Annotated in this window: 49 protein-coding genes, 1 other RNA gene and 4 pseudogenes; 11 read left to right on the top strand and 43 right to left on the bottom strand. The window is 68.4% G+C overall.

Translation table 11 applies throughout. The features are described 5' to 3' along the window. Positions 1-1,352 (bottom strand): annotated as a pseudogene (ftsZ, locus tag MQH10_RS14200) (cell division protein FtsZ); the annotation flags it as partial. 629 nt (positions 1,353-1,981) lie between these two features. On the opposite strand from ftsZ, the gene MQH10_RS14195 reads away from it, so the two are divergent. Continuing rightward, entirely contained in the window at positions 1,982-2,302 is a 321-nt protein-coding gene (locus tag MQH10_RS14195; protein ID WP_242564688.1) for a hypothetical protein, read from the top strand. Between the two features lie 77 nt (positions 2,303-2,379). Here MQH10_RS14195 and ftsA read toward each other — a convergent pair whose 3' ends face one another. The 29 genes and pseudogenes from ftsA to MQH10_RS14050 form a co-directional block, all read right to left on the bottom strand. Next, a complete protein-coding gene (ftsA, locus tag MQH10_RS14190; protein WP_242564687.1) occupies positions 2,380-3,726 on the bottom strand; it encodes a cell division protein FtsA in 1,347 nt (448 codons plus the stop codon). Position 3,727: 1 nt separating this feature from the next. Then, a complete protein-coding gene (locus MQH10_RS14185; RefSeq protein ID WP_242564686.1) occupies positions 3,728-4,645 on the bottom strand; it encodes a cell division protein FtsQ/DivIB in 918 nt (305 codons plus the stop codon). After that, positions 4,581-5,579, bottom strand: coding sequence for a D-alanine--D-alanine ligase (locus MQH10_RS14180; RefSeq protein ID WP_419720778.1), 999 nt, complete (start codon positions 5,577-5,579; stop codon positions 4,581-4,583). Before MQH10_RS14180 ends, MQH10_RS14185 begins: the two co-directional genes overlap by 65 nt. Next, entirely contained in the window at positions 5,555-6,931 is a 1,377-nt protein-coding gene (locus tag MQH10_RS14175; protein WP_242564684.1) for a M20/M25/M40 family metallo-hydrolase, read from the bottom strand. The genes MQH10_RS14180 and MQH10_RS14175 overlap by 25 nt, the downstream gene beginning before the upstream one ends. 89 nt (positions 6,932-7,020) lie before the next feature. Then, positions 7,021-7,599, bottom strand: coding sequence for a histidine phosphatase family protein (locus MQH10_RS14170; protein ID WP_242564683.1), 579 nt, complete (start codon positions 7,597-7,599; stop codon positions 7,021-7,023). Continuing rightward, entirely contained in the window at positions 7,563-8,471 is a 909-nt protein-coding gene (gene murB, locus MQH10_RS14165; protein WP_242564682.1) for a UDP-N-acetylmuramate dehydrogenase, read from the bottom strand. The genes MQH10_RS14170 and murB overlap by 37 nt, the downstream gene beginning before the upstream one ends. Then, positions 8,468-9,883 (bottom strand): UDP-N-acetylmuramate--L-alanine ligase, encoded by a 1,416-nt coding sequence (gene murC, locus MQH10_RS14160; RefSeq protein WP_242564681.1) that lies wholly within the window; start codon positions 9,881-9,883, stop codon positions 8,468-8,470. Before murC ends, murB begins: the two co-directional genes overlap by 4 nt. Then, entirely contained in the window at positions 9,880-10,992 is a 1,113-nt protein-coding gene (gene murG, locus MQH10_RS14155) for an undecaprenyldiphospho-muramoylpentapeptide beta-N-acetylglucosaminyltransferase (protein WP_242564680.1), read from the bottom strand. Before murG ends, murC begins: the two co-directional genes overlap by 4 nt. 42 nt (positions 10,993-11,034) lie before the next feature. After that, complete coding sequence (gene ftsW / locus MQH10_RS14150; protein WP_419720777.1) at positions 11,035-12,174, bottom strand: putative lipid II flippase FtsW; 1,140 nt, start codon at positions 12,172-12,174, stop codon at positions 11,035-11,037. Continuing rightward, positions 12,174-13,589, bottom strand: coding sequence for a UDP-N-acetylmuramoyl-L-alanine--D-glutamate ligase (gene murD / locus MQH10_RS14145; protein WP_242564679.1), 1,416 nt, complete (start codon positions 13,587-13,589; stop codon positions 12,174-12,176). The genes ftsW and murD overlap by 1 nt, the downstream gene beginning before the upstream one ends. Before the next feature lie 18 nt (positions 13,590-13,607). Further along, positions 13,608-14,717: a phospho-N-acetylmuramoyl-pentapeptide-transferase gene (mraY, locus tag MQH10_RS14140; RefSeq protein ID WP_242564678.1), complete on the bottom strand. Its 1,110-nt coding sequence runs from the start codon at positions 14,715-14,717 to the stop codon at positions 13,608-13,610. Beyond that, complete coding sequence (locus MQH10_RS14135; RefSeq protein ID WP_242564677.1) at positions 14,717-16,111, bottom strand: UDP-N-acetylmuramoyl-tripeptide--D-alanyl-D-alanine ligase; 1,395 nt, start codon at positions 16,109-16,111, stop codon at positions 14,717-14,719. The genes mraY and MQH10_RS14135 overlap by 1 nt, the downstream gene beginning before the upstream one ends. Next, positions 16,104-17,570, bottom strand: coding sequence for a UDP-N-acetylmuramoyl-L-alanyl-D-glutamate--2,6-diaminopimelate ligase (locus tag MQH10_RS14130; protein ID WP_242564676.1), 1,467 nt, complete (start codon positions 17,568-17,570; stop codon positions 16,104-16,106). Before MQH10_RS14130 ends, MQH10_RS14135 begins: the two co-directional genes overlap by 8 nt. Then, the gene (locus tag MQH10_RS14125; RefSeq protein WP_242564675.1) at positions 17,570-19,312 is read right to left on the bottom strand and encodes a peptidoglycan D,D-transpeptidase FtsI family protein; all 1,743 of its coding nucleotides are present in this window, start codon (positions 19,310-19,312) and stop codon (positions 17,570-17,572) included. The genes MQH10_RS14130 and MQH10_RS14125 overlap by 1 nt, the downstream gene beginning before the upstream one ends. After that, positions 19,309-19,632, bottom strand: coding sequence for a cell division protein FtsL (gene ftsL, locus MQH10_RS14120; protein WP_242564674.1), 324 nt, complete (start codon positions 19,630-19,632; stop codon positions 19,309-19,311). The genes MQH10_RS14125 and ftsL overlap by 4 nt, the downstream gene beginning before the upstream one ends. After that, positions 19,629-20,560 (bottom strand): annotated as a pseudogene (rsmH, locus tag MQH10_RS14115) (16S rRNA (cytosine(1402)-N(4))-methyltransferase RsmH). The gene ftsL and the pseudogene rsmH overlap by 4 nt, the downstream one beginning before the upstream one ends. A gap of 5 nt (positions 20,561-20,565) precedes the next feature. After that, positions 20,566-21,033: a division/cell wall cluster transcriptional repressor MraZ gene (locus MQH10_RS14110; protein WP_242564690.1), complete on the bottom strand. Its 468-nt coding sequence runs from the start codon at positions 21,031-21,033 to the stop codon at positions 20,566-20,568. A gap of 380 nt (positions 21,034-21,413) precedes the next feature. Continuing rightward, an RNA gene (gene rnpB, locus MQH10_RS14105) (RNase P RNA component class A) lies at positions 21,414-21,796 on the bottom strand. Between the two features lie 35 nt (positions 21,797-21,831). Then, complete coding sequence (locus MQH10_RS14100) at positions 21,832-22,371, bottom strand: GNAT family N-acetyltransferase (protein WP_242564673.1); 540 nt, start codon at positions 22,369-22,371, stop codon at positions 21,832-21,834. Between the two features lie 19 nt (positions 22,372-22,390). Beyond that, on the bottom strand, positions 22,391-23,110 hold the full coding sequence (locus tag MQH10_RS14095; protein ID WP_242564672.1) for an N-acetylmuramoyl-L-alanine amidase: 720 nt from the start codon (positions 23,108-23,110) through the stop codon (positions 22,391-22,393). Between the two features lie 10 nt (positions 23,111-23,120). After that, complete coding sequence (locus tag MQH10_RS14090; protein WP_242564671.1) at positions 23,121-23,474, bottom strand: DMT family transporter; 354 nt, start codon at positions 23,472-23,474, stop codon at positions 23,121-23,123. Beyond that, complete coding sequence (locus MQH10_RS14085; protein ID WP_242564670.1) at positions 23,414-24,013, bottom strand: DMT family transporter; 600 nt, start codon at positions 24,011-24,013, stop codon at positions 23,414-23,416. Before MQH10_RS14085 ends, MQH10_RS14090 begins: the two co-directional genes overlap by 61 nt. A gap of 73 nt (positions 24,014-24,086) precedes the next feature. Beyond that, positions 24,087-24,680: a DUF3052 domain-containing protein gene (locus tag MQH10_RS14080; RefSeq protein WP_242564669.1), complete on the bottom strand. Its 594-nt coding sequence runs from the start codon at positions 24,678-24,680 to the stop codon at positions 24,087-24,089. A 57-nt stretch (positions 24,681-24,737) separates the two neighbouring features. Next, positions 24,738-24,872 (bottom strand): hypothetical protein, encoded by a 135-nt coding sequence (locus MQH10_RS14075; protein ID WP_242564668.1) that lies wholly within the window; start codon positions 24,870-24,872, stop codon positions 24,738-24,740. A gap of 347 nt (positions 24,873-25,219) precedes the next feature. Further along, positions 25,220-26,364 (bottom strand): annotated as a pseudogene (locus MQH10_RS14070) (acyl-CoA dehydrogenase family protein). A gap of 12 nt (positions 26,365-26,376) precedes the next feature. Further along, positions 26,377-26,793 (bottom strand): endonuclease domain-containing protein, encoded by a 417-nt coding sequence (locus MQH10_RS14065; RefSeq protein ID WP_242564667.1) that lies wholly within the window; start codon positions 26,791-26,793, stop codon positions 26,377-26,379. Positions 26,794-26,847: 54 nt separating this feature from the next. Continuing rightward, positions 26,848-28,050, bottom strand: a complete 1,203-nt coding sequence (locus MQH10_RS14060; RefSeq protein WP_242564666.1) for an acyl-CoA dehydrogenase family protein — start codon at positions 28,048-28,050, stop codon at positions 26,848-26,850. 119 nt (positions 28,051-28,169) lie between these two features. Next, positions 28,170-28,427 (bottom strand): TonB family protein, encoded by a 258-nt coding sequence (locus MQH10_RS14055; protein WP_336605106.1) that lies wholly within the window; start codon positions 28,425-28,427, stop codon positions 28,170-28,172. 38 nt (positions 28,428-28,465) lie between these two features. Further along, on the bottom strand, positions 28,466-28,828 hold the full coding sequence (locus tag MQH10_RS14050; RefSeq protein ID WP_242564664.1) for a hypothetical protein: 363 nt from the start codon (positions 28,826-28,828) through the stop codon (positions 28,466-28,468). 107 nt (positions 28,829-28,935) lie between these two features. Between MQH10_RS14050 and MQH10_RS14045 the strand changes: the two genes are divergently transcribed. Continuing rightward, complete coding sequence (locus MQH10_RS14045; RefSeq protein ID WP_336605104.1) at positions 28,936-29,646, top strand: endonuclease/exonuclease/phosphatase family protein; 711 nt, start codon at positions 28,936-28,938, stop codon at positions 29,644-29,646. On the opposite strand, the gene MQH10_RS14040 is transcribed toward MQH10_RS14045, so the two are convergent. Beyond that, complete coding sequence (locus MQH10_RS14040) at positions 29,611-31,146, bottom strand: phospholipase D-like domain-containing protein (RefSeq protein ID WP_242564663.1); 1,536 nt, start codon at positions 31,144-31,146, stop codon at positions 29,611-29,613. The genes MQH10_RS14045 and MQH10_RS14040 overlap by 36 nt on opposite strands. Before the next feature lie 150 nt (positions 31,147-31,296). Continuing rightward, positions 31,297-31,605 (bottom strand): hypothetical protein, encoded by a 309-nt coding sequence (locus MQH10_RS14035; protein ID WP_242564662.1) that lies wholly within the window; start codon positions 31,603-31,605, stop codon positions 31,297-31,299. 176 nt (positions 31,606-31,781) lie between these two features. Here MQH10_RS14035 and MQH10_RS14030 point away from each other — a divergent pair, with 176 nt between their 5' ends. From MQH10_RS14030 to MQH10_RS14020, 3 genes are all read left to right on the top strand, one after another. Beyond that, positions 31,782-32,213: a PaaI family thioesterase gene (locus MQH10_RS14030; RefSeq protein WP_242564661.1), complete on the top strand. Its 432-nt coding sequence runs from the start codon at positions 31,782-31,784 to the stop codon at positions 32,211-32,213. 6 nt (positions 32,214-32,219) lie between these two features. Further along, on the top strand, positions 32,220-32,438 hold the full coding sequence (locus tag MQH10_RS14025; RefSeq protein WP_242564660.1) for a DUF1289 domain-containing protein: 219 nt from the start codon (positions 32,220-32,222) through the stop codon (positions 32,436-32,438). 98 nt (positions 32,439-32,536) lie between these two features. After that, a complete protein-coding gene (locus tag MQH10_RS14020) occupies positions 32,537-33,049 on the top strand; it encodes a TIGR02281 family clan AA aspartic protease (protein WP_242564659.1) in 513 nt (170 codons plus the stop codon). Here MQH10_RS14020 and dusA read toward each other — a convergent pair. Then, a complete protein-coding gene (gene dusA / locus MQH10_RS14015) occupies positions 32,993-34,036 on the bottom strand; it encodes a tRNA dihydrouridine(20/20a) synthase DusA (RefSeq protein ID WP_242564658.1) in 1,044 nt (347 codons plus the stop codon). The genes MQH10_RS14020 and dusA overlap by 57 nt on opposite strands. Positions 34,037-34,140: 104 nt before the next feature. On the opposite strand from dusA, the gene MQH10_RS14010 reads away from it, so the two are divergent. After that, a complete protein-coding gene (locus MQH10_RS14010; RefSeq protein WP_242564657.1) occupies positions 34,141-35,205 on the top strand; it encodes an integrase in 1,065 nt (354 codons plus the stop codon). Between the two features lie 123 nt (positions 35,206-35,328). Here the strand turns inward: MQH10_RS14010 and arsH are convergent. Next, positions 35,329-35,889 (bottom strand): annotated as a pseudogene (arsH, locus tag MQH10_RS14005) (arsenical resistance protein ArsH); the annotation flags it as partial. Between the two features lie 64 nt (positions 35,890-35,953). Between arsH and MQH10_RS14000 the strand changes: the two are divergent. The 5 genes from MQH10_RS14000 to MQH10_RS13980 all read left to right on the top strand — a co-directional run bounded on the left by MQH10_RS14000 (position 35,954) and on the right by MQH10_RS13980 (position 38,515). Further along, positions 35,954-36,319: an ArsR/SmtB family transcription factor gene (locus tag MQH10_RS14000; protein ID WP_242564656.1), complete on the top strand. Its 366-nt coding sequence runs from the start codon at positions 35,954-35,956 to the stop codon at positions 36,317-36,319. Between the two features lie 3 nt (positions 36,320-36,322). Continuing rightward, positions 36,323-37,024, top strand: a complete 702-nt coding sequence (locus MQH10_RS13995) for an MIP/aquaporin family protein (RefSeq protein WP_242564655.1) — start codon at positions 36,323-36,325, stop codon at positions 37,022-37,024. Further along, positions 37,021-37,446 carry an arsenate reductase (glutaredoxin) gene (gene arsC / locus MQH10_RS13990; RefSeq protein ID WP_242564654.1) on the top strand — a complete coding sequence of 142 codons (426 nt, stop codon included), beginning with the start codon at positions 37,021-37,023 and terminating at the stop codon, positions 37,444-37,446. Before MQH10_RS13995 ends, arsC begins: the two co-directional genes overlap by 4 nt. A gap of 137 nt (positions 37,447-37,583) precedes the next feature. Further along, positions 37,584-38,249, top strand: a complete 666-nt coding sequence (locus MQH10_RS13985) for an AAA family ATPase (protein ID WP_242564653.1) — start codon at positions 37,584-37,586, stop codon at positions 38,247-38,249. Then, the gene (locus MQH10_RS13980) at positions 38,246-38,515 is read left to right on the top strand and encodes a ribbon-helix-helix domain-containing protein (RefSeq protein WP_242564652.1); all 270 of its coding nucleotides are present in this window, start codon (positions 38,246-38,248) and stop codon (positions 38,513-38,515) included. Before MQH10_RS13985 ends, MQH10_RS13980 begins: the two co-directional genes overlap by 4 nt. 32 nt (positions 38,516-38,547) lie before the next feature. On the opposite strand, the gene MQH10_RS13975 is transcribed toward MQH10_RS13980, so the two are convergent. From MQH10_RS13975 to MQH10_RS13935, 9 genes are all read right to left on the bottom strand, one after another. Further along, positions 38,548-38,808: a helix-turn-helix transcriptional regulator gene (locus tag MQH10_RS13975; protein WP_242564651.1), complete on the bottom strand. Its 261-nt coding sequence runs from the start codon at positions 38,806-38,808 to the stop codon at positions 38,548-38,550. A 129-nt stretch (positions 38,809-38,937) separates the two neighbouring features. Continuing rightward, positions 38,938-39,531: a mobile mystery protein B gene (locus MQH10_RS13970; RefSeq protein ID WP_242564650.1), complete on the bottom strand. Its 594-nt coding sequence runs from the start codon at positions 39,529-39,531 to the stop codon at positions 38,938-38,940. After that, complete coding sequence (locus MQH10_RS13965) at positions 39,528-39,953, bottom strand: mobile mystery protein A (protein WP_242564649.1); 426 nt, start codon at positions 39,951-39,953, stop codon at positions 39,528-39,530. Before MQH10_RS13965 ends, MQH10_RS13970 begins: the two co-directional genes overlap by 4 nt. A 148-nt stretch (positions 39,954-40,101) precedes the next feature. Then, positions 40,102-41,130, bottom strand: coding sequence for a relaxase/mobilization nuclease domain-containing protein (locus MQH10_RS13960; RefSeq protein WP_242564648.1), 1,029 nt, complete (start codon positions 41,128-41,130; stop codon positions 40,102-40,104). Continuing rightward, positions 41,127-41,642: a plasmid mobilization relaxosome protein MobC gene (gene mobC / locus MQH10_RS13955; RefSeq protein ID WP_242564647.1), complete on the bottom strand. Its 516-nt coding sequence runs from the start codon at positions 41,640-41,642 to the stop codon at positions 41,127-41,129. Before mobC ends, MQH10_RS13960 begins: the two co-directional genes overlap by 4 nt. Before the next feature lie 172 nt (positions 41,643-41,814). Next, on the bottom strand, positions 41,815-43,185 hold the full coding sequence (locus MQH10_RS13950; RefSeq protein WP_242564646.1) for a hypothetical protein: 1,371 nt from the start codon (positions 43,183-43,185) through the stop codon (positions 41,815-41,817). A 39-nt stretch (positions 43,186-43,224) separates the two neighbouring features. Continuing rightward, the gene (locus tag MQH10_RS13945; RefSeq protein WP_242564645.1) at positions 43,225-43,734 is read right to left on the bottom strand and encodes a hypothetical protein; all 510 of its coding nucleotides are present in this window, start codon (positions 43,732-43,734) and stop codon (positions 43,225-43,227) included. 644 nt (positions 43,735-44,378) lie between these two features. Continuing rightward, entirely contained in the window at positions 44,379-45,296 is a 918-nt protein-coding gene (locus tag MQH10_RS13940) for an ArdC family protein (protein ID WP_242564644.1), read from the bottom strand. Between the two features lie 74 nt (positions 45,297-45,370). Continuing rightward, the gene (locus tag MQH10_RS13935; protein ID WP_242564643.1) at positions 45,371-45,682 is read right to left on the bottom strand and encodes a DUF736 domain-containing protein; all 312 of its coding nucleotides are present in this window, start codon (positions 45,680-45,682) and stop codon (positions 45,371-45,373) included. Positions 45,683-45,855: the final 173 nt, after the last annotated feature.

Genomic DNA, 45,855 nt, shown 5'->3' with positions numbered 1-45,855 from the left:
GGTTGGGCCGCATAGCTCGGCTGCGGGCGGGCCGCGGCCGTGATCTGGGGTTCGACGCGAACCGGCTCGCCGGCGCCGGCGCGGGGGCCGGCGTGTAGAGGTCGGCTTGCGGCGGGGCCGGCGCGGGCTCGTAGCTGCGCATCACCGGTTCCGGCGCGGGGGCCGGCGGAGGGGCGTAGGCTTGCTGAGGCTGCGGTTGCGGCTGCTGAGCGACAGGCGGCTCGACATAGCGCGAGGTCTGGGCCGCCGGGGTCGCATAGATCGAGCGGACCGGCTCGGCGGCGACCTGCGGGGCGACATAGCCCACGGGGCGGGCCGGTTCCGGCGCACGCAGCGGCGGGGCCTGCAGCGGGCGACGCTCCATCTTCGGCTCGATGGCCGCGATCGAGGCGCCGTCCATGCCGGTGGCGACCACCGACACGCGGATCATGCCTTCCAGGGTCGGGTCGAAGGCCGCGCCGAAGATGATGTTGCCCTCGGGGTCGACCTGTTCGGAGATGGCGTTAGCCGCCTCGTCGACTTCCAGCAGGGTCATGTCCAGGCCGCCGGTCACATTGACCAGCACGGCCTTGGCGCCCTTCAGCGAGACTTCGTCCAGCAGCGGGTTCTGGATGGCGTTCTGAGCGGCCATCAGGGCGCGGTCCTCACCGGACGCCTCCCCGGTGCCCATCATGCCTTGCCCATCTCGTCATGACCGTGCGGACGTCGGCGAAGTCGAGGTTGATCAGGCCGGGCAGAACCATCAGGTCGGTGATGGAGCGAACGCCGGAGTGCAGGACCTGGTCGGCCATGCCGAAGGCCTCGGCGAAGGTGGTCCGCTCATTGGCGACCCGGAACAGGTTCTGGTTCGGAATGACGATCAGGGTGTCGACATAGCGTTGCAGTTCGCTGATGCCGGCCTCCGCCAGACGCATGCGGTGACGGCCCTCGAAGTGGAAGGGCTTGGTGACCACGCCCACCGTCAGGATGCCGCGCTCACGGGCGCACTTGGCGATGATCGGCGCGGCGCCGGTGCCGGTGCCCCCGCCCATGCCCGCCGTGATGAACACCATGTGGGCGCCGTCGAGATGCTCGCCGATCTCGGGGATCGACTCCTCGGCGGCGCTCATGCCGACTTCCGGGTGGGCGCCGGCGCCGAGGCCCTGCGTCACCTGAACGCCGAGCTGGATGCGCCGGTCGGTCTTGGAGAACGAAAGCTGCTGGGCGTCGGTATTGGCGACGACGAATTCGACGCCCTCCAGCCCAGCCTCGATCATGTTGTTGACGGCGTTGCCGCCCGCCCCGCCGATACCAAACACGACGATGCGCGGCTTCAACTCGGTCGCGCGCGGCGCGGAAAGTGCAATAGCCATGGGACCTCTCGCGTCCTCCGTCAGTCTGCTCTTGGGACTTCGGCGCCCGCTGGCCGGAACCCCGCGACGGTAGGCGTTAAGGAAGCGCCCACCATCGTTAATTGGCGGTTAACTGCATAAGGCGAGTCGGAGATCAGTCGAGCCGGTCACGGAGCAAAATTTGTTAGCGCACAAGGCTTGCGCGTTAACCATGCTTCTGAACTGCGACATCCTGTCTCACGATAACCTTAGAGCGTTCCGACAGTTGTCAGATTCGGTCCTAGGCCGGGAGTGAGTCGCTTTTGAGTCGCACCTTGGCCACCGGTGTCGAATTCCCCAGCGCCGCGTGCATTGGGCGGCCGACGCAATCTTTGGTTAGAGACGCCGCGGGGGCTCACCGCCCTGTACGTTCGTCCAAAGCCGACTGTCCGGTCGTTCAGTTCGCCCGGCTGCGCCGCTCCCTATGCTCGCCCGCCTGAGTTGTGAGGACCACGCCAGGGCGAGCCGCCAAGCCCGCCCCGAACCGGTCCCACGGCGTCAGACATCCGCGCGGGCCGTGACCGGGGGACGGGGCTCGAGCGGATCGCCGGTCCGATGCTCGGGCGGCGAACGCGTTCACTCGCCTCCCCCGTCAAACTTGGAGCAGACCCATGAAGACCCTTCGCCAGAACCTTGTGACCCTGGGCGCCGCCGCCCTCTCCGCCGCCGCCCTGTCCGCGGCCGCCGGAGCCGCTCACGCGGAGTCCCCCTGCAACGGCCTCAGCGGCTACTATGGTAACGTCACCGCCATCGTGGTCGGCCAGGACGGCAAGACCGTCAACCTCACCCTGGCGAACGGCCGACCCAACGCCTACGGGACCTGCTCGGGCGGCAACCTGACCGTGACCTTCCCCGACGACCGCACCCTGACCGGCACGTTCGACGGCAAGACCATCCGTTGGTCGAACAACACGACCTGGAGCAAGCAATAGGCCTCAAGCCCCAGGGGCGATCAGAGCCGATACGCGCCGTCGAGCCTTAGCTCGGCGGCGTTGTCGCCTGTGGGGCTCTACAGGTTCTCGCGCAGCCAGGCCGCGGCCTTGGCGACCGGATTGGCGTGGGGGTCCAGCGGCTCGCGGCGCAGCTTGGCGCTGGCGAGCGTCTTGGCCGAGACCGCCTCGCGGGGCCCGAAGGCCGAGCGGTGCAGCACGCCGGCCGCCGCGCAGAAAGCCGGACCGGACGCGGCGTCGGCCAGGTGCGGCACCCGGCGCGGACGGCCCAGGCGGACCGGACGGTCGAACACCCGCACGGCCACTTCCCGCACGCCGGCCAGCTGGCTCGCGCCGCCGGTCAGGACCAGGCCCGCGCCCGGCTCGACCGGAGCGCCGGAAGCCTTCAGGCGGTCGCGCAGCAGTTCCAGGGTCTCTTCGACGCGGGGGGCGATGATGCCCTTCAGCAGCGAACGCGGGGCGATGACCGGACCGGCGCCCGGATCGTCGCCGCGCGGCGGCGCCTCGATCATCTCGCGATCCTCATTGGCCGAGGCGATGGCCGAACCATGCAGGGTCTTGATGCGCTCGGCGCCGGCGACCGAGGTCGACAGGCCGCGGGCGATATCTGCGGTCACGTGGCTGCCGCCGACCGGCAGGGTCTCCACATGGATCAGGCTGCCGCCGGCGAACACCGCCGCCGAGGTCGAGCCGCCGCCCATGTCGATGCAGACCGCGCCGAGATCCATCTCGTCTTCTTCCAGGGCAGCGAGCGCCGAGACGAAGGGCGCGGCGACCACGCCTTCGAACTGCAGGTGCGCGCGCTCGACGCAGGCGCCGAGCGTCTGAAACACCGCCTCGGACACCGACACCACCAGCAGCTCCACGCCCAGCGAGCGGCCGAACATGGCGCGTGGGTCGCGGATGCCGGACTGGCCGTCCACCGACCAGGCCACGGGCAGGATGTGGGCCGCGCGACGGCCCGGAATCTTGATCTGCGCCAGAGCCGCATGGATGGCGCGCACCAGGTCGCCGTCGGAAATGGCCCGCGCGCCCAGGGAGACGCGGCCCGCCACGCGATGGCTGGTGAGCGATCCGCCCGCCGTGCAGACGGTGACGCCCTGAACCTGCACGCCGGCCACGTTCTCGGCCCGCTCCACGGCCTGGGCGATGGCGTCGGACGCCTCGTCCAGATTGACGATCGAGCCGCCCTTCACGCCGCGCGACTGCACATAGCCGACGCCGGCCGTGGTCAAGGTGCGGTCACCGCGGCGGATGCCGTCGGGCTTCATGATGAAACAGGCGACCTTGGACGCGCCCAGGTCGACAGCCGCCACGACGGGCTGGCGTCCAAGCGCCGCCTTCAGTCCGTCCCGGCCTTCTTTCCGTGCTTCTGCGCGGGTCGCCAAAGTCGTCTGGCCCTTCATCTTAAACGCCATTCGCCACGAGCTGGCCCGGCAGGGCCCCGTCTCGCGGCCGCACCGCCACCACCGAGGGATCGCGCAGGTCGATCCGCTCGAAACCCAGTTCGAGAATCCGCGACTTCTGGTCCAGCTGCTGCAGCTGGATCAGGGCGGCCTCTTCGTCGACAGCCGGCAGCTGCACCAGTGAGCCGTCCTTCAGCCGCAGATCCCAGCGGCGGTTGTCGACCCGCACCAGGGCCTCCAGCCGCTCCATCAGCCGCGGCTGAGCCGCCACGGCCGGCAGGATCGTCGCCGCATATTCATTGGCGCCGTCGCCGACGATCAGCGGCAGGGTCGGGAACTTGGCGGACTCGGCCTCGGGGATCACCCGGCCGTGGTCGTCGATCACTACGCTGCGGCCGCCATGCTGCCAGACGGCGAGCTGGCGGCGCTCCTCGACCTTGAGCACCAGGGTGTCGGGCAGCAGGCGCACGACGCTGGCCTGCTTGACCCAGCCCACCGCCTCGACGCGCTGGCGCAGGGCCTCAAGGTCTAGGCCGAGCAGCGGCTGGTCCTTGTAGACGCCCGCCGCCTTGAGGATGTCGGCGGTGGCCATGGGCGACGCGCCCTGGACCCGCACGGAATTGAGCTTGAATCCGACCGCCCCGAACTCGCTGTCGATGGCGGTCTCGATGCCCTGGGCCAGGTGCTCGGCGCGGTGGCCGGTCGCCAGCGTGATGATCAGGGCGACGGCCATCAGGCCGGCCGCGCCGATCAGGGCGTTCTGCGGAGAGAGGCCGACCACCTGAGCCGCGCGCAACTTGGCGTGCGGGATCGGGGCCGCCCCCCGGGGCTTGGCCTGGGAGCGCGCCTTGGAGCTAGCGGGTGCTTTCGCCCGGGGTTTCGCCTGAACGCGCGATCCCCCCCGCAACGCCGCGGGCATAAGCATCCTCCGTGATCCAAAGCACCAGTTGGTCGAACCCCACACCCTTCAGCGCCGCCTGCTCGGGAACGAGCGAAGTCGGCGTCATGCCGGGCTGTGTGTTGACCTCCAATAGGACCAGAATGTCGTTAATGTCGTCATAACGGAGGTCGCTGCGGGTAACGCCGCGACAACCAAGCGCAGCATGCGCCCGCTCGGCCAATTCCAACGCCTTGTCAAAGGCATGGCCCGGAAGTTCGGCCGGTAGGATGTGGCGCGAACCGCCCTCTCCGTACTTGGCTTCGTAATCATAGAAACCGGTGGCGGCGACGATGTCTGTAACCGTTAACGCCTTGCCGTCCATGACCGCCACGGCGAGCTCGCGCCCCTGGATATAGGGCTCGACCATGACCTGCTCGCCGAAGGTCCAGCTGGGGGCGACCACCTCCTGGGGCGGACGATTGGCGCCCTCCATGATGATGAACACCCCGACCGAGGACCCCTCCGCATTGGGCTTCACCACATAGGGTGGGGCGATGACGTGGTCGGCCGCGACCTCGAAGCGATTGAACAGCCCGCCGCCCGGCACCGTGACCCCGGCGGCGGCCATCACCGCCTTGGCCTTGGCCTTGTCCATGGCCAGGGCCGAGGCCAGCACGCCGGAGTGGGTATAGGGGATCTGCAGGGTCTCGAGGATCCCCTGGACGCAGCCGTCCTCGCCCCATTCCCCGTGCAGGGCGTTGAAGCAGACGTCGGGCTTCAGCCGGGCCAGCACCTGGGCGAGATCACGCCCCGCATCGACATAAGTAACCTTGGCGCCCAGGCGCTCCAGCGCCGCGCCGCATTCGCGGCCTGAGACCAGGCTGACCTCCCGCTCGGAGGACAGACCGCCATAGAGCAGGGCCACATGACGGCCGGAGAGAGGAAGGCTCACTTGGACTCCTGGGCGGCCAATGCGCGGAAATCGATGTCGCTGTCGGCGACGGAGTAGAGGAAGGCGGTCCACACCGCGACGTTCTGGGCCAGCTCCGCCGGATCCACCTTGTCCAGGGTGTCGTCAGCCGAGTGGTGCAGGTCGAAATAGCGGCTGGCGTCCTGGTTGAAGTCGACGAAGGGCACGCCGTTGGTCATCAGCCCTTCGATGTCCGAGCCGCCGAACCGGGGCGCGGTCGGGGTGACGATCACCTTCAGGGGCGTGATCGCCGCGGTGAAGGCCTTCATGGCCGGATGGGACAGGCTGTTCTTGGGAACCGACAGGCTCCAGATGTGACCGGCGCCCAGGTCGCTCTCGCCGGCGACCACCAGATTGGGCGACTCCGCCTTGTGGGCCGCGCCATAGGCCTCGCCGCTGCCGCCCTGCTCTTCCGAGCCCCACATGACCACGCGGATCGTGCGGCGCGGATGGGCGGACGCCGCCAGCTTGGCCGCGGCGGTGGCGATGGCGACGCCCGAGCCGTCGTCGATGGCGCCCGTGCCCGGATCCCAGCTGTCCAGGTGACCGCCGACCACCAGCACCTCGTCCGGTTTCTCGCGGCCCTTGAGTTCGCCGACCACGTTCCAGGCCTGGGCCTTGGGGTTATAGGTCGACTGCAGGTTCAGGCGGATGCGGATCGGCTGGCCGCGATCGGCCATGTGCTCCAGGAGCTCGGCGTCGACCGTGGACAGGGCCGCGGCCGGAATGCCGCCCGGCGCGGCCGTGCCCGTGTGCGGCAGGCGGGTGTCGTCAGTGGAGAGCGAGCGCAGCAGATAGGCGACCGCGCCGCGCTTTGCGGCCTCAGCGGGCCCGCGGGTCCGCTGGGCGTTGATCGCGCCATAGCCGGAGCCGTCCTGGGCGCGGACCATGCGGCCGGTGACCACCACGATCTTGCCCTTCGCCGCTTCCGGCGGCGCGGCCAGGAAGGCGGCGTAGGAGCGATAGAGCACGATCTCGCCCTCCAGCCCGCCCGCCGGCGTCGGGGTCGAATTGCCGAGGCCCAGGATCGCCAGCTTGTGCGGATAGGGAACCACGACCTCGGCGCTCTCCTCGCCGCGCAGCCAGGCGCCGGTGACGAAGGGCTCCACATGGACGTTCTCGAAGCCCAGGCTCTGCAGCTTGGCGACGCCCCAGTCCTTGGCCCGCGTCATGGCCGCGGACCCGACCTGTCGGCCGCCCACCTCGGTGGTCAGGGATTCCAGAACGTTCCAGGCCGTGGTGTCGCTCAGCGCCTTGTCGCGCAGGGCGGCGGCGTTGGCGCCGAGGTCGGCGGCGGCGGCGGGAGAGGCGGCTGTCAGGACGGCGGCGGCGGCCGCGAGCAGAAGCGTTTTCATGCCTCGCCGGTCGCCCGTTCCGGGCCGGGAGTCAAGCGCTCCCCTCCCCGCACGGGAACCGGCCCCCGCCAGCGTCCTGTCAGCAGCCTTCAGGCCACGATCTCGAAGTCATCCCGGTCGGCCGAGATCACCAGGGCGGTCGCCAGGCCCAGGCGCTTCCACAGAGGCATGGCGTCGATCCCCAGCACCTGGGCGGCCCACAGCGAGATCACCCGGCCATGGGCGACCACCACCAGGGTTCCCACCGGGTGGGCGGCCAGCTGCCGATCCAGGGCCGCGTCGAAACGCCGGCGCGCGGCCTCGCCAGTCTCCTCGCCCAGCACCAGATGATGCGGCTCTCGGAACATCCGGGCGACCAGGGCCTCGAACACCAACGCGTCCTGGAATCCGCCGGTCTCATTGTGCTGTTCGCCCAGGTCCGGGTCCTGGCTGACCGGCAGGCCCAGCACCACGGCGATCGCCTGCGCGGTCTCCACCGCTTTCAGCTCCGGGCTGGAGACCAGGGCGGCGGGCTCGAAGCGATCCAGGCGGGCCGCCAACGCGGTCGCAGCCGCCCGTCCCTCGTCGCTCAGCGGCCAGGTCGAGGGCGGGGCGTCGGGGTCGATGCGCGGTTGACCGTGCTTGACCAGGATCAGCCGGCGGGGCGGCCGATGCGCTTGATTTCCCATTCCAGCTCGATCCCCGTCTTGGCCTTCACATCGGCGCGGACCGCCTCGCCCAGGCCCTCCAGGTCGGCGGCGGTGGCCTCCCCGGTATTGATCAGGAAGTTCGCATGCAGGGGCGAGAACATGGCGCCGCCATAGGGTTTGCCCCGCCAGCCCGCCTCGTCCACCAGTTTCCACGACGAGTGGCCCGGCGGGTTCTTGAAGGTCGAGCCGCCGGTCTTCTCGCGGATGGGCTGGGTGGTCTCCCGCTTGGCGGTGATCTCGGCCATGCGGGCCTCGACGGCGTCCGGATCGTCGGGCCGCCCCTCGAACAGGGCGCCGGTGAAGATCAGTCCGCCCTCCGCCGCCTTGGCCGACTTGCGGTAGGAGAACCCCATCTGCGCGTTGGAGAAGGTGACCCGCTCGCCCGCCCGGGTGATCGCATAGGCCTCGACCAGGATGTCCTTGGTCTCCGCGCCATAGCAGCCGGCGTTCATGACCGTCGCCCCGCCGATCGAGCCGGGCACGCCGCGATAGAATTCCAGCCCCGCGATCCCGGCCTTGGCCGCTTCGCGCGCGACCATGGCGTCGAGCGCCGCGGCGCCGGCGAAGATGCGGGCGCCGCCGCGGGGTTCGACCTTGGCGAAGGCCTTGCCCAGGCGGATCACCACGCCCTCGACCCCGCCGTCGCGGACCAGCGTGTTGGAGCCGACGCCCAGTGGAATGACCGGAACCGCCGGATCCAGCCCTTTGAGGAAATCGGCCAGATCGGCTTCGTCCTCAGGCAGGAAGATCACATCCGCCGGCCCACCGACCCGGAACCAGGTGAACGGCCCCAGCGGCTCGTCCCGCAGGATCTTGCCGCGGACGGCGGGAAGGTGGTCCTTCCAGCTCACGCCGACAGCGCCTCGAGCTGGGGCGGCAGGGCGTAGGCCCAGCTGGTGATGTCGCCGGCGCCCAGGCAGACCACGAGGTCCCCGGGCTTGGCCTCGGCCTTGATCAGTCGGGCGAGCTCGGCCGGCGTGTTCAGGGCCAGCGCCTTGCGGTGGCCGAACCGGCGCAGGCCGTCCACCAGGCCGTCGCGGCTGGCCCCTTCGATCGGCGCCTCCCCTGCGGCGTAGACATCGGCCACCACCACGACGTCGGCGTCGTTGAAGCAGCCGCAGAACTCGTTGAACAGGTCGTGCAGGCGCGAATAGCGGTGCGGCTGGACCACGGCGATCACGCGGCCCTCGGTCACCGCGCGGGCGGCCTTCAGCACCGAGGCGATCTCCACCGGATGGTGGCCATAGTCGTCGATCACCCGCACCCCGCCGGCCACGCCGGTGGTGGTGAAGCGGCGGCGCACGCCCTCGAAGCCCGACAGCCCCTCGCGGATCGCGGCCTCGGTCACGCCCAGCTCGCGGGCCACGGCGATGGCGGCCAGGGCGTTCATGACATTGTGGTGCCCGGCCATGGTCAGGTGCAGGTCGGCCCAGCGGAAGGTCGGGCCTTCCAGCGGCGCGATCACCGCGTCGAACCGCGAGCCGTCCGGGCCCATGGTGATCTTCTCGGCGCGGATCTGCGCCTGGGGATTGGTGCCATAGGTGACCAGGCGGCGGTTCTCGACCCGCGCGGCCATGGCCTGGACCTCGGGGTGGTCGGTGCAGACCGCGGCGAACCCGTAGAAGGGAATGTTCTCCACGAAGTCGCGGAACGCCTTCCGCACGGCGTCGAAGTCGCCGTAGTGGTCCAGGTGCTCGGGGTCGATATTGGTGACCACAGCGCAGGTCGAGCGCAGCTTCAGGAAGGTGCCGTCGCTCTCGTCGGCCTCGACCACGATCCAGTCGCCCTCCCCCACCTTGGCGTTGGTGCCATAGGCGTTGATGATCCCGCCATTGACCACGGTCGGGTCCAGACCGCCGGCGTCCAGCAGGGCCGCGACCATCGAGGTGGTGGTGGTCTTGCCGTGGGTCCCGCCGACCGCCACGGAGAACTGCAGCCGCATCAGCTCGGCCAGCATCTCGGCCCGGCGGACCAGTGGCAGGCGGCGCTCGCGGGCCGCGGCCATCTCCGGATTGTCGGCCTTGATGGCGGTGGAATAGACGACCGCCGAGGCGCCTTCGACATTCGACCCGTCCTGGCCGATGAAGATCTTTGCGCCCAGCTTCTCCAGCCGCTCGGTGTTGGCGGACGCCTTGGCGTCGGAGCCCTGCACCGTATAGCCGATGCGCAGCATGATCTCGGCGATGCCGCTCATGCCGATGCCGCCGATGCCGATGAAGTGCACGGGGCCGAGTTCGAAGGGGACGGGACGGCGACGGGTCATGTGAGCAGCGCCTGTCGGCTTGCGGCGGTCTTCTCGACCAGGTCGGCCAGGCGCTCGGCGGCGTCTGGCTTGGCGATGGAGCGGGCGCCGGCGGCCATGCGCGCCAGGCGGTCCGGATTGGTCAAGAGCTTGGCGAGCGCCTTGGACAGGGTGTCGACGGTGAGCTGGCTCTCGCGGGCCACCTCGGCGCCGCCGGCGTCGGCCATCACCTTGGCGTTCTGGCCCTGGTCGTCGTCGAGCGCGATGGCCAGCGGCACCAGGATCGCGGGCTTGCCGGCGATGGCGAACTCGCAGACCGAGCCCGCGCCGGAACGGCCGATCACCAGATGGGCCTGGCGCAGACGGGTGGCCATGTCGCGGAAGAAGGGCGCGATCTCGGCCTGGACATTGGCGTTGGCGTAGACGCGCCGGGCGTTGTCCATGGATTCCGCCCGGGTCTGCTGTTGGATGCGCAGGCGGTTGCGCAAGTCCTCCGGCAGCTTGGCGATCGCCTCGGGCACCAGCTCGGACAACAGCCGCGCGCCCTGGCTGCCGCCCGTGATCAACAGGCGCAGCGTGCCGTCCGGCTCGGGCGGCAGATAGGGCTTGTCGAACAGGTCGGCGATCTCGGGCCGCACCGGATTGCCGACCACCACGGCGTTCTGGGCGACGCGCGCCGGCGCCTTCTGCAGGATCGGAAAGGCGCAGGCGACGGCGCGGACGTGGCCGGCCAGCCGCCGGTTGGCGCGGCCCATCACCGCGTTCTGCTCGTGCAGCACAGTGGGGCGGCCCTGGGTGATCCCGGCCAGCAGGCCCGGCACCGACGGATAGCCGCCGAAGCCCACCACAACGGCCGGGTCGATGCGCTTGAAGGCGTTGCGGGCCTGCAGCACGCCGCGGAAGATCGACAGGCCGGCGAGCGCCAGGCCCACCGGATCGCCCGGCTTATAGGTGCGGGCCGACAATCCGATCCGCTCCTCGGCCGGGAAGCTCTCGGCGAAGGCGGCGACCCGCTCGTCGCTGGCCAGCACGATCCGCCAGCCGCGGGCGATCAGGGCTTCGGAGAGCGCCTGGGCGGGAAAGAGGTGGCCTCCGGTGCCACCGGCGGCGACGACGGCGATTTTACGCATAGGCGCCCGTTTAGGTGAAAGGCGGCGGAATGGGTAGCTCTTCTAGCCCTGGGCGTAGGCCCCGGGACGTCGGCGGGTGAGCGCGAGCGCGAAGCCCAGGGTCAGGCAGATGGCCCACATGGACGAGCCGCCATAGGAGATGAACGGCAGGGTCATGCCCTTGGTCGGGATCATGTTCAGGTTCACCGCCACATTGATGAAGGCCTGCTCGCCGACCATCACGAACAGGCCGGCGGCGGCCACCTGCTGGAAGGGGTCGTTCAGCTTCATCGCCTTGTAGAGCCCGCGGATCACCAGGAAAGCGAACAGCGAGATCAGGATCAGGGAGAAGATCAGGCCATATTCCTCGGCCGCCACCGAATAGATGAAGTCGGTGTGCAGGTCGGGCACGTGACGCTTCATCACCCCTTCGCCGGGACCGCGGCCGAACAGGCCGCCATTGGCGATGGCCTCGGCGGCGCGGTCGACCTGGTGGGTGTCGGTGGTCTCCGGGCTCAGGAACCGGTCGACCCGGCTGGCCACGTGCGGGAACAGGAAATAGGTCGAGGACAGGCCGGCCACCGCCACCCCGCCCAACAGCATCACCCAGGACAGCGGCACCCCCGCCATCCAGAAGGCGGCGCCGAAGGCCACGGTGATCAGCACGGTCTGGCCGACGTCCGGCTGGATCAGCAACAGGCCGATCGACAGGAAATAGAGGCCGAAGGCGATGGAAACGCCCGGCACGCCTTCGCCCTTCTGGCCCTCGGCGAACATCCAGGCGACCAGGATGATCAGGGCCGGCTTCATGAACTCCGACGGCTGCAGCGAGAAGCCGCCGAACTCCAGCCATCGGGTCGCGCCCTTGGCGTTATGGCCGAAGAACGGCAGGGCGATCATGATGGCGATCGCCACCAGATAGATGAAGAAGGCCGCCCGCCGGACCCCTCGGATGTCCAGCATGGAGATCGAGATCAGGATCACGGCCCCGGTCGCGGCGAAGAAGCACTGGCGGACCGCGAAGTGGAAGGGATCGCCGACATTCATCCGCGCCGCCGCCGCCGGACTGGCGGCGAAGGACATCAGCACGCCGAGCACGATCAGCACGCCGACCGCGCCCAGCAGCCAGCGGTCGGTGGTCCACCACCACAGCCCCACCTGGGTCCGGTCCGACCGGGAAAAGGCGTGGGCGGGATTGGCCATCAGGCGCAGGCTCCCTTGGGCTGGGGCACGCTCAGCCCCTGGACCGCGGCGCGGAAGGCTTCGCCGCGCGCCTCGAAATCGGTGAACTGGTCAAACGACGCGCAGGCCGGCGACAGCAGGACGATGGCGTCCTGCCCCTTGGCGGCGGCGTCGGCATAGGCCCGCGCCGTGGCCGAGGCGAGATCGCCGCACTCCACCACCTGGGCCTTGCCCTTCAGGGTCTCGGCGAAGGCCTCGCTGGCCTCGCCGATCAGATAGGCCTTCTCGATCCGCGGGAAGAGGTCGGCCAGGGACTCGATCCCCCCGGTCTTCGGCTGGCCGCCGGCGATCCAGTAGAACTTCGGATAGCTCGACATGGCCTGGCGGGCCGCGTCAGTGTTGGTGGCCTTGGAGTCGTTGACGAAGCGCACCCGGCCGACCTGGCCCACGGTCTCCATCCGGTGCGCCAGGCCCGGGAAGCTCATCAGCCCCTCGGCGGCTTCCTCCGGCGAGATGCCCAGGCCGCGCACGGCGGCGTAGGCGGCGGCCGCGTTCTGCCAGTTGTGCCGCCCCGGCAGGGAGCGCGCGCGCAGCAGGTCGGCGACCTCGGTCGCCCGCTCGCCGGTGGCGTCATAGAGCAGGCCCTGCAGCGCATAGACGCCCCGGCCCATGGCCTTCGACGCCGAGATCGGCACGATGGTCCGGCGATTGGCGGCGGTGATCTCGGTGCAGATCCGCTGGCCCCAGGGATCGTCCACCCCGATGACCGCCGTGTCGCCCTTGCCCTGGTTCAGCAGGATCCGGCGCTTGGCGGCGACATAGCCCTCCATGCCGCCATGGCGGTCCAGATGGTCGGGCGAGATGTTCAGCATCACCGAGACGTCGGGCTTCAGGCTCGAGGTCAGGTCCAGCTGGTAGGAGGAGAGCTCCAGCACATAGACGGCCCCGCCGTGCATGTCGTCGAGGCCCAGGACGCCATAGCCGATATTGCCGCCGATCCGGGTGTCGCGGCCGGCGCTGGCGCAGATGTGGCCGATCAGGGCGGTGGTCGTCGATTTGCCATTGGTGCCGGTGATGGCCACGACCTTGGGCCGCTTGTGCTCCGGCGCGGCGTTCACGGCGCGGGCGAACAGCTCGATGTCGCCCAGGATCTCGACGCCCTCGGCCTTGGCCCGATCCACCGTCCAATGCGGCTTGGGATGGGTGAGGGGCACGCCCGGCGACAGCATCAGGGCGGCGAAGTCCGACCAGTCGGCGGTCGACAGGTCGACCAGCGGAAGCCCCTCGGCCTCGGCGGCGGCGCGGCCCTCGGGCCGTTCGTCCCACAGCGCGACCTTGGCCCCGCCGGCGATCAGGGCGCGCGCGGCGGCCAGACCCGTACGGGCCAGACCGAACACGGCCACCGTCCTGCCTTCGAAGCCTCGGACCGGGATCATGACTGTCGCCCGCCCTCCCTATCGCAGCTTCAGGGTGGCGAGGCCCAGCAGGGCCAGCATCACCGAGATGATCCAGAAGCGGATCACGACGGTCGATTCCGACCAGCCGAGCTTCTCGAAGTGGTGGTGGATCGGCGCCATGCGGAACACCCGCTTGCCGGTCAGCTTGAACGAGGCGACCTGGATCATGACCGACAGGGTCTCGAGCACGAACAGCCCGCCGATGATCCCCAGCACGATCTCATGCTTGGTCGAGACGGCGACGGCGCCCAGCGCCCCGCCCAAGGCCAGGGAGCCGGTGTCGCCCATGAAGATCTTGGCCGGCGGCGCATTGTACCAGAGGAAGCCCAGGCCGGCGCCGATGATGGCCCCGCAGAACACCGCCACTTCGCCCACGCCCTGGACGAAATGCAGTTGCAGATACCGGGCGAACAGGAAGTTGCCGACCAGATAGGCGATGAACCCGAAGGCGGCGGCGGCGATCATCACCGGCACCGTGGCCAGGCCGTCCAGGCCGTCGGTGAAGTTCACCGCATTGGCCGCGCCGACGATCACGAAGGCGCCGAAGATCACATAGAACCAGCCGAGGTTCAGCAGCAGCCCCTTGAGCAGCGGGAAGGCGACGGAGGTCGCGAGGCCCGCCTGCTCCGGCGGGGCGTGCGGGTGGACGATGATCAGGGCGATGGCGGCCGCGGCGATCAGCGCTTCGAGGCCCAGGCGCACGAGGCCTGAGACCCCGGCCGTGCTCTGCTTGGTGACCTTGGCGTAGTCGTCCGTGAAGCCCAGGATCCCGTAGCCGACCGTGACCAGCAGCACCGCCTGGACATAGACGTTCGTGAGGTCCGCCCACAGCAGGGTCCCGACCAGCAGGCCGGCCAGGATCATCACCCCGCCCATGGTCGGCGTGCCGGCCTTCTCGACGATGTGGCGCTCGATCCCGTCGGCGCGGATCGGCTGGCCCTTGCCCTGCTTGGCCTTCATCCAGCGGATGAAGCGCGAACCCATCAGCACCACCACCAGCTGGCCGGTGGCGAGCGCCATGCCTGTGCGGAACGTCAGATATTTCAGGAGGTTGAGGACTGGGACGTGACCGCCGGCCGACAACTGCTCGTATAACCAATAGAGCATCAGCCCACCTCTTCCGAACGTGCGCCGAGCGCCGCGAGCGCGGTTGCCACCACGCCTGCGCTTGAGCCGTTGGACCCCTTCACCATCACCAGATCACCGGGCTCTACGGCCCGTGCGACCAGCGGCGCCAGCTCCGCCGCTGTAACGGCGTAGCCGCCTCTTCGAGTCGGCGGAAGGGCGTCCCAGAGCGATTTCATCAGCGGACCGGCGCAGAAGACGCGATCGATCGACGCAGCCTCGAGCGGCCCGGCGAGGTCCGCATGGTACTGCGGGCTCCCCTCCCCCAGCTCCAGCATATCGGTCAGGGCGACGATCTTGCGCCCCTCCGTCGCGCGGGCGCCGAGCGAGGCGATGGCCGCCGCCATGGAGACCGGATTGGCGTTGTAGCTCTCGTCGACCAGGGTGAAGACGCCGCCCGGCAGGCGGACGCGGCGCTCGGCGCCGCGGCCCTCCAGCGGCTGGAACGCGGCCAGCGCGGCCAGCGAGTCCTCCAGCGAGACGTCCAGCGCCTCCAGCATCAGCAGCACCGCCATGCTGTTGGGGCCCCAGTGGAAGCCCGACTGCAGCAGGGTGAAATCCAGCGCCTTGCCGTGCAGCCGCGCCTTGACCCGCGCCCCGCCGGCATGGGGCTCGAAGTCGACCAGCTGAGCGTCGCAATCCTCCGCCGCCCCGAAGCTGCGGACGTGGGCGCCGGCCTTATGGGCCGCGTCCTTCAGGAACCCGAACCACGGATTGTCGGCGTTCAGCACGGCGACGCCGCCCGGCTCGATCCCGTCGAAGATCTCGGCCTTGGCGCGAGCGACGCCCGCCTCCCCGTCCGGGAAGTTCTCCACATGCACCGGGCCGACCGTGGTGATCGCCACGGCGTGCGGCCGGACCATCTTCGACAGCGGGGTGATCTCGTCGGCGTGGTTCATGCCGATCTCGAACACCGCCCGCTCGGTGTCGCGGGGCATGCGGGCCAGCGTCAGCGGCACGCCGATATGGTTGTTGTAGCTCTTGACCGAGGAATGGAAGCGGCCGGCCAGCGCCAGGCCGGCGCGGATCGCCTGGGTGACGCTGGTCTTGCCGACCGATCCGGTCACCGCCCCGCGCTTGGCTTGCGCAGCCCGAACGCGGGCCGCGACACCCAGGGCCTCCAGGGCCGTAAAGGTGTCATTGACCATAACCGCAGGCGCGTCGACAGGCTGGGAGATCAGGGCCCCCGCCGCGCCCTTGGCGATCGCCGGCGCCACGAACTCATGGCCGTCGCGAACCCCGGCCAGGGCCACGAACAGGTCGCCCGGCTCGATCGAGCGGGTGTCGATGGAGACGCCCTGCGCATGGAAGTCGCCGGCCACCCGGCCGCCGGTCGCCGCCGCGATCTCCTCGGCCGTCCAGAGGGGCTCAGACATAGGCCGCCTCCACACCCTTCAGGGCGGCCGCGACCTCGACCACGTCGTTGAAGCGATGGACGACGTCCCCGATGGTCTGGCCGTCCTCATGGCCCTTGCCGGCCACGACCAGCACGTCGCCGGCGCCCAGCAGGGCGACCCCGGCGCGGATCGCCTCGCGGCGGTCGCCGATCTCGCGGGCGCTGCGGGCCCCGGCCATGACCTCGGCGCGGATGGCGGCGGGGACTTCCGTGCGGGGATTGTCGTCGGTGACGATGGCGATGTCGGCGAAGTCCGAGGCGATCTTGCCCATGATCGGCCGCTTGCCGCGGTCGCGATCGCCGCCGGCCCCGAACACCACGATCAGCCGGCCGGTCACGTGCGGACGCAGCGCCTTGAGCACGGTCTCCAGCCCGTCCGGGGTGTGGGCGTAGTCGACATAGGCCTCGCCGCCGGCGGCGTTCGCGCCCACCCGCTGCAGCCGCCCGGGCGCGCCCTCGATGGTCTCCAGCGCGGCCAGCACCCGGTCGAGCGGCTCACCCGCGGCCACACACAGGCCGGCCGCCACCAGCGCATTGGACGCCTGATAGGCGCCGACCAGCGGCAGGTTCACCTGGAAGCTGCGGCCCTCGGCCTCCACCGTCAGAGTCTGGCCGCCCGGCGTGGGGGTCCGCGCCGCGAGCGTCAGGCCCTGGCCTTCGACGCCCACGCTCATCACCGTCTGGCCGGCCGTCACGGCGGCGCCGGCGAAGGCGTCATAGGCGTCGGAATCGGCGTTCAGCACGGCGGTCGCGCCGCGCGGCAACAGGGTGTCGAACAGGCGCAGCTTGGCGGCCCGATAGACCCCCATGGTGCCGTGATAGTCCAGATGGTCCTGGGTCAGGTTCAGGAAGCCGGCGGCGGTCAGCTTCGCCCCGTCCAGGCGCCGCTGGTCGATCCCGTGCGACGAGGCCTCCATGGCCAGGTGGGTGACGCCGAGGCCCACCAGCTTCGCCATCAGCTCGGCGACATCGGCGGCGTCCGGCGTGGTCAGGCCCGGCGGGGTCAGCTGCTCGGCGAAGCCGCCCGGGCCGGTGGCGTAGACGCCCAGCGTGCCCATGCTGGCCGCCTTGTGGCCCAGCGCATTGAAGATCTGGCGGCAGAAGGCGGCGACCGAGGTCTTACCGTTGGTGCCGGTCACCGCCACCACGACCGGCGGCTGGACCTGCCAGAAGGCGGCCGCGGCCAGCGCATAGGCCCGGCGCGGATCATCGACCCGGACCACCGGCACGCCCATGCCGGCCATGTCCTCGGCCGACAGGATCGCGGCGGCCCCCGCCGTCACGGCCCGGCCGGCGAATTCGCGGCCATTGACCTTCGAGCCCGGCAGGGCGGCGAACAGGAAGCCCGGCTTCACCTTGCGACTGTCGGCCGTAACCCCGGTGATCTCGGGATCCTGAGGCAGGTCGCGGCGGACCAGTTGGGAAAGCGTGACGGCCATCAGTGATCGTCCGCCAGGAGCTGGGTCGCCACGACCTTGGGCTGGGCGTCAAAGGCGTCCATGCGGCGCGACACGCCCAGGAACGGCGCGATCCGGTCGATCACCCGGCCGGCCGCCGGGGCCGCCGTCCAGCCGCCGGTGCGGAAGCCATAGGTCTCGGGCGTGCCGTTAGGCTCGTCCATCAGGATCAGCACGAAATAGCGGTCGGCCTCCAGCGGACCGTCGGCCGGGAACACCGCGGCGAAGGAGGCGACCAGCTTGTCGCGCACATAGTGCCCGCCCATGGCCTTTTCGGCCGAGCCGGTCTTACCGCCGACCCTCAGGCCCGGCGCGTCGGCCTTGCCGCCGGTGCCGCGCACCACATTGACCCGCATCAGGTCCAGCATGGCCCGCGAGGTCTCCTCCGACACCACCCGCGGCCCGGTCGGACGCGCGCCCGGCTTCATCGGCCGGATGGTGAGCGGCACATAGGTGCCGCCGTTGAGGATCGATCCCATGCCGGCCGCCACCGCGATCGGCGAGACGGAGATCGCCTGGCCGAAGGACGAGGAGGCGATGGCGTTGTCGTTCCAGGTGCGCGGCAGGATCGGCCGCGCGCTCTCGGTCAGCTCGATCGGGGCCGCCTTCATCAGGCCGAACGCCCGGAAGTACTTGGTCAGCGTGCCGCCTCCGGCCTGAAGGGCGATCTTCGAGGTGCCGATGTTGGAGGAGTGGATGAAGATGTCCGCCACCGACAGGACGTGATCGCCCTTGTGGTAGTCGTGGATGGTCTGGCCGCCGATGGTCAGCGACTGGCTGGCGTCGAAGGTCGAGGTCAGCGTCGTGGTGCCGGAATCCAGCCCCATGGCGATGGTGAAGACCTTGAAGGTCGAGCCCATCTCATAGACCGACGAGGCCGCGCGGTTGAGCATGGCGTCGGGCGAGGACTTGCCCGCCTGGTTCGGATCGAAGGTCGGATAGCTGGCCAGGCCCAGGATCTCGCCGGTGTGCACATTGGTCACGATGCCGACCGCGCCCTTGGCCCCGAAGGAGGCCGCGGCCTTGCCGACCTCGTCCTCCAGCGCCGCCTGCACCCGCAGGTCGATGGAGAGCGGCACGGACTGGTGATTGGTCGTGGCCAGGCGGATCGGATCGTTCAGCGCCTTTTCGGCGCCCGACAGCCCCTCGCCGCCGGTGTCGGCGAAGCCGATCAGATGGGCGGCGGTCTGGCCCAGCGGATAGACCCGCTTGGACTCCGGCTCGAAGGTCACGCCCGGCAGGCCCAGGTCATGGATGCCGCCGCGCACGTCCGGGGTCAGGCCGCCGACCAGGAAGGTCCGGCGGGGCGAGTTCAGCGCCTTGTCCAGCCGGGCGAGCGGCAGGTCCGGCAGGGCCGCGTGCAGGGCGCGGCGGGTCTCGGCCAGGTCCCAGATCTCGCGCGGATCGACATAGAGGCCGTAGTGCAGCAGGTCGGCCGCCAGCATGGCGCCGTTGCGGTCGACGATGTCGGCCCGCGCCGCCCCGACCGGACCTGCGAAGTCCGACCCGTGATCGGCGGGGAACAGGGCCATGCGCGTCGCGCCGGCCGCGAGCGTCAGGAAGCCGGCGGCGAACAGGGCGAGCACGAAGAAGATGCGGATCCGCGTGTCGTCTTCGGCCTTGCCGGCCGCCTTGGCCCGCTCGAAGGCGTGCTCCAGGCCCCACAGCCTGGCCTTCAGCCAGCGCCAGCCCGGCGCGGGAAATCCGTTATGGGCCAGGCTCATGAGTTCGGCCCCCGGCGGGCGACCTCGGCCAGGCCCTCAGGCGTCGTCTCGCGCTTGGCGGAGATCGGGACCATGCCGAGATACTGGCTGGACAGCTTCTCGATCCGGGCCGGCTGCTCCAGGTGGCTGACCTCGGCCTGCAGCAGGCGGATGCGCTCGTGCTCGGCGTCGATCTGGTGCTCGACCGTGGCGATCTCGCTGCGCTCGCGGCCGGCGAAGGTCTTGGCCAGGTAGAGCGACAGGATCAGCGCGATCAGCAGGCCGGCGGCGACCAGGTCGACCAGGCGGAAGCCGCGGACGCGGCGTTCGAGCAGGCTCATGCGGCCTCCTTCCAGACCGGAGCGGCGGTGCGGACGGCCGCGCGCAGCTTGGCGGAGCGGGCGCGCGGATTGGCGGCGGTCTCGGCCTCGGAGGGCGGGCGGGCGCCATTGAACAGCAGCTGGAAGCTCGGCTGGGTCGTCACCTCGACCGGCGGCAGATACCGCGACCCTGCCGGGGTGCGGCCGGCGCGCAGGGTCAGGAACGCCTTCACGATGCGGTCCTCCAGCGAATGGAAGGTCACGATGGCCAGCCGGCCGTCGGTCTTCAGCACCCGCTCGGCGGCGACCAGCCCGGCCTCAAGCTCGGCCAGCTCGTCATTGACGGCGATGCGCAGGCCCTGGAACACGCGGGTGGCGGGATGGACCTTGGCGCCGCGGCGGCCGCCCTGGACCCGCTCGACGAACTCGGCCAGCTCCAGGGTGCGGGTGAAGGGCTGCTCGGCCCGGCGACGCACGATGCCGCGGCCACCCGGCGCGCATTGCGCTCCTCGCCATAGATCCAGAAGATCCGCGACAGGTCGTTGGGCTCGGCGGTGTTGACCAGGTCCGCGGCGGTGGGGCCGTCGGCGCCCATGCGCATGTCCAGCGGGCCGTCCCGCATGAAGGAGAAGCCGCGATCGGCCTCGTCCAGCTGCATGGAGGACACGCCCAGGTCCAGGGCCACGCCGTCGACGGCGCCCTCCCCCAGTTCCGCGTTCATCTCGGAGAAGCGGCCCTCGACCAGGCGGAAGCGGTCGCCCAGCCCCTCGGCGAAGCGGCGCGCGCTGGGATCACGGTCAAAGGCGGTGACCTGGGCCCCGGCGGCCAGGAAGGCGCGGCTATAGCCGCCGGCGCCGAAGGTGCCGTCGACGATGTGCTTGCCGGCGGACGGCTCCAGGACCTCCATCACGCCGTCCAGCAGGACGGGGACATGGGGGGCGTCGGCGATCTCGCTCATGCGCCGGCTCCGGCGCGGGCGGCGCGCTGGGCGCCGCGCATCTGGGCCAGGCCCTCGCGGGCCAATTCGCGCTGGGCGGCGCGGTGGGCCTGGAACGCTTCCCGTTCCCAGATCTGGAACCGGTCGCCCAGGCCGACCACCACGACATTGTCGGTCAGGCCGAACAGGTCGCACAAGTTTTCCGGCAGGGTGACGCGGCCGGCGGGATCGAAGCTCAGCTTGGCCAGGCCGCCCAGGATGGAGGTTTCCAGCGCCGACCGCAGCGGATCGCCGAAATCAAGCTCCTCGATCACCCCGAGGTAACGGTCGAACAAGGCCTTGCCCCCACCTTCGATGCAATCAGCTTCGATAGAGGGAAAGCAGAAGATTCCGTCAAAAGGTCCAGAGGCGAGCGCGCGGAACTCCTGCGGCACGACGATGCGCCGCTTCGAATCCAGCTGCTTCTCAAACGTCGAGACGAACATCCCGCCGCGCCCCAGTTCGGAAAGCCCCCGCACGGGCCGTCCCTGCCATGTCCGCGATGGCGCCCCGACGCCCCGCAAAAACGGCTCCTCAGGGTCCTACCGAACAGCGATTGGGTTAACACGGGCTCAATTGGGTGACAATGACTCCAAATGACTATTTGGCGCAGAAACAAAGATGTCGCGCCGACTTATGGTTAACGCGCGTAAACAATCCACAGAACATACAGCGAACCTGTTAAATATAGCGACCGCGCGCCGCAGGAGCTGTGGACAACACGCCGCACCTGACAGCGCCGTCAAATGTTCAGCGGGCGGATTGGTGGGTCGGCGTCACTGACCGACACCCCCAAAATGGGGCGATAAGCTCAACTGTTGAGACGGAAACCAGACGGCCTGTAAGCCGGGTTCTGTGCCGCCCGCCGAAACGGGCATTGGCGATCATTCCTCTGGACCGCCCATCGCTGGACGGTTCTCGCGACCTACCCGGACCCCTGAGCCTACGACAGCCCTGCCGGCGAACCGGCGCGTGGTCCCTATTCGGTCTTGCTCCTGGCGGGGCTTGCCATGCCGTCCCCATTGCTGGGTCCGCGGTGCGCTCTTACCGCACCCTTTCACCCTTACCTGACCCGAGGGCCAGGCGGTCTGCTCTCTGTGGCGCTATCCCTGGGGTCGCCCCCGGCGGGCGTTACCCGCCGCCATGTCGTCGTGGAGCCCGGACTTTCCTCCCCCACCCGAAGGTGAGAGCGACCGCCCGGCCGTCTGGTTCCGCGCGGACCATGGTCTGGCCCGGCCCCGGGGTCAATCGGCCACCCGCCCATAGATGAGCTGGTCCCAGTAGCGGCCCTTCCACCAGGCGTGATCGCGCAGCAGCCCCTCGCGCTGGAAGCCGTGCCGCTCCAGCAGGGCGCAGGAGCGGCCGTTGCCGACCGTCACCATGGCTTCCAGCCGGTGCAGCCCCAGGGCCCCGAAGCCGTAGGCGATCACATGCGGCAGGATCTCGCTCATCACGCCCCTGCCCCACTCGGCCTGGGCCAGATCATAGGCCACCTCGCCGCGCCGGCCGCGCTCGAGCTCGATCGTGTTGAAACCGCAGGTGCCGATCAGGCGCCCCTCCCCCGCGCGCCGGATCGACCAGCGCAGGCCGTCGCCGCGCTCGGCGAGTTCGCGGGCCCAATCAATGATGTCGCGGGCCTGGTCGATCGCCGTCAGCGGCTCGATATCCATGAACTGGACCACCGCCGGGTCGCCGAACAGGGCCAGCAGATCGCGGGCGTCGCCCCGCGCCAGAGGCCGCAGGCTATAGGCGCCAGCCTGCAGGGTCTGGCGGGTCAGGTTCATCGGGCCGCGGCGTCCGCGCTCACGTCCCCAGTCTCAGAAGGCCGATCAGCCGCGCCCGGGTCTCGCCGTCGGCCACCCCGTCGACCTTGTCCGGCCGCCAATGGCGCTGGAAGGCCCGGACGACCGAGGTGGTGTGGGCGTCGAACACCCCCGACGGCGCGCAGTCATAGCCCAGCCGGGTGAAGCCCGCCTGCAGGGCGAACACCCCGGCCCCCTCCTCCCCCTCGCCCAGCGGGTCGCCGGGCGCGGCGGGCGGTTCAATCCACAGGCCGTGGCCGGCCTCGGCCAGTCGCTTCCAGGGGAACAGCTCGCCGGGATCTTCCTTGCGGTCGGGGGCGACGTCGGAGTGGCCGACGATATAGCCGTCCTCGACCTTCCAGCGGCCGCGGATCTCGCCGACCAGGGCGATCACCGCAGCGACCTGGGCCTCCGGAAAGTCGCGATAGCCGAACTCATGGCCCGGATTGACGATCTCGATCCCGATCGAGCGGGCGTTGATGTCGGTCTGCCCCTTCCAGGACGACACCCCGGCGTGCCAGGCGCGCCGTTCCTCGGGCACCAGCCGGAAGACCCGCCCGTCCTCCTCGACCAGATAGTGCGAGCTGACCTTGGCCTCCGGGTCGCGCAGCCGCGCCAGCGCCGCCTCCCCGGTCTGCATGCCGGTATAGTGCAGGACGATCATGTCCGGCGGGCTCTTGCGAGCGTCGAAATTGGGCGAAGGCGCGTCGATCAGGTCCATGCGGGACAGCCTATTGCGACCTGGGCCGTAAGGCGAGCAGCAGGCTCATGATCTGGTTCGGCCGCAAGGCGATCACCAGCACGCCGGCGAGCGCGATGGCCGAGCCGATCGCCATCCGCGGGCCGAAGCTGTCATGGGTGATCATCACCCCGAGCGCGATGGTGCCGAGCGGCGTCATCAGGGTGAGCGGCGAGACCAGCGTCGCCTCATAGCGCTGGATCAGGCCGTAATAGGCGGTGTGGGCGCTGACCGAGACGATCAGGGCCGAGAACAGCACGGCGGCGACAAAGGGCTGGCCGGCGTTCACCGCCCCGCGCCAGGCGCCGGGCTCCAGCCAGAAGGACAGCACAAACAGCGGAAACATCGAGGCGAAGCGACCCAGGCCTGGAACTGCAACGGCTTCACGCCCGGCATCTGCTTCATCATCACCGCGCCCAGCGAGCCCAGCACCGTGGCGGCGACCACATAGAGCAGACCGAAGGAGGCGTGCAGGCCGCGCGGGTCCCACATGACCAGCAGCACGCCGGCCAGCGTCAGGGCCACGCCGAAGGCCCGGCGGGCGTCGAGCCGCTCGCCCAGCATGAACCAGCTCATCACCGCGGTCATGGGCACGCCCAGCTGGCTGACGATCGCCACCGAAGAGGGGCTGGAGGTCTTCAGCCCCACGAACATCAGGGCGAAATTGCCGCCGCCCATCAAGAGCGCCACCACCACCAGCCGCCACAGCGGCCGCGGCGCCGGCAGGAGCCAGCGGCACACCGCCACCGCGACGATGGCGAAGCGCAGGGCCGCATAGAACAGCGGCTCCACGCCCATGTGACTGACCACGAACTTGGAGACGATATTGTTGGAGGACCAGATCAGGCAGACCAGGACCATGAGGGCGAAGTCGCGAAGCGCCATGGCCGTGGCTTAAGCCTGCTTCTCCCCGCGGGGCAACCGCAATCGGCCGCGCCCCGATGTCTCATGCCCTGTGTCAGACGCGCCGACGGGTGAATCGGAGCGCGGTCAGGGTGTCGGAAAAGCCCACCACCTTATTGTCGACCAGACCGTGCGCCTTGGCCGCCGCCATCACCTCGACGTCCTTGAGCGTGGCGGCCTTGCCCTTGCGCGACGCGATCCAGAGCGCGCCCTTCTCGGCCAGGGCGGGAATGAGCTCCGGGATCCGGTCAAGTTCAGCGGGGCTGTCGGCGCCATAGAATAAGAGGTCGAGATCGCTCAGGTCGCCGACCGGGGCCGCATCCCGGGCGGCCAGTTCCCCCGCCAGATCCGCGTCGGCGACATTGACCACCGCCACCCGCATGCCGGGCTTCACGCCGATCTTGTCGAGCCGCCCCTTGGGGTTGAGGATCGCCTGGGCCCAGCTCACCGCCGCCTTGGCGCCCAGCGCAAACCGGCTGCCGTCGGCCAGGACCAGGTCTTCGCCCTCGGCCTTCAGGCCAGCCAGGGCCTCGCCCTCGAACACCCGTCGCCGGGCGCCGCGGAACAGCAGCCGGCCGGCCTCGAACTGCAGCCGCCCCTCCTCAGGACCGTCGGTGAATGTCGCGCGGACCGTCGCGTCCTTGCCCATGTGCGTCTCCCAGGTCCCTGCCGATAGCGGGACAGAAGCCTGGCGGGCAAGCCCGGACTACCGCTCGGCGCGCTTGGCGTCCTGGGCCGCGGGCGCCTTGGGCGGACGCTTGTCATTGCGCCGGGCGGGCGCCGAAAGGCTGCCCAGAAAGGCGAAGGACAGCATAGCGTGGTCCATCTTCGATACGGTCATGTCGGCGTCTCCTTGACCAGCCGGTTGAGCCAGAAAGAGACGCGGAGCGGCTTCCAGGGGCTCTCACCCTCCTAGTCGTCAACGCGTCCAGGCAAGGATCGGCACAGCCGCGCTCAATGGCAAGAATTAAATCCGCCTACGGACTAATTCAGCCTACGGATATTCGGCATTATGTTTGTTTTCATTGAATTTTTTGAAAACCAAAATCACCAGACGCGACGGCGCGCCGCAGCGCAAAAGGCGGTCGGTCAGGCCTGATTTTGGGAGGAAGGCGCCCTTGTCCCGGCGCGGGGGAAATCATCCGCACCCGGACTTTAAGCCCGGGTGCGGGATGTCTCAGACAGTCCTTAGGCGGCGGCGCCCAGGGACAGGGTCTCGTAGCGGGCCAGATAGTGGTCGGTGGAGCCGAAGGCCCCCTCGATCATGGTGGCGCGCTTGAAGTAGTGGCCGATGGCCATTTCGTCGGTCATGCCCATGCCGCCGTGCAGCTGGATGGCGTTCTGGCCGACAAACTTGCAGGCCTTGCCGATCTGCACCTTGGCCGCGGCGACGGCCTTGGCCCGCTCGACGTCGGTGTCGGTCAGCTTGATGGTGGCCATATAGGTCATCGAGATCGACTGCTCGAGCTGGATGAACATGTCCACCATGCGGTGCTGCAGCACCTGGAAGGACGAGATCGGCTGGCCGAACTGCTTGCGCTGCTTGGTGTATTCCAGCGTGCCTTCGTGCAGCTTGCGCAGCACGCCGCAGGCCTCGGCGCAGGTCGCGGCCACGGCCTCGTCCATCACCTTCTCGACCAGGGCCAGCGACTGGCCCTCGGCCCCGATCAGGGCGTCGGCGCCGACCGAGACGTTCTCGAAATAGACTTCCGAAGCCAGGAAGCGTCGACGGTGGGGTAGTCGCGGGTGGTGACGCCCTTGGCCGACTTCTCGACCAGGAACACCGACACGCCCTGGGCCTCGCGCTGGCCGCCGCCGGTGCGAGCGGTGACGATCAGGTGGGTCGCGTAGGGCGCGCCGATCACGACCGCCTTGTGGCCGTTCAGCACATAGCCCGCGCCGTCCTTCTTGGCCGTGGTCTTCAGGTCCTGCCAAGTGTAGCGGGCCTGGGGCTCGGCATAGGCGAAGGCGATGATGGCCTCGCCGGCGATGATCTTGCCGATCACGTCGCTGGCGCCGGCATAGGCCGAGTGCTTCAGGAAGCCGCCGCCGATCACCACGGTGCCGAGATAGGGCTCGACGACCAGCGCCTTACCCAGCTCTTCCATGACCACCATGTTCTCGGTGACGCCGCCGCCCAGGCCGCCAAGCTCCTCGGCGAACGGGGCGCCCAGGATGCCGAGCTCTTCGGCGAACGCCTTCCAGACGTCCGGACGCCAGCGCGGCTCGGCCTTCAGGGCCGCGCGACGCTGATCAAAGCTGTAGTTGTCCGACAGATAGCTCGCGACGGTGTCGCGGAGCATCGACTGTTCTTCGGTGAAGCTGAAATCCATGTGATTTCCTCCTTAGAGCCCCTCCCCCTTGCGGGGAGGGGTTGGGGTGGGGGTGTCGGCTCTGAGCGCGGCGACAATCCGCTCCAGCACCGATGTTATGTCGCTCATGACCTCGTCGTTCGAGACCCGCAGGACACGATAGCCGCGTCCCTTGAGCCAGGTCTCTCGCTCGAAATCGCGCAGGGCGACTTGATCGAGAGCATGAACCCCGCCGTCCACCTCGATGATCAATCGAGCCGAATGACAGACGAAATCGACCACGTAAGTCCCCATCGGGGCCTGACGTCGGAAGTGGGTGTCCTGGATCTCCAGTCGGCGGAGACCCTGCCACAGTTTGGCTTCAGCGCGGGTCGGCGTTCGACGCGTGCGCCTCGAAATTCCCGAGGCGCGATCCGACCTGTGCAAAGCTCCTGGCGTTCGCTCCGGCACCCCCACCCCCTACCCCCTCCCCGCAAGGGGGAGGGGAAATCGGGTTGGCTCTCCCTACAGGCCCAGGACCATCTTGGAGATGATGTTGCGCTGGATCTCGTTCGAGCCGCCATAGATCGAAGTCTTGCGGCCATTGAAATAGTCGCCGGCCAGGCCTTCGGCATAGGCCGGGCCGATCGGCATGTTGTGGTGCCCGCCGGTGATGAAGGGCGCGCCGTAGTGACCCACGGCTTCCAGGGCGAGGTCCTGCAGGCGCTGCTGGATCTCGGTGCCCTTGATCTTCAGGATCGAGCTCTCGGTGCCCGGGCCCTTGCCGCTGGACTCGCCGGCCAGCACGCGCAGCTCGGTGTATTCCAGCGCGGTCAGGTCGATCTCGAGTTCGGCCACCTTGCGCTTGAAGAAGGGGTCCTGCAGCAGCGGGCCGGCGGCGTCCGACATCTCGGTGGTGGCCATCTGGCGCAGACGCTCCAGGCCGCGCTTCGAGCGGGCGACGCCGGCGATGCCGGAGCGCTCGTGGGCGAGCAGCGCCTTGGCGCAGGTCCAGCCCTGGTTCTCGTGGAACACGCGGTTCTCGACGGGCACCTTCACGTTGTCGAGGAAGACGTCGTTGACCTCATGGCCGCCTTCCAGCGTCGTGATGCGGCGCACCTCGATGCCCGGGCTCTTCATGTCGATCAGCAGGAAGGAGATGCCCGACTGCGGCTTGGCGTTCTGGTCGGTGCGGACCAGGAAGAAGCCCCAGTCGGCGTGCTGGCCGAGCGTGGTCCAGGTCTTCTGGCCGTTGACGATGTAGTATTCCTTGCCGTCGTCGCCCGTGACCCGTTCGGCCTTGGTCTTCAGCGAGGCCAGGTCGGAGCCGGCGCCCGGCTCGGAATAGCCCTGGCACCACCAGATCTTGCCGTCACGGATGTCCGGGAGGAACTTCGCCTTCTGCTCCTCGGTGCCGAAGGTGTAGATCACCGGGGCCAGCATGGCGACGCCGAAGGGCAGGATGCCGATGGTGTCGGCCCGGGCCTGTTCCTCGGACCAGATGTACTTCTGGGTGGGCGTCCAGTCGGTGCCGCCCCACTCCTTGGGCCACGACGGCGCGGACCAGCCCTTCTTGGCCAGGATGCGGTGCCAGGACAGATAGTCTTCCTTGTCCAGGGTCTCGCCGCGGTCCTGCTTGTCACGCAGAGCCTTGGGATAATTCTCGGCGATGAAGGTGCGGGCCTCCTCGCGGAATGCGTTGTCTTCGGCCGAAAAGTCGAGGTTCATGACGGGTCTCCCTGGGGCGTGCGCTTACAGCGTATTTCAGGCGGGCGGAACATACGCAGAGCGGTTCCGAATGGAAAGATGACGCTTACGTCAACGTAAGCCATTTTCTTGCGAGCCGGTCACGGCAGCTTGAAGCGCATGGGAATCGTGATGGCCCCGCCCCGGATCCGGCGGTCGCCGGGCTGCACCCGATAGGCCTCGGCCAGCTTCACGGCGAAGGCGCCGACATTGGCGCCGGCCGGGCTCTCGGACAGCGCCACGCAGTGGGTCAGCCGCCCGGTCGCCGCGACCTGGCACCGCACCATCGCCCGCCCCTGCCGGTCGGTGGGCGGGACGCCGGCGCAAGCCAGTCCCGACGACAGAATCGAGAACGCCACAGCCGCCAGGAGCAGCTCACCGAGAGGAGAAGAGCCGGTCACATCGGAGCCCGCATCTTTACAGGAATGACAACGACGCCCCCCTTGGTCGAAACCCCGTTCAGCACCGCAGGCATCTGGAACTTGCCGCTGACCTTGAGCGCCGCCGCGCCCACGCGAATTCCCGGAGGATCCTCGTCGTCCACAGTACAACTCTCCATTCGCCCCTCATCGCCCACCACGCATCGGAGCTTCACGCTCAGAAGCGGGAAACGCGGATTGGGGCCCGGCAGCCAGCGGTTCCAGTCGGCTTGCCGCGGCGTACGAACAAACATGCGCGGATCAAGATGGATGGGGGCAGGCGTCGGCGCCGGCTCGGTCAGCGCCGGAGGGGCGGGCGGCGGCGGTTCAGCGGCTTGCATGGCGACATCCCCACTCTTCGTCGCGCTCACTATTGCCCTGAACCTTCGCCGGTCGCCAGCCGTTGGACCATCTTGCCCTGCAACGCCGGGCGCGCCCACCATGAGCCATGGCCCGCATCCTCACCTATAATGTGCATCGCTGCGTCGGGACCGATCGCCGGCTGGACGTCGGCCGGGTGGCCGAGGTGATCGGGGCCCTGGCCCCCGACATTGTCGCTCTCCAGGAGCTGGATGTCGGCCGCGCCCGCACCGGCGGCGTCGACCAGGCCCACGAGATCGCGCGGCGCCTGGACATGAGCTTCCACTTCCACGCCGCCCTCAAGGTCGAGGAGGAGCGATATGGCGACGCCATCCTGACCCGGCTTCCGGAGCGCAAGGTGCGGACCGGCCCCCTGCCAGGCTATCGCCCGGCCCCTCGGCTGGAGCCGCGCGGCGCCCTGTGGGTGGAGGTCGAGATCGAGGGCCGGCCGGTCCAGATCCTCAACACCCATCTGGGCCTGGTCCCGCGCGAACAGCAGCTCCAGGCTGAGGCCCTGGCGGGCCCCGAGTGGCTGGCCCACCCCGACTGCACCGGCCCGGTCATCCTGCTGGGCGACTTCAACGCCACCGCGGCCTCGGTCGTCCACCGCACCCTGACCCGGCGGCTCAAGCCCGCGCGGCCTTGTCGCCGGAGCGATCGCCGACCGCCACCTTCCCCTCGCGCCTGCCTGTCCTGCGCATCGACCATCTGTTCGTCAGCGACGAGATTGAGGTCACGGAGGTGTTCGCGCCCTATCTGCCCCTCACGCGGGCGGCGTCGGATCACCTGCCCCTGGTGATGGACTTCCGCCTGAGATGAGCGGCGCGGTCCAGTCGTGGCCGTGCAGCAGCTCCCGTGCATCGAAGGCCCGGGCCTGGGCGTAGAGCCGCTCGCGCCTGCGCCCGATCCGCCAGGAATCGGCCGTGTCGGCCGGATCGCCCAGGTGCCAGGCCGACACGAACTCCCCCAGAGGGGTCAGCTTCAGGGGCAGGATGGGTTTCAGCCGCCCGCCCCGGTTCAGGGCCTCGATCGCCGCGATCAGGCCACCGCCGGCGGCGCGGGCCTTGGCGACGGCGTCACCGGTGTGGCCCATGAAATGGCCGACCAGCCGGTCGCGCAGGGCGCTGATCTGGGCCTGGTCGTCCAGGGTCGCAGCCTCCACCGCCAGCTCGCACTCGGTGTCGAACCCGCCCGAGCGATTGGACAGATTGGCCGATCCGACGCGGGCCAGGGCGTCGTCGAACACCGAGACCTTGGAATGGACGATGATCTTCTCCCCGCCCGCCGTGACCGGATAATAGGCGCGGAACCGGCCGAAGATGTCCGCGGCCCGCAGCCGCCACAGCATGTTGGACCGCGCCCGGTCCATGGTCAGCCGATCGAACCAGCTGGGCGCTTGGCCGGTGGAGACCAGCACGATCTCCGGCCCGTCCGGCTCGGCCAGGCGCGCGGCCAGCGCCTCCACCACGGGCGGGGAGGTGAAGTACTGGTTCTCCAGATAGATGACCTCCCGCGCCGCATGGATGGCGGCCAGGGTCAGGCGCCTGATCTCGGCCACGCCCTCGCGACCGCGCCAGGCCGGCTCGGTGCGGGCGATGGCGATGGCGACGTCCTTCAGGGCGGCGGGCACCCGGGCCGGCCACGGGTCCTCGGTCGCCAGCGGCGGTGGGGCCAGGGTCTCGCCCGTCGCCCGATGCCAGCGCTCGCGCGCCAGGTCGCCCAGGGCCCGGGCGGCGGGCCCATCGACCATCATCATCACCTCGTGGCGAGGGGCGTGACAGTCATGGTCCGGCATCAGCCGGCGGCGATCGTCGTCCAGATGGCCGGGCGTGTCCCAGCGGTCCACGGCGATGTCACCCCCGCCGCAGAAGGCCAGCGCGTCGTCGACCACCAGCACCTTCTGGTGATGGCAGGCGCCCAGGGGCACGCTGTCGTCCAGGCGGAAATGCACGCCGGTGTTCTCGAACCAGCGGCGCGCGCGGTGCGGGAAGAATTCCTGGCTGGCGCTGATCGGCAGGGCCGACTTCCAGATCAGCAGGCGGATATCCAGGTCCGGCCGCGTCCGCGACAAGGTCAGCAGGAACCGCCCCACCTCGTCGGGGGTGTCGGCGGCGGTCTCCCCGTCCGGGAACAGCCGGGTGCGCGGATCGAACCCCCAGCCCAGCAGCAGGATGGAGCGGCGGGCCCCGCGCAGGGCCTCATAGACGGCGTTGAAATAGGCCTCGGTGTCGACCAGGAAGGCCGCGCGACCGGCGCGTTCCCGTCGCCAGCAGGTCTGTCCAGGCGCGAGCAGACTCATCCGGCCCCCTTGCCGCGACGCGCGACCACCTTCGGCCGGCGTCTGGGGAAAGCCTAAGGCTCAGCTCGGTTCCGTGGATTGATCTGGCGCAGGCCAAAAGGGACGGGCGCGCCGGGGAACCCGCGCGCGCCCGCTCAAGTTGGGCTCGACCTAGTTGCGGAAGGCCTGGCATGGGCCGCTCAGCTCGGCGGTGGCCGCTGCAGACTTGCCGGGGCTCTTGGCGTCGCGGGCGCCGCGCCGCTGCTCGTCGTCGGCCTTCTGCAGGATGTAGTCGATCCGCGTGCGGCCCTGGGACTTCAGGAAGGCGTCGAGCGCCGAGGTGTCCGCCGACAGGGCGCCGGCGATGCCGCGGCAGCGGGCCGCATTCAGATAGTCGACGTCGGTGGCGCGACCGGCGGCCATGGCGGAGCCGGCGATCGCGACACCGGCGAGGGCCACGGCGATGGGGAAAAGGCGCATGGTGTTGTCTCCCTTTGAATGAACGTGGCCGAAACCTGATCTTCGGGTCGCTTAGACTCAAATGAATTCGCGGCAATATTCATCCAAAACCGGGTAACAACGTTACATCGACTTATGAGTTACTTAAGTTACATAAACTTCTTGTAATGTCTTAGCGCTTGCATCAATACGAACCCATGCCGCAACCAAGCCTCAAACTGGATGCCGAGGGCGTCAACGCCCTGTTGCTCAAGGCCTTTCCTGACGCGCGGGCCGAGACCATGGCCCTGGTGGTCGAGGCCGAGCCCGGCCGGGTCAGGGTCCGGCGTCCCTACGGCCCGGGCCTCCTGCGCCCCGGCGGCGTGATCTCGGGGCCGACCCTGATGAGCATCGCCGACACCGCCGCCTACGCCCTGGTCCTGGCCCATAACGGCGAGCAGCTGATGGCGGTGACCAGTTCGCTGGTGATGAACTTCCTGCGCGGCGCGGCGCCTGGCGATATCTGGGCGGACGCCCATATGCTGCGCCTGGGCCGGCGCATCGCCGTCTGCGAGGTCCGCCTCTGGACCGAGGGTCCCGACCGGCTGGCGGCCCAGGCCACAGTGACCTACGCTATCCCTTCCGCCTGAGGCCCCATGACCGACCTGCCCGCCAAGCCCCCCGCCCCGATCAAGACCCCCTGCATCAAGGTCTGCGTCGTCGATGGCGAGAGCGGCCTGTGCATGGGCTGCTATCGCAAGCTCAACGAGGTGGCCGGCTGGACCAAGCTCACGCCTGAGGAGCGCGAGGCGGTGATGGCCGAACTGCCCTCGCGCCGCAGCCTGATCCGCCCTGAAAAGCTGGCCATGTTCTGATCCCCATTTCGGGGTCTCGTTCACAGCTTGCAAACGGCTCGGCGCGTAGCCTTCGCCTCTCAATAGAGTCGGAAACGGCCGTGACACGAGGTTTCGATATGATGCGACTGGCCGTCCTGGCCCTGGTCGGCGCGGTCTCCGCGGTCGGCGCGGCCCAAGCTGTCGCCGCCTTCGACCCCGCGCGTCACCTCGCCAGCCTGAACGCCAGCGTCGATCACGCCCCCATCGAGACCGCCGCCACCGGCGAGCCGGCCGAGATCTCCAAGGCCAGCGACGGTCACTACTGGGCCGAGGCCAATGTCAACGGATCGCGGGTCCGCTTCCTGGTCGACACCGGGGCCAGCGCCGTGGCGCTCACCGCCGACGACGCCAAGCGCCTGGGCTTCGACCCGGCCCGGCTGAACTACGCCTACAAGGTGATGACCGCCAATGGCGAGGCCCACGCCGCCGCCATCAAGCTGGCCTCGGTCTCGGTGGCCGGCGCGAAGGTCGCCGATGTCGATGCGCTGGTCCTGGACAAGGGGCTCGACGCCTCCCTGCTGGGCATGACCTATCTAGGCCGCCTCTCCCGCTTCGAGGCCACCCGCAGCGCGCTGATCCTGCGCCCTTAGGGCCGCCGCCCCGGTCACCGAGGCCAGGGCCGCGTCGACCACCTCCAGCCCCGCGCCGGGCTTCACGCCCTCGACCGTGAGAATGCGCCGCCAGCCCCGCGCGCCCGGCATGCCGTGGAACAGACCCAGAATGTGCCGGGTCATGGCCGCCAGATGCACGCCCTCGGCCAGCCGCGCCGCCATATAGGGCCTGTAGAGCTCGACCGCCTCGACCGGCCCGACCTCGCGGTCCCCCCCGAAGATCCGCCGGTCCACGGCCCCCAGCAGGCCGGGATTGTGATAGGCCGCCCGGCCCAGCATCACCCCGTCGACCTGGCCCAGATGCGCCTCGGCCGCGTCGAGATCGGCGATCCCGCCATTGATGTCGATGGTCAGGTCCGGACGCGCGCGCTTCAGCCGATAGACCAACTCATAGTCCAGCGGCGGGATGTCCCGGTTCTCCTTGGGCGAAAGGCCCTTCAGCCAGGCCTTGCGGGCATGGACGATGAAGCGCGTCACCCCCGCCCGGGCGCAGAGCTCGACCAGGCCGAACAGGCTCTGATCGGCGTCCTGGTCGTCCACCCCGATCCGGCACTTCACGGTCGCCGGCAGGCTCACGGCCGCGCCGATGGCCGCCATGCACTCGGCCACCAGCTCAGGCTCGCGCATCAGGCAGGCGCCGAACCGCCCCGACTGCACCCGGTCCGACGGGCAGCCGACATTCAGATTGATCTCGTCATAGCCGAGGTCGGCGCCGATCCGCGCCGCCGCCGCCAGATCGGCCGGATCCGACCCTCCCAGCTGCAAGGCCACCGGATGCTCGACGGCGTCATAGCCCAGCAGCCGCTCACGATCCCCGTGCAGCACCGCCCCCGTCGTCACCATCTCCGTATAGAGCAAAGCGCGCGCCGAAAGCCCCCGATGGAACGCCCGGCAATGGCGATCCGTCCAGTCCATCATGGGTGCAATGGACAATCTATGTGCTTGAAATTGCGTCACTTTTCCCATACAAATCAACCGGTTCGGCACTGACCGGCGTCCGCCTTCCTACGCTATTTTTCGACCCTTTTCGCCACGTTTCGACATCCCACTGCACCGGATTTGCACCCAAAATGGCATCGATCCGAAAACAGAAATCCGGCGCCTGGCGCGTCCAGGTCCGCCGCAAAGGACGAACCGTCAGCGAGACGTTCGTCCGCTACGACGACGCCAAGAAATGGGGCATCGACGCCGAGCGGCAAATCGATCGTGGCGAGACCCCGACCCTTTCCAAGGTCGGGAAGCTGCAGACGTTCGGCGACCTGATCGATCTGCACATCGACGACATGAAGGATGTCGGCAAGCCGCCGGGGCGCTCGAAGGACGCCACGCTCGCGATGTTGAAGCGCCGGCTGGGCAGCCGGAACATGGTGGAGCTGGATCGCGAGCGCCTTCTGGCCTTCGGGCGCGAACGGGCAGCCGAGGGCGCTGGCCCAATGACCCTCAGCATCGATATCGGGATGATCAAGCTAATCCTGTCGCACGCCGCGGCCGTCCACGGTCTGCCGGTGCGGGTGGAGCCGGTGGACTTGGCCCGGATTGCGCTCAAGCGCCTGGGGTTGGTCGGGAAGGGCAAGGAACGGGACCGGCGGCCCACCGACGAGGAGCTTGAAAAGCTCTGCGCTCACTTCGACGGCAACCCTCGCCAGATCATCCCCATGAGCCGGATCATCAAGTTCGCGGTCGCCACGGCGATGCGCCAGGAGGAGATCTGCCGGGTCACCTGGAGCGATCTGAATACGCGGACCAAGATGCTGACCATCCGTGATCGCAAGGACCCCCGCGAGAAGCGGGGCAACGACCAGCGCATCCCCCTCCTCTCGGTGTCCGGGTTCGATGCTCTGGCGCTGATCGAGGAGCAGCGCGCCATCCGCGGCAACGAGGACGACCGCATCTTCCCCTACGCCCACAAGTCTGCCGGCACCGCCTTCACGCGCGCCTGCCAGGACCTGGAGATCGAAGACCTCCATTTCCACGATCTGCGCCATGAGGGCACCAGTCGGCTGTTCGAAGCAGGGTTCGAAATCCAACAGGTCGCGCTGGTCACCGGCCACAAGGATTGGAAGATGCTGCGACGATACACGCACCTCAGGCCCGAAGCGCTGCACGCGATAGCGGACAAGAGGGCCGCCGCTTAAGCCTATGGCTGCATCGGGTGGGAAGCACAGCCAGGCTTTCCGCCCTGGGAACGCGCAAGCCTCAACGGATCAGGCCAAGGTGCTCGATGAGGATAGAAGCGCCAAGCCCGATGAGAACGAGGCCGCCGACGGACGCATCCGCCCCGCCTCGTCGAACTCTTTGTAGGCCATGGCGACGGACGACTGATTGGGGATGGTGATCATCCGCATCCAGCGCCCGAGCAGGCGCAACGTATTCACGGCGTTAAACGACTGCGATCCCCCGCTGACCTGCATCACGGCTAGGGTCCTTCCCTGGGTCGGGCGAACGCTGCCGATCGAGAGCGGTATCCAGTCGATTTGAGCCTTCATGATGCCGGTGATGGCGCCATGCCGCTCTGGGCTGCACCACACCTGCCCCTCCGACCATGTCGATAGATCGCGCAGTTCCTGCACCTTGGGGTGCTCGGCGGGCACGGCGTCCGGGAGGGGCAGGTCGCGCGGATCGAAGATGCGCGTCTCCGCGCCAAAGCCCTGCAGGATCCTCGCCGCCTCCTCCACAGCGAAGCGGCTGAACGACCTTTCCCGCAACGAGCCATAGAGCAGCAGGATGCGCGGCGGATGGGTCGAGAAGCGTTCCGGCTCCAGCTTTGCCTGAGTAGGCGTATCCACGAACTGGCGCTCAAGCGCGGGGGTGTCACTCACAGGCCGACCTTCTCACTCACGTATGCGACTTGGCACTGTCGCATTGTTCAACTACCTTTGAAATATGGATCGGCAAAGCGTCGTCACAAGCCTCTCCGCGCTCGCCCATGGCGGGCGGCTGGACATCTTCCGTCTGCTCGTGAAGGCGGGACCTGATGGGCTGCCGGCCGGCGAGATCGCGCGCAGCCTGCAGGTCATGCCCAACGCCTTGTCGGCGAACCTGAAGGTCCTCAGCCACGCCGGCCTGATCGGGTCGCGGCGCGACGGGCGCTCCATCATCTATGCGGCTGACTACAGCGCCATGAGCAACGTGCTCGGCTTCCTGATGGAAGACTGTTGCGGTGGGGACGCCGCGATCTGCGCACCCCTGGTCGACATCGCCGCTCGCTCGGCCTGCTGCGCCGCCGACGCCCCGAATATGCCGGCCTGATCTATGGCCGACGCCAGTCTCGAACCTCCGCGCCACAGCTTCAGCCTGGGTCGTCGATTGGGCGCGGAGGCGCTGGGCACAGCCCTGCTGCTCGCGGTCGTGGTCGGCTCAGGGATCATGGGCGAAAGCCTTGCTGGCGGGAACGCGGCGCTGGCTCTGCTCGGCAACACTCTGGCGACCGGTGCGGCCCTTGTCGTCTTGATCACGATCTTCGGGCCGCTTTCCGGCGCGCACTTCAATCCGGCCGTCAGCTTCCTGTTCGCCTGCCGTCGGGAACTGTCGTGGCCGGTCGCTGGCTCATACGCAGTGGCGCAGACCGTCGGCGCAGTCGCCGGTGTTTGGATGGCGCACGCGATGTTCGCCCTGCCCATCCTCCAGGTATCGACCAAGCTACGGGATGGTCCGAGCCAAGGCTTCTCCGAACTGGTCGCCACCTTCGGCCTGATGGCCACGATCTTGGGCTGCATCCGCTTCAGGCCGCAGTTCACGCCGGTCGCCGTGGGCCTCTACATCACCGCGGCCTACTGGTTCACGGCCTCGACGTCCTTCGCCAACCCAGCGGTCACAATCGCCCGCAGCCTGTCCAACACCTTCGCCGGAATCGCGCCGACCTCTGCGCCCCTGTTCATCGCCGCTCAGCTCCTAGGGACGGCGCTCGCGATGGGCGTGTTCGGCTGGCTACTCAAAGAGGACGCTCCCCAATGAATGACGACTTCCCGATCACCATCTTCCACAACCCGGCATGCGGCACCTCACGCAACGTCGTCGCGATGGTCCAGGCGGCGGGCTACGAGCCTCGTGTCATCGAATATCTGCAGGCCGGGTGGACGGAGGAGCAGGTTCGCGATCTTGCCGCGGCGGCCGGACTTCCGCTGCGCGATCTGATCCGGGAGAAGGGTACGCCGGCGGCCGAACTCGGACTCCTCGACTCGGAAGTCACTGCCAATCAGATCGCAGCGGCGATGGTCGCCCATCCCATTCTAGTGAACCGGCCCATAGTGGTCACTCCGCTGGGCACTAAGCTCGCGCGACCCTCCGAAGCGGTGCTGGACCTCCTGGAGCGGAAGCCCGAGAGCTTCACCAAGGAGGACGGAGAGGTCGTCACGCTGAGCCGTAAGGCCGGTTAAATCCACCGTGCATGGTTGGCGGTGGGCATCTGAGCGTCCCTTTTGTAGCCGGCTCCACGACATCCTACGACGGCGCGTCGCCAGCCCTAGCGCCCGTCTGATCGCCTGTTCACATGCCCTCCTGTCAGGAGGTCCACATGCGGACAATCGCGATCATCAGCCAGAAGGGCGGCGCCGGGAAAACCACCCTCGCCGTCCACCTAGCGGCCGCAGCGGCGGCCGAAAAGGTTACGCTCATCGTGGACACGGACCCGCAGGCGACCGCCAGCCGGTGGGGTGAATGGCGCGGTGGGACTGACCCCGAGATCATCGACTGCGGTGCGCCCTCGCTGCTGGCGGGCAAGCTCAGCAAGGCGGCGGAACTGGGCGCTGAGTTGGCGGTCATCGACACGCCGCCCCATGCCGACGCCATGGCGCGGCAGGCCGCGCGTCTCGCCGACCTCATCCTGATCCCTTGCCGGCCCAAGGCGTTCGACCTGGCCGCGATCGAGGCGACCGCAGAGTTGGTGAAGGGCAGCGATAAGCCTGCCTTCGTGGTCTTGATGGCGGGGCCGCCTAAGGCCCCGCTCATCTACCGAGAGGCGGCCGAGATTGTGGAAGGCTCCTTCGGCCTGCGGCTTGCCCCGGTCATGTTGCCGGAGCGCGCCGCCTTCCACCACAGCACGGCGCAGGGACAAACGGCCGAAGAGTTCGATCATGGTGGCAAGGCCGCCGGCGAGATCGGGGCGCTCTGGGCCTGGACGCGAGGACAGCTGGGCATGTCCGCACGTGAACCTGTTCACACGCCGGCGCCGCTCGCATGAGCCGGTTCGCCGCGATCAAGTCGGAGAAGGCCAAGCCTGCGCCACCGGCGGCCCCGGCCGGCGACCCCTCAGAGGCGCCCACCGCGTCCGCCAAGGCGCCGGCCAGGATCGGGAAGAAGGCGGTGAGCGGCTACTTCAGTCCGGAGATGAGCCGAGGATTGCATCTGCTGGCGCTCGAACAAGGGACGAGCCTGCAAGCCCTCATGGGCGAGGCCTTCGACGATCTGATGCGGAAGTACGGCAAGCACCCCTTCGGCGAACGCTAAGGGCGACTGCCGACTGCCGACGGGCGCACGCGTCAGCCGAAGGCGCGAGATTCCTGGGGACGAGCCGGCAGGACGCGGCCCTGGCCGGGATCGGAGGTTGAGCTTTTAGCCCCGCGATCAGCCCATCTCTGCAGGTCGTCGATGGCGTAGACCACGCGTCCGCCGATCTTCCGATAAGTGGGCCCCGTCCCGTAGGTTCGATGCTTCTCGAGCGTGCGGCCCGACAGGCCGAGGAAACGCCCTGCTTCCGACGTCCGGAGCAGGCGGGGCGGCATGGGAGCGCCTTCGAACATCGCAAATCCTCCTGGCCGTCCGATCAGGGTCCGCAACTGCGCGAAGCGAGAACGGCATGCGACTCACCTATCCAGGCGCGGCCTCGGCGGGAAAGGCGTAAGTCTACCCGCCGTCGACGGCGGGGGGCGCTAGCTGCGGGCGAACGCCAGAAGCGGCGCGATGTCGTGGGCGTCGGCGGCCTGCAGCGCCCGGACATAGTCCCGGCGGGTCTGGGCCGCTTCCACCAGGTTCGCCCGGCCCCAGCTGAACCGCTGCCCGCCCAGTTGCCTGATGAGCAGGTCGGCGGCCAAGCGCGCGTGACGTCCATTGCCGTTCGGGAACGGATGGATGGCGACAAGGCGGTGGTGGAAGCGCACGGCGATCTCATCCGGGGTGAAGGTCTTGTGGTCGATCCAGTAGCGGACGTCGCCAACCAGGGCGTGGAGATCGACCGCAATCTGGTGCGGCGCGACGCCGATGTTGAGCTCGGTCGTCCGCTGGGCGCCGGCCCATCGCCAGACCTTCCGCAGCATGCGGCGATGCAGGGCCATCAGGAAGTCGACGTCCACAACATCGCCGCGCTTGCGGGAAAACGCCCAGCGGTCCGCCTCGGCGATGTTCTCTTGCTCGGCTTCGTTCAGTTCCGCCCGCGTCGTGATGTAGGTCGGCAGCAGACCCTGGCGCCCCTCAGGCGTGAGCGGCGTGTTGGCCTCATCGTCCGCATCGAAGAGCGGGTCGGTCACGCGGGCTCGTCCCACAGGCGGTGCAGGTTCCCGCGCAGCAGTTGGTCGATGAGCACCTCGCGCTGTCGCCGCTGATCGCCGGCCGTGAGCGCCTGGTTCTCCAGGCGCATGGTGTGGCCAACGCTCTCAAGTTGCTCGTCGGCCTTAGCCTCCGCGCGCTCCCGGAGCATCTCGACGAGCGGTCGGTTCGGCACCATCACGTAGACGAGTTGGCAATCCAGCGCCTCGGCGGCGCGCCGCAGGGTCGCCAGAGTGACCGTCTCATCCACCTCGCCCTTTTCCAGGGCCACAACGCGCGGCTGGCTTACGCCGAGACGTCTAGCGAACTGCTTCGTGGTTAGGCCAAGCGCATCGCGAATGGCGCGCAGCCAGCCGCGAGGCGGCCTGGCGACCGACCAGTTCCGCACCAAGCCGAGCCGCATATCAAGCGCTCGGGCCGCTCTATCAGTCGCGGGCATGATAACCCATTCATTATCTAATTCTGATCATTCTATAATTCATAGGTGATCAAAATACAAACACGCAATAATCTGTGGGTTATCTACATCCGCAGTTCCAATCATATATAGGTTATCGTGGCCGCTCCCGATCTTCGCCAAGATTGCGATTCCGCATCGCTTCGTTCGCCGCCCGAAGTTCCCGCGCTAACGCCAAGCGCTGCGTATCGGGTTGGGGCATGCTTCGAACGAACGCCTCCACCTTTGCGCCCAGGGCTCGATCGGCCGGATCGCCTGAGCGGCCAAGCAGCCTGGCCTGCGTAAGGTACAGCTCGCGAATAGCTTGTTGCCGGGCGACGATCCTCTGCTCCCAGGGGGTCCGCTCGGTCCGTCCCTGGAAGGCGGCGCCCGCCGCCTCACGATACGCCGAACGGCGGACGCGCCCCATGGGCCCCTCCCCCGCCACTTCCCGGTCTCGGATCTTCCGCAGCGATGTCCGCTCGGCCTTGCGGGTGACGCCGCGCGCGCGTCTCGGCGTCGCCTCAGCTTCGACCCCGCGGTCGCGAAGCGCCTGCGCAAAGGTCTGGCGCCAGAGTTCCAGGTCGGCCTTCTTCGGATTGAGCCGCTCGCCCGCGTGGCTACGCGAACAGATGGACAGGTGAACATGTGGACGTGGCGTGTCGGTATGCAGTGTGAACACGTAGTCATGCCGGCCTGCGAACATGTCAGCCGCAAAGGATCGGGCGGCGTCCCGCACCGCGATCTCGCTCGTACCAGCCGGCATGGACAGGATGACGGAGTGGCTGACCGGCGAGTTTTTGCGGCGGGATCTGTCAGCGAGCGCCGCCCCGGCCCATTCGTCCGCCAGATCCGCAACGTCGCGGCGGCTGACGATCAGGGCGCCATCGGCGCCCTCAAGCTCCAGCTGGCCGATGCGCGAGATGTATTCCAGGTGCGCGCGAAGATGGGCGCCGTCCCGTGTGCGGCCGGTGACCTTGACCATCACTTCGGGGGCGCGGGCGGCGACCCGCTCCAGACGCGCCCTAGCGCCCTCGCCCGAATCTAGCGGCGGCCGCAGCACGGTGCGGGGCCGCACGATCCGCTGCCGGACGGGTGGGCGCCAGACGTCCTCGAAACCCTGGACCATCTGGAAGTCAGTCACGGCTCAACCGCCCAGTAAGCGAGATTGCCCTCGAACGCCTCGCGCAGTGTGAACATGTGCGCACGTAGTTCTGTCCTCAGAGCGTCGAGATAGGCGATCTCCAGCTCGAGCACCTTGCCCTCCATGACGGCGGTGTTCAGGGCCCGGGCGATCTGGTTCACGTTCACACCGATCCGCCGCACCTCGCCCTGGATCGCCAGCAGGGCGACCGTCTCACCGGAGCAAAAGGTCGGCTTGCCGTGAAGGCGGTGGCGGATGAGCGCGGCCACCCAGCCGTTCGGGGTGAGCGCCATGCCGGCCGCTTCGCGCGCCAGACCCTCCCCGTCCTCAGCAGTAAGGCGAACCGTCAGCTTCAGGGGACGTGTCGGAAGCCGCTCGCCCGGCGCTGAAAGCCCGGCTGCCGCCTGGTCCATGAGCCGGCGCAAAGTCGGCGCACGACCACCCTGCCCGCCGGCGGCGGCATCGAACCGGGCCAGCAACTCGTCAGGCACCCGAAGACTGAGATTGGCCACCGGGCCGCTCCACGTAGTGATCCGCCGCCGCGAAGGCTATCCTGCCCTAGACAACGACGAACTCAGACTGGCCCCTCCCCTCGGCGCGCGCGATGCGTAAGCCTACGCCCCGCGCCCGCTCGCCCGCCGCCCCTTCGGGCCGCCCCAGCCGGGCCAGATTCGGACTTTCGATCTAGGTGTCTTCCGGCCCCACAGACGGGTCATCGTCGAGAGCGATAATGGTCTGCGCCATGTAGGGCGGGGGATCGGGAGGAAGAAGGCTCATGATCCGGCCATCGGGTTCTAGGAACTCGTGGGTGGCTCCAGGAAGAAGCGACGGATCGAGTGGAACGGCGGCGTTCGGGTTATGAAGGACGACGGCGCCCTCGATCCAGCTCTCGCGATAGTCGGCCCGGTGGACCTCGTCGCTGAAAGGTCGCGGGCGCGGATCGACCGGATCGTTGTCGTAGCGCCGCAAGCCAGTCCGGACCATTTGGATACGGCGGTCTCCGAACCCAGCGAGGAAGCCCAGCCGGTTGAATTTTACCAGCGTGCCCTGAGGATTCACCAGCACGGCGCTGACGTGTTCGCTGTTCGGCAGTCGAAAGAACCCCGACGGCTCCGCGCGGTTCTCGTATCGATGCTCGCCTATCCAAGCGATTCTGCGCTGACCTTCCTCGATCCAGTGCCGCACGCCGAAGACGTATTCGGTGGCGGCAGGCACGATGGTCCGCATCCACCCCGGTGCATGAAAGTCCTGCAGAGCGATGACGAACGGCAGGCCGCGCATCTCCGGGATTGTCCAGTACGGCCTTCGTTTGTTGAGCTTCTTCTTCAGCGCCGTCGCGAGTTTAATCGGGACGTAGTTTTCGAGATAGGCGCGGGTCGCGTCCAGCGTCTGAGGCACCTCAGGGGCCAGACCTTGGGACGGGTTTGACGACGTTGCCTCTACGCCGAATGCACCAGCCATACTGGACAGGATGAAGTCCGGCGCTTGCAGGTTGGGTTGAAGAGCGAAGCCGAGCTCTGTGAATGTCGCGTAGAGATAGAGCTCCCACACCCGCGCATCGAAACCTGTCGTCTGAAACTGCTCGATGAAATTGCCGTCGGCGTCTTCGTGATAGCGCATCATCGCGGCGATCAGTTCGCGAGCCGGCGAATATCGTGGGTGATCGACCAGTAGCCGAAAATTCGGATGCCATCGCTCGGGCGGCACCAGCGGGGCGAAGAAGTCGACGGGCGGGGTCACAACGTCACCCTGATGAAACGACTCGTCGGCCTCGGCCTCGAGCCGTTCCATTGCGGCGGTCAGATCCCTGCGCGCCGCCTCTGTGCTCGGCAGGGACGACTGCACGGCGACGGCTCGGTAGCGCAGCGTCTCGTCACGGGCCAGGGCGATCCAGCCAAAGTCGTAATCAACGCGATCCCAGGTGAGGATGCCAAGGACCCGTTCGCTCTTGGTCGCAAGCCAGTCGTACTCCTGAACCGCCATAAGAATGTGCGGCTGGCGGATGTAGCCGGCCAGCGCGTTGAAGCGGCGCTCGTCGAGCTCGGTGATCGCCATTTGCCGATGAGCCTCAGGCCACCTGGGCGAGATCGATAATCATTTCGCCGCCGGCTTCGCTCGCCGAACGATCCGTGAGGCGCCTGGCTTTGCGGGGCTGCGGGTCGTACCAGGCGCAGGCTTCGAGTTCGCCGGCGCAGCTGGCGCGGCATCATCATCATCATCGTCGGTGATGAAGTTACCTGCGTCGTCGAGGTCGTCGAGGTCGAAGGCGCTCACCTCGTTGGCTCGGATCGCCAGCGCTTGCCACTTGTTCTCGTGCACCTTCTTGGCAAGGTAGGCGCGTTTGATGACGTAGTAGGGGTTGTAGATCACCGCGTACGACAAGTCCCCGAGCGGTCCGCCCATGACTCCAATGAAGCCCAGATCGGCCAGCCGATGCATGCGGTCCTTCCACGTCCGCATTGCTCGCTGTCCTTCGAATCCCGCGTGGAAGGCCATTTCTCCAGGGCGACTGAGGGCGATGAAGTTCTCTTCGATGCGAACCCTCGACCAGAGCTCCAGATAGGTGCGGCTGACCGGGACGCCCTTACCGGCGAGGTCGTCCATGATGCTCATCATTAGGGGCATCAGCCGCGGCAGAGCCACCCAGCCCTCGTTGTCCATGCTCCACAACATGTCCGTTGACAGTTCAGGCCACAGCTTCTTGCGAGCGTCGAGCTGCCGCCTCTGAATGGATCGTGCTTTGCCGCGGGCCATGGTTCACCTGAGTGCTGAAATAGAGGCGGGCTCGGGTTTGGACGCCGAGCCCTTCGCTATCGACCTGCCCCAGGAACCGTGACGACCGAGGGCTTTTCGGGATTCGGCTGGGTTTGGACGCCAGCTATTCCCGTGACCTTCACGATGGCATCATCGTGCTCCCCGCCGCTTTACAAGTCGAATGCGTAGTTTCGGTATCTGCGTTTGAATTGACACCATATCCGACGAGCTCAACATTCGAGTTCGCGCATAAGACACACGCTCGCATACCGAGGCGGTTCGTACAGACCCCCGAAAATTGGCAACATACTGTAGCTGTTAAGGATCTGGGGCCCGTGCGGGTATCACGGTTTCGTCGTCTCGGCGTGTCGGGGTATCCCGGTCTCGCGGTATGTGGGGATACCTAAGGGGGCTGCCGCCTTCTAGACCGGTATCAACCCCACCGTCCTTCTATCACAGAGTTGGCGAGCGCCGGAGCGCCCGCCATTCCCTGTTCACGCCGCCTGCACGGCCTGCCACTGATGCAAAAAGTCCGCCGCTCGCTGAGCATGGGCGGCGGCGGTGAAGATGAACCGCCGGTCGTCCTTCAGGACCTGCAGCCAGTTGGCGATGTAGCTGGCGTGGTCGGGTCGGGGGGTAAGCTCCAGACCCAGGTCGGCGCAGAGGAAAGCCGCGCCCAGTTCGGCCACCAGCTCTTCACGGGCATAACCCTCGTCGCCCCAGCGGCTGCGGCCGAAGTCTCGGTCCAGGCGCGTCGGGTGCCGGGTCCAGTGGGTGCATTCATGGGCCAGGGTGGCGTAGTAGGCCTCCGGGTCCGCGAAGCACTCGAAGGGCGGCATCTGCACGTGATCGGGGCCCATGGCGTAGTAGGCCTGGCTGCCGCCGTGGCGGATGTCGGCGCCGGTGGCGGCGAAGAAGGCCTCGGCGTGGTCGATCCGCTGCGCGGCGTCGAGCTTGGGTTCGGCCACGGCATGGAAGTGCGCGGGCAGGCCCTCAACCTGATCGACGTTGAAGACGGTGTAGGCCTTGAGAAACGGGATCTGACGCTCGACGTCCTGGCCCTCATCGCCGGACTCGGTGCGGGTGATCCGGTTGGCGTAGACCACCGTGGCGCCGTGCTCGCCCTTGCGGACGTGGCCGCCCAGAGCGAGGGCTTGCCGGAAGGTGATCCAGATTGGCGCCGTGTAGCCTCGGGCGACGGATTCGGCCCAGAGCAGGATGACATTGATGCCGCTGTAGGGCTCGCCGGTGGAGCGAAGCGGGCGGCTGATCTTCCCGGCGAGATGCTCGGCGGACCAGGGCTTGGTCCAAGGGCGGACGCCGTTTTCGAGATCGGCGACGATGGCGTTGGTTACCCGGCTGTAGAGGTCTTGCCTGGCGTCGGGGCGTGAGGTCTCGGATGCGCGCAACATGGCGCCCTCCTGTCGAATGGATTTTTGGGGAAGCGGCGCCCCGCCGGCAGCCAGCGAGGCGCTCTGCGGGTGGGTCAGTCGGCCTGGCGGCTGCGCGACCAGATCAAGCTGTAGCCCTCGTCGGCGTCGACCAGGCTGGCGTAGATCGGAGCGTGGAAGCTCGGGTCGTCCAGCTTGACCGAGAGGTATTCCCGGTCCTCACGGGAGGTCTTCTTCCAGGCGGCGCCGAACTCGGTCTGGCCGGAGAAGATGCGGAAGTCGGGGGCCTGGTCGTTGGTCTTCTCGACCTTGCGGAGGGTGGCCGCCTTGACGTTGAGGGTCAGGGTCTTGATCGCGCCGTTGTAGTTGCCGGCGTCGTCCTTGGTGAAGGTGCCGATGGTCGCCATGGTGAAGTCTCCTGAGGTTCTTCGGACCGCGCCCATCGCGGCCTCGATGGCGGTCTTCAGGACGAGGGGCGCTGGGCGATGCAGCCGCAGGCCCGCAGCGCAGCGGAGGACGGCGGGCGCCGACTTGTTTGCTGCGCGAGGAATGACGCCGCAGGCGTCAGGGGAAAGAAGTC

The organism is Phenylobacterium aquaticum (assembly GCF_022695515.1).
Lineage (GTDB): Bacteria > Pseudomonadota > Alphaproteobacteria > Caulobacterales > Caulobacteraceae > Phenylobacterium > Phenylobacterium aquaticum.
The sequence above is the reverse complement of the archived record's forward strand: the minus strand, read 5'-3'. Positions and strand labels throughout refer to the sequence as shown.

Bases quoted from the DNA above. Each gene is read 5' to 3' on its own strand.
- MQH10_RS14050 (WP_242564664.1), bottom strand. From the start codon at position 28,828: ATGCAAGCCGCTGAACCGCCGCCGCCCGCCCCTCCGGCGCTGACCGAG.
- MQH10_RS13940 (WP_242564644.1), bottom strand. From the start codon at position 45,296: ATGTTGCGCGCATCCGAGACCTCACGCCCCGACGCCAGGCAAGACCTC.
- MQH10_RS14030 (WP_242564661.1), top strand. From the start codon at position 31,782: ATGCCGCAACCAAGCCTCAAACTGGATGCCGAGGGCGTCAACGCCCTG.
- ftsL (WP_242564674.1), bottom strand. From the start codon at position 19,632: ATGAGCCTGCTCGAACGCCGCGTCCGCGGCTTCCGCCTGGTCGACCTG.
- MQH10_RS14000 (WP_242564656.1), top strand. From the start codon at position 35,954: ATGGATCGGCAAAGCGTCGTCACAAGCCTCTCCGCGCTCGCCCATGGC.
- MQH10_RS14170 (WP_242564683.1), bottom strand. From the start codon at position 7,599: ATGGGAAATCAAGCGCATCGGCCGCCCCGCCGGCTGATCCTGGTCAAG.
- MQH10_RS14040 (WP_242564663.1), bottom strand. From the start codon at position 31,146: ATGAGTCTGCTCGCGCCTGGACAGACCTGCTGGCGACGGGAACGCGCC.
- MQH10_RS13950 (WP_242564646.1), bottom strand. From the start codon at position 43,185: ATGGCGATCACCGAGCTCGACGAGCGCCGCTTCAACGCGCTGGCCGGC.
- MQH10_RS14025 (WP_242564660.1), top strand. From the start codon at position 32,220: ATGACCGACCTGCCCGCCAAGCCCCCCGCCCCGATCAAGACCCCCTGC.
- arsC (WP_242564654.1), top strand. From the start codon at position 37,021: ATGAATGACGACTTCCCGATCACCATCTTCCACAACCCGGCATGCGGC.
- MQH10_RS14185 (WP_242564686.1), bottom strand. From the start codon at position 4,645: ATGCCCGCGGCGTTGCGGGGGGGATCGCGCGTTCAGGCGAAACCCCGG.
- ftsA (WP_242564687.1), bottom strand. From the start codon at position 3,726: ATGAAGGGCCAGACGACTTTGGCGACCCGCGCAGAAGCACGGAAAGAA.
- MQH10_RS13980 (WP_242564652.1), top strand. From the start codon at position 38,246: ATGAGCCGGTTCGCCGCGATCAAGTCGGAGAAGGCCAAGCCTGCGCCA.
- MQH10_RS14125 (WP_242564675.1), bottom strand. From the start codon at position 19,312: ATGAGCCTGGCCCATAACGGATTTCCCGCGCCGGGCTGGCGCTGGCTG.
- MQH10_RS14075 (WP_242564668.1), bottom strand. From the start codon at position 24,872: ATGACCGTATCGAAGATGGACCACGCTATGCTGTCCTTCGCCTTTCTG.
- MQH10_RS14130 (WP_242564676.1), bottom strand. From the start codon at position 17,570: ATGGCCGTCACGCTTTCCCAACTGGTCCGCCGCGACCTGCCTCAGGAT.
- MQH10_RS14135 (WP_242564677.1), bottom strand. From the start codon at position 16,111: ATGTCTGAGCCCCTCTGGACGGCCGAGGAGATCGCGGCGGCGACCGGC.
- MQH10_RS13985 (WP_242564653.1), top strand. From the start codon at position 37,584: ATGCGGACAATCGCGATCATCAGCCAGAAGGGCGGCGCCGGGAAAACC.
- MQH10_RS14110 (WP_242564690.1), bottom strand. From the start codon at position 21,033: ATGTTCGTCTCGACGTTTGAGAAGCAGCTGGATTCGAAGCGGCGCATC.
- MQH10_RS13945 (WP_242564645.1), bottom strand. From the start codon at position 43,734: ATGGACGACCTCGCCGGTAAGGGCGTCCCGGTCAGCCGCACCTATCTG.
- murC (WP_242564681.1), bottom strand. From the start codon at position 9,883: ATGACCCGTCGCCGTCCCGTCCCCTTCGAACTCGGCCCCGTGCACTTC.
- MQH10_RS14010 (WP_242564657.1), top strand. From the start codon at position 34,141: ATGGCATCGATCCGAAAACAGAAATCCGGCGCCTGGCGCGTCCAGGTC.
- MQH10_RS14080 (WP_242564669.1), bottom strand. From the start codon at position 24,680: ATGGGCAAGGACGCGACGGTCCGCGCGACATTCACCGACGGTCCTGAG.
- murD (WP_242564679.1), bottom strand. From the start codon at position 13,589: ATGATCCCGGTCCGAGGCTTCGAAGGCAGGACGGTGGCCGTGTTCGGT.
- MQH10_RS14095 (WP_242564672.1), bottom strand. From the start codon at position 23,110: ATGGACCTGATCGACGCGCCTTCGCCCAATTTCGACGCTCGCAAGAGC.
- MQH10_RS13965 (WP_242564649.1), bottom strand. From the start codon at position 39,953: ATGCGGCTCGGCTTGGTGCGGAACTGGTCGGTCGCCAGGCCGCCTCGC.
- dusA (WP_242564658.1), bottom strand. From the start codon at position 34,036: ATGGGAAAAGTGACGCAATTTCAAGCACATAGATTGTCCATTGCACCC.
- murG (WP_242564680.1), bottom strand. From the start codon at position 10,992: ATGCGTAAAATCGCCGTCGTCGCCGCCGGTGGCACCGGAGGCCACCTC.
- mraY (WP_242564678.1), bottom strand. From the start codon at position 14,717: ATGCTCTATTGGTTATACGAGCAGTTGTCGGCCGGCGGTCACGTCCCA.
- MQH10_RS14020 (WP_242564659.1), top strand. From the start codon at position 32,537: ATGATGCGACTGGCCGTCCTGGCCCTGGTCGGCGCGGTCTCCGCGGTC.
- MQH10_RS13935 (WP_242564643.1), bottom strand. From the start codon at position 45,682: ATGGCGACCATCGGCACCTTCACCAAGGACGACGCCGGCAACTACAAC.
- MQH10_RS14035 (WP_242564662.1), bottom strand. From the start codon at position 31,605: ATGCGCCTTTTCCCCATCGCCGTGGCCCTCGCCGGTGTCGCGATCGCC.
- ftsW (WP_419720777.1), bottom strand. From the start codon at position 12,174: ATGGCCAATCCCGCCCACGCCTTTTCCCGGTCGGACCGGACCCAGGTG.
- MQH10_RS14045 (WP_336605104.1), top strand. From the start codon at position 28,936: ATGGCCCGCATCCTCACCTATAATGTGCATCGCTGCGTCGGGACCGAT.
- MQH10_RS13975 (WP_242564651.1), bottom strand. From the start codon at position 38,808: ATGTTCGAAGGCGCTCCCATGCCGCCCCGCCTGCTCCGGACGTCGGAA.
- MQH10_RS14100 (WP_242564673.1), bottom strand. From the start codon at position 22,371: ATGAACCTGACCCGCCAGACCCTGCAGGCTGGCGCCTATAGCCTGCGG.
- MQH10_RS14195 (WP_242564688.1), top strand. From the start codon at position 1,982: ATGAAGACCCTTCGCCAGAACCTTGTGACCCTGGGCGCCGCCGCCCTC.
- MQH10_RS14175 (WP_242564684.1), bottom strand. From the start codon at position 6,931: ATGAAAACGCTTCTGCTCGCGGCCGCCGCCGCCGTCCTGACAGCCGCC.
- MQH10_RS13995 (WP_242564655.1), top strand. From the start codon at position 36,323: ATGGCCGACGCCAGTCTCGAACCTCCGCGCCACAGCTTCAGCCTGGGT.
- MQH10_RS14085 (WP_242564670.1), bottom strand. From the start codon at position 24,013: ATGGCGCTTCGCGACTTCGCCCTCATGGTCCTGGTCTGCCTGATCTGG.
- MQH10_RS14090 (WP_242564671.1), bottom strand. From the start codon at position 23,474: ATGTTTCCGCTGTTTGTGCTGTCCTTCTGGCTGGAGCCCGGCGCCTGG.
- MQH10_RS14060 (WP_242564666.1), bottom strand. From the start codon at position 28,050: ATGAACCTCGACTTTTCGGCCGAAGACAACGCATTCCGCGAGGAGGCC.